66 protein-coding genes (2 of these 66 only partly in view) are annotated in these 51,106 nt (G+C 72.5%); 31 read left to right on the top strand and 35 right to left on the bottom strand.

Features of this window, described 5'->3' with window-relative positions; genetic code table 11:
* Positions 1-503, bottom strand: the 5' portion of a protein-coding gene (locus tag GWK15_RS03240; protein ID WP_168038991.1) for an aspartate/glutamate racemase family protein. 175 nt of this gene lie to the left of the window's left edge; the window shows 503 of its 678 coding nt (coding positions 1-503); its start codon is at positions 501-503; its stop codon lies beyond the left edge, outside the window.
* 134 nt (positions 504-637) lie between these two features.
* On the opposite strand from GWK15_RS03240, the gene GWK15_RS03235 reads away from it, so the two are divergent.
* The 4 genes from GWK15_RS03235 to GWK15_RS03220 are packed head-to-tail and all read left to right on the top strand — an operon-like array spanning position 638 to position 3,343.
* Positions 638-1,084 (top strand): DUF983 domain-containing protein, encoded by a 447-nt coding sequence (locus tag GWK15_RS03235; protein WP_168038989.1) that lies wholly within the window; start codon positions 638-640, stop codon positions 1,082-1,084.
* Positions 1,077-1,547, top strand: coding sequence for a UPF0262 family protein (locus tag GWK15_RS03230; RefSeq protein WP_168038987.1), 471 nt, complete (start codon positions 1,077-1,079; stop codon positions 1,545-1,547). Before GWK15_RS03235 ends, GWK15_RS03230 begins: the two co-directional genes overlap by 8 nt.
* 12 nt (positions 1,548-1,559) lie before the next feature.
* Positions 1,560-2,648, top strand: coding sequence for an S-methyl-5-thioribose-1-phosphate isomerase (gene mtnA, locus GWK15_RS03225; RefSeq protein ID WP_168038985.1), 1,089 nt, complete (start codon positions 1,560-1,562; stop codon positions 2,646-2,648).
* Positions 2,648-3,343, top strand: a complete 696-nt coding sequence (locus GWK15_RS03220) for a cysteine hydrolase family protein (RefSeq protein WP_168038983.1) — start codon at positions 2,648-2,650, stop codon at positions 3,341-3,343. The genes mtnA and GWK15_RS03220 overlap by 1 nt, the downstream gene beginning before the upstream one ends.
* A gap of 5 nt (positions 3,344-3,348) precedes the next feature.
* On the opposite strand, the gene GWK15_RS03215 is transcribed toward GWK15_RS03220, so the two are convergent.
* The gene (locus GWK15_RS03215) at positions 3,349-4,548 is read right to left on the bottom strand and encodes an MFS transporter (RefSeq protein ID WP_168038981.1); all 1,200 of its coding nucleotides are present in this window, start codon (positions 4,546-4,548) and stop codon (positions 3,349-3,351) included.
* Between the two features lies 1 nt (position 4,549).
* Positions 4,550-5,926 carry an FAD-binding oxidoreductase gene (locus GWK15_RS03210; RefSeq protein ID WP_168038979.1) on the bottom strand — a complete coding sequence of 459 codons (1,377 nt, stop codon included), beginning with the start codon at positions 5,924-5,926 and terminating at the stop codon, positions 4,550-4,552.
* A 114-nt stretch (positions 5,927-6,040) separates the two neighbouring features.
* On the opposite strand from GWK15_RS03210, the gene GWK15_RS03205 reads away from it, so the two are divergent.
* Together GWK15_RS03205 and GWK15_RS03200 are read left to right on the top strand one after the other, a co-directional pair.
* Positions 6,041-6,946, top strand: coding sequence for a LysR substrate-binding domain-containing protein (locus tag GWK15_RS03205; RefSeq protein ID WP_168038977.1), 906 nt, complete (start codon positions 6,041-6,043; stop codon positions 6,944-6,946).
* Between the two features lie 51 nt (positions 6,947-6,997).
* Entirely contained in the window at positions 6,998-8,404 is a 1,407-nt protein-coding gene (locus GWK15_RS03200; RefSeq protein ID WP_168038975.1) for an FAD-binding oxidoreductase, read from the top strand.
* On the opposite strand, the gene GWK15_RS03195 is transcribed toward GWK15_RS03200, so the two are convergent.
* The gene (locus GWK15_RS03195; protein ID WP_168038973.1) at positions 8,401-9,222 is read right to left on the bottom strand and encodes a hypothetical protein; all 822 of its coding nucleotides are present in this window, start codon (positions 9,220-9,222) and stop codon (positions 8,401-8,403) included. The two genes, GWK15_RS03200 and GWK15_RS03195, sit on opposite strands and share 4 nt — an antisense overlap.
* A 29-nt stretch (positions 9,223-9,251) precedes the next feature.
* Between GWK15_RS03195 and GWK15_RS03190 the strand changes: the two genes are divergently transcribed.
* Positions 9,252-9,932 carry a Fe2+-dependent dioxygenase gene (locus tag GWK15_RS03190; protein WP_168038971.1) on the top strand — a complete coding sequence of 227 codons (681 nt, stop codon included), beginning with the start codon at positions 9,252-9,254 and terminating at the stop codon, positions 9,930-9,932.
* Positions 9,933-9,939: 7 nt separating this feature from the next.
* Here GWK15_RS03190 and GWK15_RS03185 read toward each other — a convergent pair whose 3' ends face one another.
* Genes GWK15_RS03185 through GWK15_RS03175 form a run of 3 tightly spaced genes read right to left on the bottom strand, consistent with a single transcriptional unit; the run spans position 9,940 to position 12,129 of the window.
* Positions 9,940-10,548, bottom strand: a complete 609-nt coding sequence (locus tag GWK15_RS03185; protein ID WP_168038969.1) for a nuclear transport factor 2 family protein — start codon at positions 10,546-10,548, stop codon at positions 9,940-9,942.
* Entirely contained in the window at positions 10,545-11,150 is a 606-nt protein-coding gene (locus tag GWK15_RS03180) for a nitroreductase family protein (RefSeq protein ID WP_168038967.1), read from the bottom strand. Before GWK15_RS03180 ends, GWK15_RS03185 begins: the two co-directional genes overlap by 4 nt.
* Positions 11,151-11,157: 7 nt before the next feature.
* Positions 11,158-12,129 (bottom strand): tripartite tricarboxylate transporter substrate-binding protein, encoded by a 972-nt coding sequence (locus GWK15_RS03175; RefSeq protein ID WP_168038965.1) that lies wholly within the window; start codon positions 12,127-12,129, stop codon positions 11,158-11,160.
* Between the two features lie 133 nt (positions 12,130-12,262).
* Between GWK15_RS03175 and GWK15_RS03170 the strand changes: the two genes are divergently transcribed.
* The gene (locus GWK15_RS03170; RefSeq protein ID WP_168038963.1) at positions 12,263-12,973 is read left to right on the top strand and encodes an MgtC/SapB family protein; all 711 of its coding nucleotides are present in this window, start codon (positions 12,263-12,265) and stop codon (positions 12,971-12,973) included.
* Here GWK15_RS03170 and GWK15_RS03165 read toward each other — a convergent pair.
* The 12 genes from GWK15_RS03165 to GWK15_RS03110 form a co-directional block, all read right to left on the bottom strand.
* On the bottom strand, positions 12,930-13,307 hold the full coding sequence (locus GWK15_RS03165) for a DUF1937 family protein (protein WP_168038961.1): 378 nt from the start codon (positions 13,305-13,307) through the stop codon (positions 12,930-12,932). The two genes, GWK15_RS03170 and GWK15_RS03165, sit on opposite strands and share 44 nt — an antisense overlap.
* The gene (gene otnC / locus GWK15_RS03160) at positions 13,307-13,939 is read right to left on the bottom strand and encodes a 3-oxo-tetronate 4-phosphate decarboxylase (RefSeq protein WP_168038959.1); all 633 of its coding nucleotides are present in this window, start codon (positions 13,937-13,939) and stop codon (positions 13,307-13,309) included. Before otnC ends, GWK15_RS03165 begins: the two co-directional genes overlap by 1 nt.
* Positions 13,932-15,191, bottom strand: a complete 1,260-nt coding sequence (gene otnK, locus GWK15_RS03155) for a 3-oxo-tetronate kinase (RefSeq protein WP_168038957.1) — start codon at positions 15,189-15,191, stop codon at positions 13,932-13,934. The genes otnC and otnK overlap by 8 nt, the downstream gene beginning before the upstream one ends.
* 13 nt (positions 15,192-15,204) lie before the next feature.
* Complete coding sequence (locus GWK15_RS03150) at positions 15,205-15,690, bottom strand: cupin domain-containing protein (protein ID WP_168038955.1); 486 nt, start codon at positions 15,688-15,690, stop codon at positions 15,205-15,207.
* Between the two features lie 10 nt (positions 15,691-15,700).
* Positions 15,701-16,576, bottom strand: a complete 876-nt coding sequence (locus GWK15_RS03145) for a class I SAM-dependent methyltransferase (protein WP_168038953.1) — start codon at positions 16,574-16,576, stop codon at positions 15,701-15,703.
* Positions 16,576-17,622 (bottom strand): glycosyltransferase family 4 protein, encoded by a 1,047-nt coding sequence (locus GWK15_RS03140; protein ID WP_168038951.1) that lies wholly within the window; start codon positions 17,620-17,622, stop codon positions 16,576-16,578. The genes GWK15_RS03145 and GWK15_RS03140 overlap by 1 nt, the downstream gene beginning before the upstream one ends.
* Positions 17,619-18,023: a 6-pyruvoyl trahydropterin synthase family protein gene (locus GWK15_RS03135; protein ID WP_168038949.1), complete on the bottom strand. Its 405-nt coding sequence runs from the start codon at positions 18,021-18,023 to the stop codon at positions 17,619-17,621. The genes GWK15_RS03140 and GWK15_RS03135 overlap by 4 nt, the downstream gene beginning before the upstream one ends.
* A gap of 61 nt (positions 18,024-18,084) precedes the next feature.
* Positions 18,085-18,228, bottom strand: a complete 144-nt coding sequence (locus GWK15_RS03130) for a hypothetical protein (protein ID WP_168038947.1) — start codon at positions 18,226-18,228, stop codon at positions 18,085-18,087.
* A gap of 118 nt (positions 18,229-18,346) precedes the next feature.
* Positions 18,347-19,327, bottom strand: a complete 981-nt coding sequence (locus GWK15_RS03125) for a zinc-dependent alcohol dehydrogenase (protein ID WP_168038945.1) — start codon at positions 19,325-19,327, stop codon at positions 18,347-18,349.
* Positions 19,324-20,100, bottom strand: a complete 777-nt coding sequence (locus GWK15_RS03120) for a RibD family protein (RefSeq protein ID WP_168038943.1) — start codon at positions 20,098-20,100, stop codon at positions 19,324-19,326. Before GWK15_RS03120 ends, GWK15_RS03125 begins: the two co-directional genes overlap by 4 nt.
* A 69-nt stretch (positions 20,101-20,169) precedes the next feature.
* Entirely contained in the window at positions 20,170-20,685 is a 516-nt protein-coding gene (locus GWK15_RS03115) for a hypothetical protein (RefSeq protein WP_168038941.1), read from the bottom strand.
* Positions 20,682-21,209, bottom strand: coding sequence for a hypothetical protein (locus tag GWK15_RS03110; RefSeq protein WP_168038939.1), 528 nt, complete (start codon positions 21,207-21,209; stop codon positions 20,682-20,684). The genes GWK15_RS03115 and GWK15_RS03110 overlap by 4 nt, the downstream gene beginning before the upstream one ends.
* A 79-nt stretch (positions 21,210-21,288) precedes the next feature.
* On the opposite strand from GWK15_RS03110, the gene GWK15_RS03105 reads away from it, so the two are divergent.
* Positions 21,289-22,590: a hypothetical protein gene (locus GWK15_RS03105; RefSeq protein WP_168038937.1), complete on the top strand. Its 1,302-nt coding sequence runs from the start codon at positions 21,289-21,291 to the stop codon at positions 22,588-22,590.
* 3 nt (positions 22,591-22,593) lie between these two features.
* Here GWK15_RS03105 and GWK15_RS03100 read toward each other — a convergent pair whose 3' ends face one another.
* Genes GWK15_RS03100 through GWK15_RS03090 form a run of 3 tightly spaced genes read right to left on the bottom strand, consistent with a single transcriptional unit; the run spans position 22,594 to position 24,409 of the window.
* Positions 22,594-22,992, bottom strand: coding sequence for a hypothetical protein (locus GWK15_RS03100; protein ID WP_168038935.1), 399 nt, complete (start codon positions 22,990-22,992; stop codon positions 22,594-22,596).
* Entirely contained in the window at positions 22,989-23,321 is a 333-nt protein-coding gene (locus GWK15_RS03095; RefSeq protein ID WP_168038933.1) for a rod-binding protein, read from the bottom strand. The genes GWK15_RS03100 and GWK15_RS03095 overlap by 4 nt, the downstream gene beginning before the upstream one ends.
* Positions 23,321-24,409, bottom strand: a complete 1,089-nt coding sequence (locus tag GWK15_RS03090) for a flagellar basal body P-ring protein FlgI (RefSeq protein WP_168040243.1) — start codon at positions 24,407-24,409, stop codon at positions 23,321-23,323. Before GWK15_RS03090 ends, GWK15_RS03095 begins: the two co-directional genes overlap by 1 nt.
* A 219-nt stretch (positions 24,410-24,628) precedes the next feature.
* Between GWK15_RS03090 and GWK15_RS03085 the strand changes: the two genes are divergently transcribed.
* Positions 24,629-25,024 (top strand): flagellar assembly protein FliX, encoded by a 396-nt coding sequence (locus GWK15_RS03085; RefSeq protein WP_168038931.1) that lies wholly within the window; start codon positions 24,629-24,631, stop codon positions 25,022-25,024.
* A 164-nt stretch (positions 25,025-25,188) separates the two neighbouring features.
* Positions 25,189-25,605 (top strand): RNA polymerase-binding protein DksA, encoded by a 417-nt coding sequence (gene dksA, locus GWK15_RS03080; RefSeq protein ID WP_168038929.1) that lies wholly within the window; start codon positions 25,189-25,191, stop codon positions 25,603-25,605.
* 2 nt (positions 25,606-25,607) lie between these two features.
* Here dksA and GWK15_RS03075 read toward each other — a convergent pair whose 3' ends face one another.
* The 5 genes from GWK15_RS03075 to flgF form a co-directional block, all read right to left on the bottom strand.
* Positions 25,608-26,333: an SOS response-associated peptidase gene (locus GWK15_RS03075; protein WP_168038927.1), complete on the bottom strand. Its 726-nt coding sequence runs from the start codon at positions 26,331-26,333 to the stop codon at positions 25,608-25,610.
* An 85-nt stretch (positions 26,334-26,418) separates the two neighbouring features.
* The gene (flgH, locus tag GWK15_RS03070) at positions 26,419-27,153 is read right to left on the bottom strand and encodes a flagellar basal body L-ring protein FlgH (RefSeq protein ID WP_168038925.1); all 735 of its coding nucleotides are present in this window, start codon (positions 27,151-27,153) and stop codon (positions 26,419-26,421) included.
* A 1-nt stretch (position 27,154) separates the two neighbouring features.
* On the bottom strand, positions 27,155-28,108 hold the full coding sequence (flgA, locus tag GWK15_RS03065) for a flagellar basal body P-ring formation chaperone FlgA (RefSeq protein ID WP_168038923.1): 954 nt from the start codon (positions 28,106-28,108) through the stop codon (positions 27,155-27,157).
* Complete coding sequence (gene flgG, locus GWK15_RS03060; RefSeq protein WP_168038921.1) at positions 28,108-28,893, bottom strand: flagellar basal-body rod protein FlgG; 786 nt, start codon at positions 28,891-28,893, stop codon at positions 28,108-28,110. The genes flgA and flgG overlap by 1 nt, the downstream gene beginning before the upstream one ends.
* A 13-nt stretch (positions 28,894-28,906) precedes the next feature.
* Positions 28,907-29,650: a flagellar basal-body rod protein FlgF gene (flgF, locus tag GWK15_RS03055; protein ID WP_168038919.1), complete on the bottom strand. Its 744-nt coding sequence runs from the start codon at positions 29,648-29,650 to the stop codon at positions 28,907-28,909.
* A 179-nt stretch (positions 29,651-29,829) separates the two neighbouring features.
* Between flgF and GWK15_RS25760 the strand changes: the two genes are divergently transcribed.
* The 9 genes from GWK15_RS25760 (at position 29,830) to speE (ending at position 37,818) form a co-directional block, all read left to right on the top strand.
* A complete protein-coding gene (locus tag GWK15_RS25760) occupies positions 29,830-30,366 on the top strand; it encodes a flagellar basal body-associated FliL family protein (RefSeq protein ID WP_245211388.1) in 537 nt (178 codons plus the stop codon).
* Positions 30,363-31,418, top strand: a complete 1,056-nt coding sequence (gene fliM, locus GWK15_RS25755; RefSeq protein ID WP_338147181.1) for a flagellar motor switch protein FliM — start codon at positions 30,363-30,365, stop codon at positions 31,416-31,418. The genes GWK15_RS25760 and fliM overlap by 4 nt, the downstream gene beginning before the upstream one ends.
* 3 nt (positions 31,419-31,421) lie before the next feature.
* Positions 31,422-31,853, top strand: a complete 432-nt coding sequence (locus GWK15_RS03045; protein ID WP_168038915.1) for a DUF6468 domain-containing protein — start codon at positions 31,422-31,424, stop codon at positions 31,851-31,853.
* Positions 31,850-32,479, top strand: coding sequence for a MotE family protein (locus GWK15_RS03040; protein WP_168038913.1), 630 nt, complete (start codon positions 31,850-31,852; stop codon positions 32,477-32,479). Before GWK15_RS03045 ends, GWK15_RS03040 begins: the two co-directional genes overlap by 4 nt.
* Before the next feature lie 18 nt (positions 32,480-32,497).
* The gene (locus tag GWK15_RS03035; RefSeq protein WP_168038911.1) at positions 32,498-32,878 is read left to right on the top strand and encodes a chemotaxis response regulator CheY; all 381 of its coding nucleotides are present in this window, start codon (positions 32,498-32,500) and stop codon (positions 32,876-32,878) included.
* Positions 32,871-33,461: a protein phosphatase CheZ gene (locus GWK15_RS03030; RefSeq protein WP_168038909.1), complete on the top strand. Its 591-nt coding sequence runs from the start codon at positions 32,871-32,873 to the stop codon at positions 33,459-33,461. Before GWK15_RS03035 ends, GWK15_RS03030 begins: the two co-directional genes overlap by 8 nt.
* Complete coding sequence (locus GWK15_RS03025) at positions 33,461-36,250, top strand: hypothetical protein (protein WP_168038907.1); 2,790 nt, start codon at positions 33,461-33,463, stop codon at positions 36,248-36,250. The genes GWK15_RS03030 and GWK15_RS03025 overlap by 1 nt, the downstream gene beginning before the upstream one ends.
* A 162-nt stretch (positions 36,251-36,412) precedes the next feature.
* Positions 36,413-36,871 carry an adenosylmethionine decarboxylase gene (gene speD, locus GWK15_RS03020; protein ID WP_168038905.1) on the top strand — a complete coding sequence of 153 codons (459 nt, stop codon included), beginning with the start codon at positions 36,413-36,415 and terminating at the stop codon, positions 36,869-36,871.
* Between the two features lie 77 nt (positions 36,872-36,948).
* Positions 36,949-37,818, top strand: coding sequence for a polyamine aminopropyltransferase (speE, locus tag GWK15_RS03015; RefSeq protein WP_168038903.1), 870 nt, complete (start codon positions 36,949-36,951; stop codon positions 37,816-37,818).
* A gap of 139 nt (positions 37,819-37,957) precedes the next feature.
* On the opposite strand, the gene fliP is transcribed toward speE, so the two are convergent.
* Genes fliP through GWK15_RS03000 form a run of 3 tightly spaced genes read right to left on the bottom strand, consistent with a single transcriptional unit; the run spans position 37,958 to position 39,247 of the window.
* The gene (gene fliP / locus GWK15_RS03010) at positions 37,958-38,689 is read right to left on the bottom strand and encodes a flagellar type III secretion system pore protein FliP (RefSeq protein WP_168040241.1); all 732 of its coding nucleotides are present in this window, start codon (positions 38,687-38,689) and stop codon (positions 37,958-37,960) included.
* Positions 38,689-38,949, bottom strand: coding sequence for a flagellar biosynthetic protein FliO (locus tag GWK15_RS03005; protein ID WP_168038901.1), 261 nt, complete (start codon positions 38,947-38,949; stop codon positions 38,689-38,691). Before GWK15_RS03005 ends, fliP begins: the two co-directional genes overlap by 1 nt.
* Before the next feature lie 31 nt (positions 38,950-38,980).
* On the bottom strand, positions 38,981-39,247 hold the full coding sequence (locus GWK15_RS03000) for a hypothetical protein (RefSeq protein ID WP_168038899.1): 267 nt from the start codon (positions 39,245-39,247) through the stop codon (positions 38,981-38,983).
* Positions 39,248-39,333: 86 nt separating this feature from the next.
* Between GWK15_RS03000 and GWK15_RS02995 the strand changes: the two genes are divergently transcribed.
* The 8 genes from GWK15_RS02995 to recA all read left to right on the top strand — a co-directional run bounded on the left by GWK15_RS02995 (position 39,334) and on the right by recA (position 45,319).
* On the top strand, positions 39,334-39,726 hold the full coding sequence (locus GWK15_RS02995) for a flagellar basal body rod protein FlgB (protein WP_168038897.1): 393 nt from the start codon (positions 39,334-39,336) through the stop codon (positions 39,724-39,726).
* Between the two features lie 12 nt (positions 39,727-39,738).
* The gene (gene flgC, locus GWK15_RS02990; RefSeq protein WP_168038895.1) at positions 39,739-40,149 is read left to right on the top strand and encodes a flagellar basal body rod protein FlgC; all 411 of its coding nucleotides are present in this window, start codon (positions 39,739-39,741) and stop codon (positions 40,147-40,149) included.
* Positions 40,146-40,445, top strand: coding sequence for a flagellar hook-basal body complex protein FliE (locus GWK15_RS02985; protein WP_168038893.1), 300 nt, complete (start codon positions 40,146-40,148; stop codon positions 40,443-40,445). Before flgC ends, GWK15_RS02985 begins: the two co-directional genes overlap by 4 nt.
* Before the next feature lie 7 nt (positions 40,446-40,452).
* The gene (locus GWK15_RS02980; RefSeq protein ID WP_168038891.1) at positions 40,453-40,722 is read left to right on the top strand and encodes a flagellar biosynthetic protein FliQ; all 270 of its coding nucleotides are present in this window, start codon (positions 40,453-40,455) and stop codon (positions 40,720-40,722) included.
* Positions 40,719-41,495, top strand: coding sequence for a flagellar biosynthetic protein FliR (locus tag GWK15_RS02975; RefSeq protein WP_168038889.1), 777 nt, complete (start codon positions 40,719-40,721; stop codon positions 41,493-41,495). The genes GWK15_RS02980 and GWK15_RS02975 overlap by 4 nt, the downstream gene beginning before the upstream one ends.
* A 3-nt stretch (positions 41,496-41,498) precedes the next feature.
* Complete coding sequence (locus GWK15_RS02970; protein WP_168038887.1) at positions 41,499-42,563, top strand: EscU/YscU/HrcU family type III secretion system export apparatus switch protein; 1,065 nt, start codon at positions 41,499-41,501, stop codon at positions 42,561-42,563.
* The gene (locus GWK15_RS02965; protein WP_168038885.1) at positions 42,560-44,080 is read left to right on the top strand and encodes an ATP-binding protein; all 1,521 of its coding nucleotides are present in this window, start codon (positions 42,560-42,562) and stop codon (positions 44,078-44,080) included. Before GWK15_RS02970 ends, GWK15_RS02965 begins: the two co-directional genes overlap by 4 nt.
* A 192-nt stretch (positions 44,081-44,272) precedes the next feature.
* Positions 44,273-45,319 (top strand): recombinase RecA, encoded by a 1,047-nt coding sequence (recA, locus tag GWK15_RS02960; protein ID WP_245211387.1) that lies wholly within the window; start codon positions 44,273-44,275, stop codon positions 45,317-45,319.
* A gap of 80 nt (positions 45,320-45,399) precedes the next feature.
* Here the strand turns inward: recA and GWK15_RS02955 are convergent, their stop codons facing one another.
* The 4 genes from GWK15_RS02955 to GWK15_RS02940 all read right to left on the bottom strand — a co-directional run bounded on the left by GWK15_RS02955 (position 45,400) and on the right by GWK15_RS02940 (position 47,916).
* Complete coding sequence (locus GWK15_RS02955) at positions 45,400-46,173, bottom strand: enoyl-CoA hydratase (RefSeq protein ID WP_168038883.1); 774 nt, start codon at positions 46,171-46,173, stop codon at positions 45,400-45,402.
* 67 nt (positions 46,174-46,240) lie between these two features.
* Positions 46,241-46,450 (bottom strand): DUF1127 domain-containing protein, encoded by a 210-nt coding sequence (locus GWK15_RS02950; RefSeq protein WP_168038881.1) that lies wholly within the window; start codon positions 46,448-46,450, stop codon positions 46,241-46,243.
* A 75-nt stretch (positions 46,451-46,525) separates the two neighbouring features.
* The gene (locus GWK15_RS02945; protein ID WP_168038879.1) at positions 46,526-47,737 is read right to left on the bottom strand and encodes a flavin-dependent oxidoreductase; all 1,212 of its coding nucleotides are present in this window, start codon (positions 47,735-47,737) and stop codon (positions 46,526-46,528) included.
* A complete protein-coding gene (locus tag GWK15_RS02940) occupies positions 47,737-47,916 on the bottom strand; it encodes a hypothetical protein (RefSeq protein ID WP_168038877.1) in 180 nt (59 codons plus the stop codon). The genes GWK15_RS02945 and GWK15_RS02940 overlap by 1 nt, the downstream gene beginning before the upstream one ends.
* 135 nt (positions 47,917-48,051) lie before the next feature.
* Here GWK15_RS02940 and GWK15_RS02935 point away from each other — a divergent pair, with 135 nt between their 5' ends.
* Positions 48,052-49,038 (top strand): MBL fold metallo-hydrolase, encoded by a 987-nt coding sequence (locus tag GWK15_RS02935; RefSeq protein WP_168038875.1) that lies wholly within the window; start codon positions 48,052-48,054, stop codon positions 49,036-49,038.
* 7 nt (positions 49,039-49,045) lie between these two features.
* On the opposite strand, the gene GWK15_RS02930 is transcribed toward GWK15_RS02935, so the two are convergent.
* Positions 49,046-49,243: a hypothetical protein gene (locus GWK15_RS02930; protein WP_168038873.1), complete on the bottom strand. Its 198-nt coding sequence runs from the start codon at positions 49,241-49,243 to the stop codon at positions 49,046-49,048.
* Positions 49,244-49,380: 137 nt separating this feature from the next.
* Between GWK15_RS02930 and GWK15_RS02925 the strand changes: the two genes are divergently transcribed.
* Together GWK15_RS02925 and GWK15_RS02920 are read left to right on the top strand one after the other, a co-directional pair.
* Positions 49,381-50,598, top strand: coding sequence for an NADP-dependent isocitrate dehydrogenase (locus GWK15_RS02925; RefSeq protein ID WP_168038871.1), 1,218 nt, complete (start codon positions 49,381-49,383; stop codon positions 50,596-50,598).
* Positions 50,599-50,775: 177 nt separating this feature from the next.
* Positions 50,776-51,106, top strand: the 5' portion of a protein-coding gene (locus GWK15_RS02920; protein WP_168038869.1) for a hypothetical protein. It continues 158 nt past the right edge of the window; only the first 331 of its 489 coding nucleotides appear in the window; its start codon is at positions 50,776-50,778; its stop codon lies off the right edge, out of view.

Below are 51,106 nucleotides of genomic sequence, written 5' to 3'. Positions count from 1 at the left end.
ACGAGTTCCTTCGCCGCCTCGGCGAGCCGCGCGCGCGGTGCGACCGGGTCGGTTAGGACCTCCATGTCGAGGTTGAGCGGTATGGTGCCGGCGAGCCGCGCCTCCACGCCCATGGCCTGCAGCGCGCGGCGTTGGCGGGGCTTGGACTTGTCCGTGAAAGCGATGATGCCGAAGCGCTCGCCGCGCATCATCGCCGCGGCGACGGCGCAGCGCAGCGGGCCGAAGACCGGCCTGTCGGTCGCCGTCCGCACCGCCTCGAGCCCCGGATCGGACACGCAGGCGATGACGTAGGCGTCGGCGGCCTCGCTCTCGACCATCCGGCAGAGCGGTTCGGCCACGCCGTACCAGTCGCGCCAGGTCACGATGGCGTTCGGACTGTCGGGCAGGCGCGTCACGTCCAGCCGCGGCAGGCCCGGCGCCGCGAAGGGCGCGATGGCGGCGGCGATCCCGTCCGTGCAGGACAGGCTCGAGTTCGGGTTGATCACCAGGATGCGTTCGGCCATGACCCATCCTCGCGCCGGCCATCCGGGCCGTGCAAGCCTCGCCTGTGCGGAAAGGCTTGAACCGGCCGGCCCCGACGTGGTTTATGTTGCGCTGCACAATGGGCGCCGGAGAGTGCCCACCGAAAGGAACGCCGATGCCCTGGGAGACTCAGCGGGCCGAACCCGCCGAAGCCCAAGCCCAACCGCCGATCGGCGCGGCGCTCCTGCGCGGTGCCCGTGGGCGTTGCCCCGTCTGTGGCCAGGGACATCTGTTCGACGGCTACCTGAAGCTCGTCCGCGAATGCAGCGTCTGCCACGCGCCGCTGGGGCGCATCCGCGCCGACGACGCGCCGCCCTACTTCACCATCCTGATCGCGGGCCATGTCCTGCTGCCCTTCGTCTTCCTGGTCGAGAAGGCCTGGCACCCGCCGATGTGGGTGCACATGGCGATCTGGCTGCCGCTCTTCACCATCGTCTGCATGCTGATGCTGCGCCCGGTGAAGGGCGCGGTGGTGGCGTGGATGCTGCGCCTTGGCCTGACCGGGGACGAGCAGGGCGCGCCGGTCGCGGTCCCGGTGCGCCGAGGGCGCGGGGATGCCTGAACAGCGCCTGATCCGCGTCGAACTGCCCGAGGAGCCGCCCGCGCCCTCCGCCTTCGCCGAGGCCGACCGCCGCCAGGCGATCGCCGACCTCATCGCCGGCAACCGCTTCGACCCGCCGGGCCTGGCCCCCGGTCCCTATGCGCTCGCCGTCTCGGTGCGCGAGGGCCGGCTGGTCCTCGACATCCGGGACGTGGACAACCGGACGCTGCATGTCCTGGCGCTGGCGCTGGGGCCGTTCCGCCGGCTGATCAAGGACTACCACATGGTGGTCGAGGCGCATGAGCGCGCGGTCGCCGAAAGTGGCCCGGAAAGCCGCGTCCAGGCGATCGACATGGGCCGCCGCGGCCTGCACAACGAAGGCGCCGAGCTGCTCCAGCAGCGACTCAAGGGCCGCATCGACGTCGACTTCGAGACCGCGCGGCGGCTGTTCACCCTGGTCTGCGCGCTGCACCAGCGCATCTGAGAGTTCCCCGCCATGAAGATCGACGGCATCTGGCATCGCAGCGTGCGCGTGGATGCGGGGGATGGCTGGTCCGTCCGCATCCTCGACCAGACGCGGCTGCCCTGGCAGGTCGAATGGCTGCGCCTGACCGACGAGAACGAGGTCGCCCACGCCATCCGCGCCATGCAGACGCGCGGGGCGCCGCTGATCGGCGCGACGGCGGCCTATGGCGTGGCGCTCGCGATGCGGCGCGATCCGGCGGCGCTGGAACCCGTCTGCGCCATGCTGGCCGAGACGCGCCCGACCGCGATCAACCTCCGCTGGGCGATTGACCGAATGCTGGCCGCGCTGCGCAACCTGCCAGTGCAGGACCGCGCCGCCGCCGCCTATGCCGAGGCCGCCGCCATCGCCGACGACGATGCCGCGACCTGCGAGGCGATCGGCCGCAACGGGCTGCCGTTGATCGAGGAGATCGCCGCGCGCAAGCCCGGCAAGCCGGTGAACCTGCTGACGCATTGCAACGCCGGCTGGCTCGCGACGGTGGATTGGGGCACGGCGCTCGCGCCGATCTACATGGCGCATGACGCCGGCATTCCGGTCCATGTCTGGGTCGATGAGACGCGCCCGCGCAACCAGGGCGCGGCGCTAACCGCCTTCGAACTTGGCGCCCATGGCGTGCCGCACACCGTCGTCGCCGACAATGCCGGCGGCCACCTGATGCAGCATGGCGAGGTCGACCTCGTCATCGTCGGCACCGATCGCGTCACCCGCACCGGCGACGTCGCGAACAAGATCGGCACCTACCTCAAGGCGCTGGCGGCGGCCGACAACGGAGTCCCGTTCTGGGTGGCGCTGCCGCATTCGACGCTCGACATGCGCGTCGCCGACGGCGTGGCCGAGATCCCGATCGAGGAACGCAGCCAGGCCGAGGTCACCGACCTCACGGGCCGCACCGCCGATGGCCGGATCGAGACGATCCGCGTCGTCGCCGGCGGCAGCCCTGCCGCCAACCCGGCTTTCGACGTGACGCCGGCGCGGCTCGTGACCGGCCTGATCACCGAACGCGGCCGCATCCCCGCCACGGCCGAGGCCATCGCCGCGATGTATCCGGAGAAGGCCTGATGGCCGGCTGGAAGACGGCCTGGCGATCCTTCTACTACGACGGCGCCCCCGAGGCGCCCGACCCGGTGCTGGTGAAGGGCAAGGTCGCGCTGCTCGTCATCGACGTGCAGAACACCTACCTGGCGCGCCCCGACCCCGACACGCTCTCGCCGGCCGAACGCGCGCGGGAGGCCGCCTGGGACGGCTTCCATGAACGGATGCACGGCACCGTCATCCCGACCATCGCGCGGCTGATCGAACGCTTCCGCGCCACCGGCAACCGGGTGGTCTTCGCCCGCATCGCGAGCCTGACGCCCGACGGCGCCGACCGCTCGCTCAGCCAGAAGAAGCCGGGCTGGAACGACCTCTTCCTGCCGCATGGCTCCGAGGCGTCGCAGGTCGTCCCGCAGCTTGCCCCGCGGCCCGGCGAGGTGGTCGTCACCAAGACCACCGATTCCGCGCTGACCGGCACGAACCTCCGGCTGCTGCTGGGTAACATGGGCATCACCCATGTCGTCTGCACCGGCATCTTCACCGACCAGTGCGTCTCCTCGACCGTGCGCAGCCTCGCCGACGAATCCTTCGACGTGATCGTCGTCGAGGATGGCTGCGCCGCCGGGACGATGGAGCTGCATCTGCGCGAGCTCGAGATCATCAACCGCATCTATTGCGAGGTGATGCGGGCGGAGGACCTGATCGGCTACCTGCCGGACTGAGCAGGCTAGGCCACCGCGGTCTGCGGCGCGGCTCGCCGCTGCAGGGCGCGGAACATCGCGTGAAGCCCCGGCATCACCAGGGTCATGACCCCCGCGAAGAGCAACGGCGCGCCGGCATCGCCGCTCGCATCGCGCAGCCAGCCCGCGATCGGCGGGAGTCCCGCATGGCCGACATAGAGACCGGTATAGAACACGCCCATGCCGAGGCTGCGCGCCTCTGGCCGCAAGACGGTGGCGGGCAGGGACATGATCACCCCGACCGGCAGGCCCAGGACCAGCCCGATCGCGATCAGCAACGGCACTGGCGGCAGCCAGGCCAGCAGGATCATGAAGGTTGCGGCCACCGCCATGCTCCACCCAAGCAGCCGCACCTGGCTGATACTGCGCTGCGCGAGCACCCCGCCGACCTGGATCGAGCCGACCATCAGCCAGATCGTGGACCCGAGCACGAGCCCCGCGGTCGCGCTCCCGATCCCGGCGTCGGCGAGCAGCGTTGGCGCGAAGCCGAAGATGATGCCGAAGACGCCGTTGTAGATGCCCCAGATGGCCCCTGCGACGCAGACCAGTACGCATTCGCCCGCAGTGATTCTGGCGCCCTGCGTCGCGACGGCCGCGCCGAAACCGTCATTCGGGTGCCGGCGGTAGGCGAGCAGCAGCAGGAGAAGCGCGAGCAGCGCCGCCGCCGCGCTGGCCAGCATGGCTGCCGATGCCCCGGCCGCGGCGGAGAGCGGACCCAGCAGCAGAAGCGCCAGCCCCGATCCGATCGGGAAGGAATTCACGAAGATCGCCATGGCGAGGACGATCTCCTCGCGCCCCGCAAACCAATCCGAGACCATCTTCGCCATGGTCACGTTGAGCAGGACGGCACCGGCACCGGAGATCAGCCGTCCGGCCGACAGGACGTCTGCATTCCCGGCCACCGCCATCAGGGTCCCGCCCAGCGTCATCAGCACCATCCCCGACGCGACGAGGCGCCGGTCCCCGAAGCGCCGCCCGAGCATGCCCCCCGGCAAGGCCAGGACGATGCCGGGCAGGAAGTAGAGGCCGATCAGCATGCCGAGGGCTGCAAAGTCGATACCGAAGCCCTCCATCAGCGCCGGTGAGGCGGAGGGCACCGACTGGAACTGGAAGCCGAGGCTTGCCCGCGCCGCGGTCAGCACCGCGAGCGCGGACCAGTGCGGCGGCAGGGCGGGCAGCGGGGCCACGCTAGGCGGCGGGCCGGATGTTCTGGTTCAGGTGGAAGACGTTCTCGGGATCGTAGGCCGCCTTGACCTGCTGCAGGCGCCGCAGGTTCGGCCCGAAGGCCGCATCCATCGCCGTGCCGTCCTCGTCGTCGCCGAGGTAGTTCATGTAGCGGGATGGTCCGGCGAAGGTGGCGAGGGTGTCGTAGGTCTCGCGCGCCCAGGCGATGCAGGCCGGGCTCGCCGCGGGATCCATCCATTCCGAGAGCACCAGCATGTTGTAGCCAGGTGCCCTGTGCGGGAAGGCCGTCGCGGTCGGCGCCACGCGCGTCACGGCGCCGTGGAAGTGCTCCATCAGGATCTGTCCCATCGGCGTCGGGCAGCGTGCGAAGCCGTCGATCATGGCGCGGATCGCCTCGTCGCCGAGCGTGGCGAGGAAGCTCGACTTCCAGTAGTTCAGCGCGCCCGCCGGATAGGCCCCGTCGAGCATCGCGTTGACCGCGCAATAGGGGATCGGCGCCACCGTATCGACCGCCGGCGCGCCGAAGGCCTTCAGCGGCGCGACCGCCGCCGCGCCCTCGGCGGGCGTTCCGCAGTGGCACACGACAAGGGCGCAGAGCTTCTCCCCCGAGCCGTCGGGCGCATGCACCAGGCCGGCGAAGACCATGAGGTCGTCGGGCAGCGAGGCGGTCATGTCGCGGAAGTGCCGCAGCACGTCCCAGGCCGCCGTGAAGGGATGGGCGATCAGCCCGCCGGTGACCATCGGACCGACGGGATGCAGGCGGAACGTGAAGGAGGTGACGACGCCGAAATTCCCCCCGCCGCCGCGCAGCGCCCAGAACAGGTCGGGATGCTCCGCATCGCTCGCGGTGACGACGCGACCATCCGCCAGCACCACCTCGGCCGAAACCAGGTTGTCGAGTGCGAGGCCGTGCCGGCCCATCAGCCAGCCGATGCCGCCGCCGAGCGTCAGGCCCGCGATTCCGGTCGAGGAGACGACGCCGCCTGTGGTCGCCAGGCCATGCACCTGCGTTTCCCGGTTGAACCCGGCCCAGGTCAGTCCGCCCTGCGCACGCGCGATGCGCGCCCGCGGGTCCACATGCAGGCCCTTCATGGGCGAGAGGTCGATCATCAGCCCGCCCTCGACCGTCGCGCGGCCCGCGACGTTGTGGCCGCCGCCCTTGATCGCGATCTCGAGCCCATGGGTGCGCGCGAACCGCACGGCATCCGCGACATCCGCCACGCCCGCGCAGCGCGCGATCAGCCGCGGATGCTTGTCGATCAGCCCGTTATGGACCCGCCGCGCGCCGTCATAGCCAGGATCGCCGGGGCGAAGCAGCGATCCCGCGAAGACACCGGCCAGCCGGTCGACGTCCGGCTGCAGGCCCTGGATGGTGGTCATCGCCTTCATCCTCCCGAACGCGGAACGCGGCCGGATTTCGTGGCCGGGGGGCGACCTCACGCAACTGCGAAATTCTCGTTCCGAGGATGAGTTCCTTTCATCTATGCTGCCGCCATGCGCAGGCTGCCCCCGCTGTCCGCGCTGCGAGCCTTCGAGGCGGCCGCGCGGCTCCTCAGCTTTGGCAAGGCCGCCGCCGAGCTCGGCGTGACGCCGACGGCGGTGAGCCATCAGATCCGTGCGCTCGAGGACCTCTGCGGCCAGCCGCTGTTCCGACGCCGCCCGCGCCCGATCGGCCTTACGGCGGCCGGGCAGGACCTTTACCCGGCGGTGCACGAGGCCTTCGGCGCGCTGGGCGCGGCGGTGGATGCCGTTGCACGGACCGGCACGCCGCGGCCGCTGCGCGTCACGACGACGAACGCCTTCGCCCATCGCTGGCTGGTGCCGCGCCTTGCCCTGTGGCGCGCGGAACAGCCGGCGCTGCCGCTCGAGATCATCGGGACGGACGCTGTGGTCGAGGTTGCGAAGGGGGAAGCCGACCTCGCGATCCGCTACATGGGCGATCCGCCGGCCGGCCTGGTCTCCTCAGTGCTGATGCGCGATCGGTTCTGGCCGATCTGCAGCCCGGCGCTCCTCGCCACAGGCTCGCCGATCCGCAATCCCGTCGACCTCGCGCGCCATACCCTCGTGCATCTCGAGTGGAACGGCTGGGAGGATCATGCGCCGACCTGGGCGCGCTGGTTCGCTGCCGCCGGCGTGTCGCATCGCGCCTGGCAGGATCCCGATGCTCCCGGTGCGCTTCGCTTCCGGGAGGAACTTCACGGGATCGAGGCGATCGTCGCCGGGCAGGGCATCGCCATCTGCAGCGACGTTCTGGCGGCGCGTGAACTCGCCTCCGGGACGTTGGTGAAGGCGTTCGACCTCTGCCTGCCGGGCTATGCCTACCACCTGGCCCATGCGCGCGGCACGCGGCGGACCCGGGACATCGAAGCCTTCTCGGCGTGGCTCCAGCGCGTCGCCTGACGCCGCGGGGCCGGTTTGATTTCATCCGGGCCGGCGGCCAGGATCGCGCGCATGGAAACGCTCGAGACTCTGGCCGCAACGCTCGGCCCCCGGAACTGCCTCACCGCGCCCGATGACCTGGCCCCCTACGCCGTCGACTGGCGCGGCGTGTGGACGGGCATGCCGCGTGCGGTGCTCCGGCCCGGCAGCGTCGAGGAGGTGCAGGCCGCGGTCCGCGCCTGCGTCGCCGAGGGCCTGTCCATCGTCCCCGCCGGGGGCCGCACCGGCCTTTGCGGCGGCGCGGTGGTGCCGGCGAACGGCCCGCCCTCGGTGGTGATGAGCCTCGAGCGCCTCAACCGCATCCGCGACGTCGATGCGCGCGACTTCTCCCTCGTCGCCGAGGCCGGCTGCATCATCCAGAACGTCCAGCAGGCGGCGGCGGCGGTGGACCGGCTCTTTCCGCTGTCCTGGGGTGCGCAGGGCTCGGCCATGGTGGGGGGCGCGCTGTCCACCAATGCCGGCGGCATCCGCACGCTGCGCTGGGGCAATGCGCGCGACCTGGTCCTCGGCCTCGAGGTGGTGCTGCCGGACGGGCGCGTGCTCAACGATTTGCGCCGCGTGCGGAAGGACAATTCCGGCTATGCGCTGCGCCACCTGTTCCTGGGCGGGGAGGGCACGCTCGGCGTCATCACCGCGGCGGCCCTGCGCCTGGTGCCCGCGCTCAAGCGCGTCGAGACCGCCATGGTCGCGGTGCCCTCGCCGGATGCCGCGCTGACGCTCTTCTCCCGCGTCATGGAAAGCGGCGCGGAGGTCATCGCCTTCGAACTCCTCATCGGCCGCTGCATGGACATCGTGCAGAAGAACGGCATCGGCCTGCGCGTGCCGCTGCCGCTCGGCAGCCCCTGGTACGTGATGGTCGAGCTCGCCGCCGCGCATCCCTCGGTGCCGCTGCGCGAGATGCTCGAGGACACCCTCGCGACCGCCGCCGAGGCCGGCGAGGTGACCGACGCCGTGCTGGTCGAGAACGAGCAGCAGCGCGCCAATTTGTGGCGCATCCGGGAGGACTGGCCTGATTGCGCGCGGCGCGAGGCGCCGGTGGTGAATACCGACACCTCGGTGCCGGTTTCCGCCGTGCCGCGCTTCCTCGCCGAGGTCGAGGCGGCGCTGTCCTCGCGCTGGCCCGAGGGCCGGCTGATCGCGATCGGCCATGCCGGGGACGGCAACATCCATGTCAGCCTGATGGCGCCCAACGGCACCTCGCGCGAGGACTGGGTCGCCCGCGCGCGGGAGGCCGAGCCGATCGTCAACGCGATCGCAGTGGACCTCGGCGGCTCCTTCTCGGCTGAACACGGCATCGGCCAGTCCAAGCGCCACGCCATGGCGACGCACAAGGACCCGGTCGCGCTCGACCTGATGCGTGCGGTGAAGGCGGCGATCGACCCGGCCGGGGCGATGAACCCCGGCAAGGTGCTGCCTTAGTCGACGGCGAGGCGCAGCCGCGAGCTGGCGGCCAGCAGTGCCGCCGGATCGACCGCCGGCGTATGGTCCGGCCGCGTCGAGGTCGGGTAGGCCGCGCCGAGCAGGCCCAGCACTTCCTCGAGCCGCGCGGCGGCTTCCGCCTGGCCGCTGTTGCGCAGCGCGGGCACCAGCGCTGCCCCGCGCAGCGCCGCGACGCGCGCCAGGCCATAGCCGTCGAGATAGGGCTCGTCCTTGTCCTTGTCGCGGAGCGCCACCCCGTACTGAAGGGCAGCGCGGTCGGCCATCTCCGCCGCCGCGCGCAGTTGCACGAGCGGCGTCGCTCCGGGGGAGGGAGCGTGCGTCTCCGCCTCCCGCAGCGCGGCGAGGACCGCGGCCGCGGCCTGCGTCACCGCCTCGGCCGGCGCACGGTCCTGCGCCAGGGTCGTCGCGCGGTCCATCCGGTCCTGGAAGGGTGCGACGCCCCGTTGCGTCAGGACTTCCTCCATCACCGCGTAGACCTCGGCGATGGCGTGGGCGAACATCTCCGCCGCTGAGTCGGGCGCGACGCGATAGACGTCCCGCCCGGCGACGATGTGGGCCGCCATGACATCCAGTGCGACGGTGAAGGCCAGCGGATCGGTCAGGGCACGGTCGGCATCGACCCCGCCTTCGCCACCCTCGCCGCCTTCCCCGCCTTCGCCGCCCTGCATCGCCGGGGGCAGGGTGGTGGGCGGTGGGCTCGCCGCGCCCTGCGCGGCCGCAAGGCCCGCCTGGGTGGTCATCAGCGCCGCCGTCCCGAGGCCGAGCCAGAGTTTCAGCCGCCGCCGTCCGCTATCCATGGTGCCTGTCCTGCGGTAAGTTGCGAACGATGATCATTTGCATTGCCAATGTGCTCGATGCGGCCGCGCTCGGCAAGGTCCGGGCGTTGCTCGACGCCGCCCGTTTCGAGGACGGTCGCACGACGGCCGGCTGGCATGCGCGCCTGGTGAAGGAGAACCGCCAGGCCGCGCGGCGCGATCCCGCGACGCGCGAGGCCGCCGAGATCGTCACCGCCGCGCTGATGGCCAACGAGGTCTTCCGCAGCGCCGTCCGCCCGCTGCGCATGCGCCCGCCGCTGCTCGCCCGTTATGGGGTGGGGGAGACCTACGGCACCCATGTCGACGACGCGGTGATGGGCCTGGGCGAACCCGAGGGCCCGCTGCGCACGGATGTCGCGGTCACGGTCTTCCTCGCCGATCCTGCAACCTACGAGGGCGGCGCACTGGTGATCGAGGACCCTGCCGGCGAGCAGGACTTCCGCCTCGGTGCCGGGGATGCGATCGCCTATCCGGCGACGACCCTGCACCGCGTCGAGGCGGTCACGGCCGGCGAGCGCATCGTCGCCGTGACCTGGGTGCAGAGCCTCGTGCGCGACCCGGCGAAGCGCGAGATCCTGTTCGACCTCGAGACGGCGAAGCGCCGCGTCTTTGCCGAGCAGGGCAAGGGGGAGACCTTCGACCTGCTCGCGAAGTCCCACGCCAACCTGCTGCGGCAGTGGGTGGAGACGTGACGGAGCGTCAGCGGTCGAGCGCCTCGCCGGCCAGCCACGTCGCGCCCGAGGCATAGAGCGCCGCGACCTCCGGCCCCGTCAGCCCCGGCATGTCGCGCTTTACCTGGTAGCCGATCCGCGTCTGCAGATAGGCGAGGTGCCGGTAGCCCTCCGGGAACTGCGCGAGCAGCGCCGGATCGAGCCGCGGCGCCGTCGTCGGGTCCACGGGATCAAGCCGGTCCTTCTCGTAGATCGGCTGGCGCAGCACCACGCCCCAGCGGCCGTCGCGCTTTTCGCAGAAATCGTAGAAGCGGCCGGTGCAGACCACGTCCACCAGCACGCCCTCGACCTCGGCGCGCTGGGAGATCGTCATCTTGGTCTGCACGATCGCGCGCGGCCCGGCGAGGTCGACGCTGATCCCGCCGAGGAAGTGCAGGATCCGCACCCCCTTCGCGAAGCCGGCCTTCGAGACCTCGATGAAGTCGGTCGCCGGCCCTTGGAACCAGGTCGCCATCATCCGCGCGCCGTCATGCCAGCAGCCGGCGAAGCGCTCCCAGTCGCCGGCGTCGCGCCACACCGCCCAGTCCTGCACCAGGCGGCGCAGGGCGAGGTCGTCGAGCAGCTCCTCCTGCGTCATGCCGGGCTTCCCGCCGCGCCCCAGGCGCCGAGATGGGTGAACTCGGCGATCGGGCGGCGCGCGCGCGGCGCCGTCTCGCGCGCGGCCAGCGCCTCGGGCAGCGCCGAGGCCGGGCCGGGGTAGCCGAGGGTGATCGCGACCAGCGGATCGAAGCCGGCGGGGATGGCGAAGGCCTCGCGCGCCTTCGCGGCGTCGAAGCCAGCCATCTGGTGCGCCTGCAGGCCGAGGGTTGCGGCCTCGGCGGCCAGGTTCGCCGTCGCCTGGCCGAGGTCATAGGCCGCGTGGCGGTTCGGATTGCCGTTATGCGCGAAGTTCTGCCGCGCCACGCCGATGATCAGCACCGGCGCGCGGCCCGCCCAGCCCTGGTTGTTCGCCGAGAGGCAGGAGAAGATCTTCGCGTAGCCCTCGGCTTCCTTCTCCTTGCGCGCGACGATGTAGTTCCACGGCTGGTCGTTGACGCAGGAGGCGGCCCAGCGCGCGGCCTCGAGCACCTGGGCGAGGGCCGCGTCGGGCACGGCGCGCTCCTCGTAGGAACGCGGGCTCCAGCGCGCGGCGAGCGGTGCCGCGATGGGGTGCGCGGCGGGCGCGGTGCGGTCGGTCATGGTCGGTCTACTGCTCCTGCTGGGGAATGCCGGCGGCGACCACCAGGTCGCGCCAGCGCTGGATGTCGCGGCGGATGACGGAGGATGCGGTGGCGGCGTCGCTGCCGACCGGCGTCAGCCCCATCTCGCGCATTCGCGCCGCGAGGTCGGGATCGGCGAGGGCGCGCGCCGTCTCGGCCTGCACGCGCGCGACCGCGGCGGGCGGGATGCCGGCGGGGAAGGCGAGGGTGAACCAGGTCGCGAGGTCGAACTCGGCGAGCCCGGCCTCCCGCATGGTCGGCACCTCCGGCAGGCCGGGGAAGCGCTGCGCCGTGGACAGCGCGATGGCGCGCGCCTCGCCGGCGCGGATCTGGCCGAGCACGGCGGCGACGGTCTCGACCACCAGCTGCACCTCGCCCTGGCGCAGCGCCAGCACCGCCGCCGGCGTGCCGCGATAGGGCACGTGCGTCAGCTTCACGCCTGCCATGGCCTGGAAGGCCTCGGCGACGAAATGCTGGGTCGAGCCGACGCCGACCGTGCCGAGGTTCAACGCCCCCGGGCGCGCCTTCGCCGCCTCGACCAGCGCGGCGACGGAGGTCAGCGGGCCGGTCGGCGGCGTGAGGAAGACCAGCGGCATGGTCGCGACCTGGCTGACGGGCACGACCTCGGCCAGCGGGTCGTAGGGCAGGCGCCGGAAGGTCGCGGCGGTCACCGCGAAGGCATTATTCAGCATCATCATGGTGCGCCCGTCGGGGCGGGCACGGGCCAGCGCCTCGGCGGCGAGCGTCCCGCCGGCGCCGGGGCGGTTCTCCACCACCACGGGCTGGCCGAGGGCGGCGGCGAGCGACGGGGCGAGCAGCCGTGCGACGATGTCCGTGGTCCCGCCCGGCGCGAAACCCTGGATCAGGCGCACCGGCCCGTCCGGCGCCCAGGGCGCCTGGGCGCGGGCGGGCAGCGCGGCAAGCGAAGCGGCGGCGAGCACCGCGCGGCGGCTCGGCATCGGGCGTTCTCCCGTGGACGTGATCTCCACCGGCAGCACTGGCCCGGCGGCCGCGCGCGGTCAAGCGGGGGCGCTTGCCCGCCACATCGCCGCCGGTGCACACCGCAAGGGACGGCAGGGAAAAGGCCCCGGCATGCCCTTCGACGACACCGCGCTGCACCTGGTCATCGCGCTGCTGCTGGGCGCGGCCATCGGGGCCGAGCGCCAGTACCGCCAGCGTTCCGCCGGGCTGCGCACCAATGCGCTGGTCGCCCTCGGCGCCGCGGCCTTCGCCGCGATCGGCTTCACCATGCCCGGGGAGGCGAGCCCGTCGCGCATGGCCGCGCAGGTCGTCTCGGGCATCGGCTTCCTCGGCGCCGGCGCGATCATGCGGGAGGGGCTGAACGTGAAGGGGCTGAACACCGCGGCGACGCTGTGGTGCTCGGCCGCGGTGGGGGTGGCCTGCGGGGCCGGGCTGGTGGCCCATGCGATGCTCGCCGCCGGGCTGATCGTGGTGGTCAACATCGTGATCCGCCCCCTGACCAGCCTGATCGACCGGACCCCGCGCGCGGGGTCCGAGGTCCCCCACCGCTTCCGCATCACCGCGACCGGCGCGGCGGAAGGCGAGGCCGCCCTGCGACTGCTGCTGCTGAAGCAGATCGCGGCGGGCGGCGCCCGTCTCCAGCGCCTGGAAAGCGAGGACCTGCCGGGCATCGACGGCAGCGCGCCGCGCGTGGTGCTGACCGCCTATCTCTCCGCCCAGGGCGATGCGACGGAGGCGCTCGAGGCGATCGTCGGGCGGCTCAGCCTCGAGCCCACGATCACCCGCGTGGGCTGGGAGGAGCAGGAGCCGCAGGAGGAATAGCCGCCGGCGGCACCTCCGTCAGGCTGCGGAACACCGGCTTGCCGGCCGCGGCGAAGCGCGCGAGTTCGGCATCGGCGCCCGCACTCGCCCCGCCGATCCGCAGTATCGCGTCGCAGCGTTCGGCCAGCGCCAGCGACAGCGGCATCATCACGTCCTCGAAGGCGTCACCCTCGGCCGCGGCAATGACCGGCAGGGCCATGTTCACGCCGATGACGGGCACATGCCCCAGGCGGAACACCGCGAGCGCCGCGCGGTTCAGTTCCGCCAGCCGCGCCGCGCGCGTGGCCGCATCGGCCCCGCCCGAGGTGTAGGGGCCGGCGACCATGATCCACATCAGCCGAAGGTGCTCAGCAGGTCGTCCACCTGTGCCGGCGTCAGTGTGCGGGCGGGCGCGCCGCGCAGCAGCAGCGCGAGGCGGGCGGATTCCTCGAGCTCCTCGGCGGCATGCACGGCATCGGCCAGCGTCTTGCCGGACACCACCGGCCCGTGGTTCGCGAGCAGCACGGCCTTCGCATCCTTCGCCGCCGCGTGGATGTCCGCCTCCATCGCCGCATCGCCGGGCCGGTAGTAGCGGATCACCGGCAGGGTGCGGCCGACGCGCATGACGAAATAGGGCGTCAGCGGCGGGATGGGCGCCGTCTCGCCGGGTTCGGCAAGGCACCCGATCGCGGTCGCGTAAGTGGAATGCAGGTGCACCACGGCGCCGGCATCCGGACGCGCCGTCAGCACCGCGCGGTGCATGAAGACTTCCTTGGACGGCTTGTCGCCACCGACATGCGACCAGTCCGGCGCCAGCTTGCTGATCCGCGCCGGATCCAGCCGCCCGAGGCAGGAATTGGTCGGCGTCATCAGGTAGCCGTCGGGCAGCCGCACCGAGATGTTGCCCGCCGTGCCCACCGAATAGCCCCGCTGGAACAGCGAGGCGCCGAGCATCGCGAGCTGCTCGCGCAGCGCCGCCTCATCCATGGTCGAAGGCCTTCAGGAAGAAGTCGCGCGCGCCGAAATTGCCGGATTTGAGCGCGAGGTGGATCCCCTTCGGCTCGGCGAAGGTCCAGGGCACGCCGGGGTCGATCTCCGGGCCGATGCGCAGCGACGTGACGCCCAGGCGCGTCACCACCGCGCCCGAGGTCTCACCGCCCGCCACCACCAGGCGACCGACTCCGCGCGCAACCAGGCCCTCGGCGATGGAGGCGACGGCGTCCTCGACCAGCGCGCCGGCCGCATCGCGCCCGAGCTTCGCCTGCAGGGCGGCGACCTTCTCCGGCGTCGCGCTGGCGGCGATGACGACGGGACGCCCGTCCTCGAGCTTGCCGTCGACCCAGGCCAGCGCCTGCGCCGTCATGGCCTTCGCATCGGGCGTCGCCAGCGCATCGAGTTCCAGCACCGGCACGTGGTCGCGCGCGAGGCCGATCTGCCCGAGCGTCGCGCGCGAGCAGGACCCGGCGACGACGGCGGCAGCGCCCGTCATCGGCGGCAGGGCGCCGGCGTCGCTGCGATCCGGCAGCAGCCCGGCGCGGCGGAAATTCGCCGGCAGGCCCATTGCCACGCCCGAGCCGCCAGTCACCAGCGCCTGCGGTGCCACGGCCTCGCCGATCGCCATCAGATGCGCGTCGGAGACCGCATCGACGATCGCCCAGCGCGTGCCGCGGTCCATCAACCCGGTCATGGCACGACGGATGGCCGCCGCGCCCTGCTCGACGACGGGGAAGGAGACGAGGCCGACGCTGCCATCCGTCTGCCGCGCCATCACGCGCACCAGGTTCGGGTCGGTCATGGGGGTGAGCGGATGGTTCTCCATCCCGCTCTCGTTCAGCAGCGCCCCGCCAACGAACAGGTGGCCGAGGTAGATCGTCCGCCCATTGGTCGGGAAGGCCGGGCAGGCGATGGCGAAGCCCGAGCCGAGCCGCTTGAGCAGCGCATCGCCCACCGGGCCGATATTGCCCTGGTCCGTGCTGTCGAAGGTCGAGCAGTACTTCCAGAAGAGCTGCTTCGCCCCGGCCTTCGTGAGCGCATCGCAGGCCGCGAGCGACTGCCCGACCGCCTCGGCGACCGGCGCGGTGCGGATCTTGAGCGCGATGATCACCGCGTCCGCCTCGGGCAGCGGGCCCGCCGGCACGCCGATCACCTGGACGGCGGACATCCCGGCCTTGACCAGGGTGTTGGCGAGATCCGTGGCGCCGGTGAAATCGTCGGCGATGCAGCCAAGCAGCAGGGGCATTCGTGGCCCTCCTTCAGAAGACGCGCGTTCCGTCCTTGCGGAAATAGACCGACTTCCCGTCCGGTCCGGGGCGAACCATCAGGTCGTCATCGGGGTAGTCGACGCTCTCGAACAGCGTGCGGTCGCCGATCTCGAGATAGACGCAATCCGCGCCGCCCCGATTGACCAGGTGATGCGCGTCGCCGGTGCCGGCGCGGAAGCCGGCGCACATCCCGGCCTTCATCGGCGTCTCGCCGGCATTCGTCACCAGGATGCATTCGCCTTCGAGGATGTAGACGAACTCGTCCTGCTTCTCGTGCGCGTGGCGCAATGCGGAGGCCGAACCGGCCGGCAGGCGCGTGATGTTCACGCCGAAATTCCTCAGACCGAACAGGTCGCCGAGGACGGTCTTCTGGCGGTTGCCGATCTTCTCGACCAGGTCCTTCGGATAGCCCGAGAGCTTCGCGCGCGGCGGCACCTCGGCGGCGACGACGGCGATCGGGGGCTTGGCGTCGGACATGGCGGTCTCCTTACCGTTCGGGGGGAAGGGCGAGGATGTCCTGGTGGCCGATGCGGATCGAGAGAGCCCTGTTCACCGCCTGTGAGCGGCGCGCCGCGAGCCAATCCTCGATCGCCGCGCCCGATCGCCGTTCCCAGGCGAGCGCGGCGGTGGCATGGCCGACCGCGATGGCTTCGGTGATCGCGCCGGCGCGGCGGTCGATCACCCAGTCGGACGGCGCGCGATGCACCGTGTAGCCCTGCGCGGCGAAGGCCTCGGCGATCGCGTCCGGCGCCGCGGGGCCGAGGGCGATGCCGCCGAAGCCCTTGTCGCGCCGCTGGTCGCGCCGGAAGCCGCGCATCACGACCGCATCGCCGCGGCGCGGCGGCGCGAAGCGCTCGTTCCCCGTCACGTTCAGCGCGGCATAGAAGGGCAGGCGGCGGGCGGCGCAGGCGGCGGCGATGCGCTCGATCCAGCCGCGCGAGACGAGGTCGCACAGCGCCGAGCAGACCACCGCATCCACCTTGTCGAGCGGCAGGTTGCCGGGCGCCTCGGCGAGGTCCGCGATCAGCCCCTCGATTCGCCAGGCGCCTTCGGGCGAGTGCACCAGCAGGGTCTTCTTGCCCGGCCAGGTGGCCGCCCAGCCCACGGCCTCGGCGCGGTCGGCGATGGTCTCGAAGGCGCGCTCGGCGAGCTCGGGGTCGGCATCGACCAGCGTCCAGGCCTGGGCGCGCCCGATGAAATGGCCGAGCCAGCGCAGCAGGCTGCCCGTCCCGGCGCCGAGGTCGAGGATGCGCGGCCGCGCCGGCAGCGCCGCCGCCAGCCGCACCGCCAGGCCGAAATCCCGCGAGGCCGCGTCATAGGGCTCCCGCAGGTCGAGCCAGTCGCCGTCGAAGGCCTCCGTCATCAGGCGACCGCCTTGGCAAGCTCGGCGCGGAAGGCCTCCGCACGATCGGTCCAGCGCGGCAGGCGCTGCCCGCCCTGCCAGGACGCCTCGGCCATCTCGGCGCGGAGGTCCGCGTCGAAGATCGGCCGCCGCATGCCCTTGGACAGCGACATCACGTCATCGACGGGGGAGACGATGGCCGATCCCTCGGCCACCACCTCGGCGATCGCGCCGCCGGCGGTGATGGCGAGCGGCAGGCCGCGGGCCATCGCTTCGGCCGCGGCCATGCCGTAGCCCTCCCAGCGCGTCGCCAGCGCAAACAGGTCGGCCCCGGCGTAGAGCGCTTCGAGCTCCTCGCCCGTGACCTCGCCCGCGAAGGTGACGCGGGAAGCGATGCCGAGTTCCTCGGCCAGCGCGCGCAGCCCATGGGCATGGGCGGGATCGCGCCGTTCGTCCCCCGCGATGGTCAGCGTCCATTCGAGGTCCGTGAGCCGCGCCAGCGCCTTGAGCAGCACGTCATGTCCCTTCCGCGGCACCAGCGTGCCGACCGAGAGGATGGCGCAGCCCGGCCCGCCCGAGCCTTTCGCGCGCAACGCCGGATCGGTGCCGGGCTCGACCACGCCGATCTGCGCGGCATCCGCGCCGAATTCCTCCGGCAGCCGCCGCGCCGTCAGCGGCGAGGTGCAGACGATCCGCGCACAGGCGGCGAACAGCGCGCGTTCCTTCGCCTTCAGCACCGTCCGGGTGGATTCCGCCGTGCCGTGTTCGAGCGCGGTCGGGTGATGGATCAGCGCGGTGACGCGCCGGGCGGCGAGTTCCTGCGCCAGCGGCAGGAAGGCCGGCAGGCCGAGCCCGTCGATGACCACCCGCGCATCGGCCGGCAGGGCGTGCAGCGCGGCCCGCGCGCCTTCGGTCGCGGCCTCGTCGGGGGCGGGGTGGTGGCCGGGCAGTTCGACGACCTCGACCGTCTCGCCGAGGGCGCGGAGCCCTTCGACCATGCGCCGGTCGTAGATGTAGCCGCCCGAGATGGCGTCGAAGGGGCCGGGGACGAGGAGATGGATGCTCAAGCCGCGGGCGCTCCCTCATAGGCCGCCCAGGCGACATGGCTTTCGCGCAGCAGCACCTTCAGCCCGGTCACGGCGCGCCCGCCATCGCCGAGCCGCCCCTCGGCCAGCGCGGCCGACAGCAGCTTGTGGATATGGGCGCAGAGGTATTCGGTGGTCGTGTTCTGCCCGGCGAATTGCGGTTCCGCATCGAGGTTCCGGTAGTCGAAGCCGTCGAGGATCTTCCGCAGTTCCACCTTCGCTGCGGCGATGTCCACCAGCAGGTTCAGGTGGTCGAGTTTCGGCGCGCGGAACTCGGCTTCCACCACGAAGGTGGCGCCGTGCAGGCGTTGCGCCGGCCCGAATTCCTCCCCGCGGAAGGAATGGGCGATCATGACGTGGTCGACGACGGTCAGGCTGAACATGCCGTCCTTGTAGCGGCGGCATGCGCGCCCGTCATCCGCGGGTCGCCGCGCTTAGCCGTGGTTAGGCCAGCAGCCGCGCCACGACCAGGCCGATGACCGCCGCCAGAAGCGAGGCGGCCAGCACCCAGCGCATGACGCCCAGCGTAACGCCCTGCCGGACGGCCGTCGTGATCGGGCCCGCGGACCCGTGATGGGTTGCAGCCATGACGCCCTCCTGCCCGCAACCGCGCCGAAGGGCACGGGGAGGGCGGCGCCGCCGGGCGGGCAGCCGGATGGGCACCGCCGTCAGGTCAGGTGGGACGGGCGTCGCCCGCCCGCAAGCCTCAGCCGTAGGTGACGAGGGGGCAGAGGGGCGGGATCTCGCCCGGCGGCGGGTTCAGCAGCCGCGGCATGGCCTCGGGCAGATCGTCGAAGCGCGTCGCCGGCCCGACCAGGGCATCGAGCCGCGCATCCGCGAGCAGGGACAGGGCGAGCGCCATCCGTTCGCCATGCGTCCGCCGCCCGCGCATCGCCGGTGCGACGGCGCCGACCTGGGTCGAGACGATCTGCAGCCGCTTCGCGTGGAAGGCCTCGCCGAGCGGCAGGGTCGCCTCCCGCGTGCCGAACCAGGATGCCTCGACGATGCGACCCTCGAAGCCGGCGAGGTCGAGGGCGCGGCGCAGTCCGGCGGGGTCCGCGCTGGCATGGACGATCAGGTCGCGCTCGCCGGGTGCGTCCTCCGGCTGGGCGAAGCGGGCGCCGAGTGCCTCGGCGATCGCGCGGCGGCGCGGATCGACGTCGCAGACCACGACTTCCATCCCCGGCATCCGCGCGAGCAGCGCGGCAACCAGCAGCCCGACCACCCCGGCGCCGATGACGAGCGCGCGTTCCCCGGCCAGCGGCCGCGCATCCCAGGTCACGTTGACCGCGGTCTCCATGTTGGCGGCGAGGACGGCGCGCGCGTCCGGCACGCCATTTGGCACCGGGATGCACATGGCCGCGGGAGCGAGGAAGCGGTCCTGGTGCGGATGCAGGACGAAGACGCGCCGCCCGAGCAACGCCTCGGGCCCGTCCTCCACGACGCCGACCGCGGCGTAGCCGTATTTCACCGGGAAGGGGAAATCGCCCGCCTGGAGCGGGCAGCGCATCGCCGCGCGCTGGTTCTCCGGCACGCGTCCCGCGAGGACCAGGCGTTCCGTGCCCCGCGAAATGCCGGTCGCGAGTGTGCGGACCAGCGTCTGGTCTGCGGCGCGCGGCGGCAGGGCCTCGGCGCGGATCTCGCAACTGCCGGGGGCGACGGTCCAGAGGGCGCGGGCTTCGCTCATGCCGCGCATCCCGGCCGCACGCGGTCGAGCGGGATGTCGAGCAGGATGTCCGGCGGGATCTCGTGCACCCGCCAGGTGAAGCGCAGCCCGTCGGCGATGCGCGCCACCTCGGGCAGGGTGAAGGCCGGGATGCCGGAGCCCAGCAGCACCGGCGCGACCGTCACGTGCAGCCGGTCGAGGCATCCCGCCGCGAGGAAGCGGGAGACGGTCAGCCCGCCGCCCTCGACGAAGATCCGCGTCAGGCCGCGGGCGGCCAGCGCGCGGAGCAGCGCGGCCGGCGCGATGCCCCCCGCCGGGTCGCGCGGCAGCCGCAGCACCTCGGCCGTGCCGTGTCGGGCGCTGCCCGCGGCATCCTCCGCGCAGGCGAGCAGCGTCGGCGGCCCTTCGCGGAACACGCGGTACTCCGTGGACAGGCGTCGTTCGGTGTCGATCACGACGCGCACCGGGTCGGGCCCGGGCACTTCCCGCGTCGTCAGGCGCGGATCGTCATGCCGCACCGTGCCCGCGCCGACCACGACGGCGTGGCACAGCGCGCGCAGCCGGTGGGTGTGCAGGATGTCGCCATGCCCGCCGATCCACTGGCTGGATCCGGAGGCGGTGGCGATGCGCCCGTCCAGCGTCTGCGCCAGGCGTCCGACGACGCGGCAGCCATCCGCCGCGGCGGGCGCCGCCAGGATCGGCGCAAAGAGCGGCGCCAAGGTGCCCGCCGGCGCGGCGCCGTCGCGCGCCGCCAGCAGGGCCGTCCAGTCCGGGTCGGGAACAGGGTGATCCATCGCGGGGCGTCATGCCCGATGCGGGGCGGTGGCGGCTAGTGCCAACCCGCGGCAAGACCGGCGCCCGGCCTACCGCGATCCCAGCGCGATCGGCAGGACCTCGACGACCAGTTCCGCGATCAGCCCGGCCGAGACCGGCAGCAGCATGCTCGAGAGCAGCCGCAGCGCCACGAAGCGCCAGCCCAGCACGGGGTATTCCCAGGTGATGATCCGGTGCACCGCGAAGACGCACCATCCGCTGACCAGCGCGACCATCTGCGGCACGCCCGCGCCCGCCTTGGCGAAGGCCAGCACCAGCGGGAAGGTCACGAAGGGCCCGCCCGGCATCAGCCCGCCCGCGACCGAGCCCAGCAGCACCCCGGCGAAGCCCGAATCGGGCCCGATCCAGGCGACCGCCGCATCGGCCGGGATCAGCTCCGCGAGGAAGGCCGCCATGGGCAGCGCGACCGCGAACATCGGCAGGATCTTGATGAGGTTCTTGCCGGTCTCGACCCCGGCCTTGTGGACGGCCGCCGGCCCGCGCCGCAGGCAGAAACCGAGCGCGATGACGGCGAGCACCCACAGGAAGATCTGCCCCGGCGTCACTTCGGCGGTTCCCAGGCGATCGGCAGGCGGCGCGCGATCCACCCCGCCAGCAATGGCATGGGAAGGGTGATGACCACCCGCAGGATGGCGAAGCCCGGCCCGAGCAGCGGCGCCTCATAGACCAGCACGCGCTGGAACCCGTTCAGCGTCCAGGAGGTGATGTAGGCCACCAGCGCTCCGCGATCGGCGCCCGCGCCGGCCAGCACCAGCACCAGCGGAAAGGCGGCCATCGGCCCGCCTGGCGTCAGCATCCCCGCGAGCGTCGCGACCGCCAGGCCGAACCAGCCGCTCTCGGCCCCCATCCAGCGCGCCAGCGCGCCGGGCGACATCAATTGCCGCAACGCTGCTGCGAGCAGCATCCCGGCCAGCAGCGAGGGCGCGATGAACAGGAAGAGTTCCCAGGCGTGGTAGAGCGCCCGCCCCACCGCCGGCCCGCCGTCGCGCTGCCACAGCGCGGCGGCCCCCAGCGAGGCGATGGCGCCGATCACCAGCAGGCTGGCATGGCGGCGGAGGAAGCTTGTCACGGCCGCACCCTGCTGCGCCGCAGCGAAGCGGGCAAGGTGGCCTGTGGACGGGACCAGCGTCGCGCGGCATGCATGGCGGATGCAGCCCCCGCGCCCGCCCGACCTGCCGACGGACCATCCCGGCCGGCCGCTGCTCGCGCGGCTGGAGGCGCTGGCCCGCTGCGAGATCGTCGCGCCGGAGGGCATCCGCCACGGCCCGCTGATCGGCCAGCTGCGGCACATGATCGACCGGAACGTCGCCCCGGGACCGCGCGACGGGCCGCTGATCCTCTCGCCCTTCGCGCATCTGTCGCGGCTGCTCGACCCGGCCGAGGCGCTCGCCATGCTTGCGCCCGCACCGCCGGAGGCCCTGGACCGCATAAGCGCCGGGCAGGGTCTTTTGGTACTCGATGGAGCGAGCGAGGGCCGCGCCTTCCGCGGCGAGGAAGCCGCGATCCTGCATGGCGCGCTCGAGGCCTCCGGCATTCCCGCCGGGCGCACCGCCTGGGTGCAGCAGAACCGCGCACTCGGCACCGAGTATCGCGCCTGGTGCGCGGCGCGCGGGATCGAACCGGTGCGCATCGTGACCGGCGACGGCTATGCGCTCGGCCTGTGGCACCGGCTCTTCGCACCCGAGATCAAGCCGCTGCCCGGCGAGCCTCCGCCGCGCTGGCCCTTCGGCTTCGCGCTGGCCTCGGACGGGCCGCGCCGCAATCGCTGGATCTGCCTGAACTACGTAGTGCGCGCACATCGCGCCGTGCTCGCCGCCTGGCTGCTGGCGCGCGAGGAACCCGGCCACCTGACCTTCTCGGTGAAGCGCATCGAGGAGGACGAGGCGGCCCGGAGCCGCTTCGCGCGCGACGCGACCTGGCTCGCCCGCGTCGAGCCGGGGCTCTATCCGCGGGTCGAGGCGCTGCTTGCCTCCGGCATGGACCGCACCGGCGACACCAAGGCCTTCGCGCACAGCCACTGGCGCGTCCATTCGCTGCCGATGGAGGAGGTCGCCGCCTCGGAGCTCTTCATCGTCACCGAGACGGAGATGGTCTGGCCCAACCTGCACCGCTGGACCGAGAAGACGCTGAAGGCACTCGCCAGCGGCCTGCCCTTCATCGTCTTCGGCAATCACGGCACGGTCGCGGGCCTCGCCGAGCTCGGCTTCGACACGCTGCCCGACCTGGTCGACCACGGCTACGACGCTGAGCCCGCGCCGGACCGCCGCTTCGCCGCGGCGCTGGCGTCGGTGGCGCGCTTCCTCGGCCGTGCGCCGGGTTTCACGCCGGCGGAGATGACGCGGCTGCGCCTCGCCGCGCGGCACAACCGGGAGGTCTTCGCCCGGCAGATCCTGCGCGTCGCAGCCCTGGACCCGATCGACGAGATCCTCGCCGCGGCGCGCGCGCCCTGACGGTCAGGCCCGCGCCGAAAGTGCAAGGGCAGGGGGCCGCGCCGGGGGCATCCGCCCGGCCGGGGCATAGCCCTGGACGTTCGCCTTGGGCAGCGCGGCGCCCGCGATCGTCTCGATGACGCGCGATTGCAGCGCGACCGCCTTCTCGAGCAGCCGGCGGTTCTCCCGCCCCAGTTCCTCGAGCCGCCGGGCGAGAATCGCCGCCGCCTCCCGCACCGGCCCGTCCGGCGCGGCGCCGTGCTTCGCCTGGGCGGCATAGGCGGCGGCGAAGGCATCCGAGGCGGCAATCTTGCCGTTGGCGAGGTTCGCCGCGCGCGACAGGTCGAGCGCGGCGAGCGCCTCGTTCTCCGCGCGCAGCGCCTCGGCCAGTCGCTGCCCGGCCAGGATCAGCGTGTCCATCATGGTGCGGTCTCTCCCGTGTTGGGGGTGGCGGCGGCGCGGAGACGGTTCATCTCCCGCAGCACGGTGTCCGAAAGGCCGAGGCCCGCGCCCGCGCGCACCGCGGCCGCGGCATAGGCCTCGACCAGGAAGGGCTGCCATTGCGCCTCCGCCGCGCCGCCGCCGAAGCGGGAGCGGGAAAGGTCGGCGGTCGAGAAGACCGGCTGCAGCAGGGTCGCGAAGGCCTGGGCCTCGAAGTCGCGGGCGGCGCGACGCATCGCGGCCTCGTCGCCGGTCGCGGCCGGGGCGCGCAGCGGGCGCGGGGCGGGAGGCGGCAGGGCAGGGGCGTCCATCAGCGGACCTCCACCTCGGCCTGCAGGGCGCCCGCGGCCTTGATCGCCTGCAGGATGCTGATGAGGTCGCGGGGGCCGACGCCGAGGCTGTTCAGCCCGCGCACCAGTTCCTCGAGCGTGACGGAGCGCGGCAGGATGCCCATGCGCCGGTCGCTCTGGTCGTCCACCTGCACCTGGGTGCGCGGCACCACCACGGTCTCCCCGCCCGAGAAGGCGTTGGGCTGGCTGACCTGCGGTGTCTCGGTGACGCGGATGGTCAGGTTGCCCTGGGCGATCGCGACGGTCGACACGCGGACATTGGCACCCATGACGATGGTGCCCGAGGCCTCGTCGATCACGACGCGGGCGACCTGGTCGGGCTCGACGCGCAGCTGCTCGACCTGGCTGAGGAAGGCGACCGGGCTGCGGCCGCCGAGGGCCACGGTGACGGTGCGCGAATCGCTCGCCGTCGCGACCTCCCCGCGCATGGCGCGGTTGATCGCCGCGGCGATGCGCCGGGCGGTGGTCAGGTCGGGGTTCCGCAGGGACAGCCGCACCGCGTCGCGGCTGGCGAGGCGGAAGGGGACCTCGCGTTCCACGATGGCGCCATTGGCGATGCGCCCCGCGGTCGGCACGCCGCGGGTGACCGAGGCACCGGCGCCGCGCGCGCTGATCGCCCCCGTCGCGATCGCGCCCTGCGCCACGGCGTAGACCTCCCCATCCGCGCCCAGCAGCGGGGTGACCAGCAGCGTCCCGCCCGTGAGGTTGGTGGCATCCCCCAGCGCGGAGACCGCGATGTCGATCCGGCTGCCCGGCCGGGCGAAGGGCGGCAGGTTCGCCGTGACCATCACGGCGGCGACGTTGCGGGTGTCGAGCTGCCGTTCGTTGTCCCGCGTGTTCACGCCCAGCCGCTCGAGCATGCCAACCAGCGACTGCCGCGTGAAAACCGAGGCGCGGAGCCGGTCCCCCGTGCCGTTCAGCCCCACCACCAGCCCGTAGCCGACCAGCTGGTTGTCGCGGACGCCCTCGACATCCGCGATGTCCTTGATCCGGACCTCCTGCGCCGCGGCGGGCAGGACGAGGGCGAGCAGCAGCGCCAGCGCTCCCATCAGCCTCTTCGCGGTCGCGTAATCCTTGGCGGCCAAGATGCCTCTCCCGCGCGCGCCACCCGGCGCGCCCTTCCCAGGGTCCGATGCCGGCGCGGCCCGGCCGGCCGGCGGGGTTCCTGTCGCAAGGGGCGTGCCAGGGCGGGCGGCGGGGCGGTCCGGCAGGAAGTGCCGCCGGGCGGCGCTACATGCCGGGCGACCGGCAGAGGAGGATGCATGGTGGTGATCCGCGGAGTCGGCGGTGGGGCCCCCGTCCGGCCCGGCCGCGGCGGCCGCGGCGGCGCGGGCGGCTTCGCCCTCGGCGGGGCGGGGGAGGCGCATGGGGCGGGCGCGGCCTCGGCGGCGGCCGCGCCGGCGGCGATCGGGCTGCTCGCCCTGCAGGAAGGGGCGCCGGCGGCCGAACGCGATGCCCGGGCCGCGAGGCGCGGCCAGGCGCTGCTGCGCGAACTCGCGGGGCTGCAGGCCGACCTGCTGGCGGGGCGCCTCGATCCGGCGCGACTCGGCGCCATCGCGGCACTTGCCGAGGGCGAGGCCCCCGCGGACCCGGCCCTTGCTGCCGCACTGGCGTCGATCGCGCTGCGGGCCCGCGTGGAACTCGCACGCCACGGTTACGAGTGACTTTTGTCACGAGACTGAAAACCACGACGTATCAGGGATTTGCCGTCAAAGCCCCCCTTGGCTTTTCCTGGGGCCCGCGTCTATGTTCCGCCCGCTTTCAGGAGGGGGTGTCGCACCGCCCAGGGAGCAGGCGGGCAGACGACGCGCCGGGGGAAGGACTGAATATGCTTGTGACTCTACCGCCCGACTACCGACCCTCGGACGCCGAGGAGTTCATGAACCCCCTGCAGCTTGAGTATTTCCGCCAGAAGCTGCTCCGCTGGCGCCAGGACCTGCTGCGGGAAGCCGGCGAGACCCTCTCCTCCCTCTCCGAAGGCGGCATCGCCGAACCGGACCTCACCGACCGGGCCAGTGTCGAGACGGACCGGGCCCTCGAGCTCCGCACCCGCGACCGGGCCCGCAAGCTGATCAGCAAGATCGACCAGGCGATCGACCGCATCGAAAACGGCACCTACGGATATTGCGAGGAAAGCGGCGAGCCGATCGGCCTGCGCCGCCTCGAGGCCCGCCCCATCGCCACCATGAGCATCGAGGCGCAGGAGCGCCACGAGCGCATGGAACGCGTGCACCGGGACGACTGAGTCTAGGTCCGCCGCAGAAGGTCCGGCGGCGGATCGTCCAGTTCCGGGGGCGCCACGGCCAGCTTGTCGCGGACAATCAGTCCCTCGTCATTCTCCGCAACGCGCCCCACCCGCGCGGCGACCGGCCAGAAGGCCAGCAGCGCATCCTCGGCCGGGCGCAGCAAGCCGGTCAGGGTCGCCTCGTTGTCTCCGGCCAGCCAAGTGTCCCAGGCCTCCGGCGGCAGGATCACCGGCATCCTTTCGTGCAGCAGCGTCTGACGCCCCGCCGCGGCGCAGGTGACGATGCTGTAGGTCCGCAACCACTCCCCATCCGGCTGCTTCCATCCTTCCCACAGCCCCGCGCAGGCCATCGGCTCCCCGGACCGCAGCGCGCAGGCGAAGGGCTGCTTGGCCTTGCCCTCGCCCCGCCATTCATAGAAGCCGTCCATCGGCACGAGGCAGCGGCGCTTGTGGAAGGCGTCGCGGAAGGCCGGCTTCTCGGCGACCGATTCGCCGCGCGCATTCATCATCCGCGCCGCGCCCGAGACGTCCTTCGCCCAGCGCGGCACCAGCCCCCAGCGCAGCACGTCGAGGTGCCGCTGCCCGCTCTCGGGGTGCCGCCGCACCACCAGCCCGTCCTGCGTCGGCGCCTTGTTGAAGGACGGCAGCAGGTTCGGCGTCGCATTCGTGGTGCCGAAGTAGCGCGCGATGTCGCCCGAGGACCGCGCCTGGAAATACCTGCCGCACATGATGTTTGTCCGCCGGAGAGGTAGCCGCCACGCCAACCCTACGCGCAAGGCGGAAAGGGGGGCAGGGCCCCCCTTGGACCCCCCTTCAGAATGGGAGGATGATGTCGAGCAGTTCCTGCCCGGTGCGCGGCCGCTGCACGTCGCTGATCGTCCCCCGCCCGCCATAGGCGATGCGCGCCTCGGCCAGCCGGTCGTGCCGGACGGTGTTGTCGCTCGCGATGTCCTGCGGGCGGATCACCCCGCCCACGGTCAGGTCGCGCAGCTCGCTGTTCACCCGCACCTGCTGCCGGCCCGTCAGCACCAGGTTCCCGTTCGGCAACACCTGGGTCACCGTCGCCGCGACGCGCAGCGTCACGCTCTCGTTGCGGCGGATCGACCCTGTGCCGTTCACCCCGCTGGTCGAATTCGCCTCCACCAGCCGCGAGGGATCGATCCCGGTCGGAAACAGCCGCGCATAGGACGACTGCAGGCCGAGCATCTGCGGGATGCCCATCCCCTCGCTGTTGTCGCGCGACCGCACGGTGCGGTTCTGCAGTTCCGCCTCGTCGGCGATCGCGACCAGCACGGTGACGAGGTCGCCCACCGCCGCCGCGCGCTGGTCCCGCAGGAAGGTCCGGCTGCCCGGCCGCCACAGCGAATTGTTCGCGAGCGGCGGATCCTGCGGGTTCGGCATCGGCATCGACACCGGTCGCCAGCGCGGATCGGCGGTCGGGTTCACCACCCCGGCCATCTCCGGCGCGTCGCCGAGGCGCGACAGCCGCTCGGCCCCCGAACAGGCCGCCGCGATCAGCGGCAGCATCAGCAACAGGGCGCGGCGCATCTCAGCCCCTCCGTGCCGTGGCCATCGGCATCACGCCGGGCGTGACGCGCACCCGGCCCGGCCCGATCGCGATCGCCTCGACCACCGAGCGCGACATCAGGTTCATCACCGGCAGCCTCTCGCCGAGTGCCGCCGCGTCCAGGGCGCGGCCCTGCGCGGTGAGCGCGATGCCCGGCGCCTCCAGCACCATCACCACCGGCTGGTTCTTCGCGACCACCGTCGCGGCGACCAGGTCGACCAGCATGAAGGGCAGGTCGGCGCCGATCGGCCGGCGCACCTGCTTGCCGATCACCTCCTCGGCGCGCTGGGCCGCGCCGGGGCGCACGCGCTCGGCGCGCAGGCGGCGTTCCTCGACATCGCCGGGGCGCACCACCTCGCCGACCGCGATGCGCCGCACGGCGAGCACCACCGGCACCGTCGGCACGGCGCGGCCGGTGATGCGCGTGCGCTGCGTCGCCATGCCCTCGGCCGCGACCGCCAGCGTCGCGGCGAAGCGGCGCGTCGCGCCGTCGAAGGACGGCGTCTCGATCGCGATCTCGGGCAGCGCGGCGACCGGGACGACCGGCGGGGCGAAGCCCGGCAGTTCCAGCTCCGCCTCGGCATCGGCGCCGAGGCGTGCGATCTCGGCCCGCAGCAGCGCCTCGACCTCCTCGCGCGGCACCGGGCGGCCGGGGCGTTCGACGATGCTGCGCTCCTCGCCCGAGAGCGGTCGCCAGGCGAGCCCGTGCCGCCGCGCGATCGCGGCGAGGTTCGAGGCGTCCAGCACCATCCGCCGCCCGGGCGGCGGCGCGGCGCCGATGGCCAGTCCCTCGAGCCGCCCGGCATTCTCGAAGATGTCGCCGAGGCGCAGCGTCGCTTCCTCGGCCATGACCACCGGACGCGGCGCGGGCGGCAGCCCCTGCGCGCGCGCCGGCAGCGCGAGGCCCGCCAGGGCGAGGATCGACCGCCGGCGCATCAGCGCAGCCTCGTCAGCGTCGAGAGCATCTCGTCGGAGGCCGTGATGACGCGGGAATTCATCTCATAGGCGCGCTGGGCGGTGATCAGCGCCGTGATCTCCTGCACCACGTTGACGTTGGAGGTCTCGATGAAGCCCTGCATGGTCTGGCCGTAGCCGACCGCGCCGGGCGCGCCCTGCTGCGCCTCGCCCGAGGCCGGGGTCGCGAGGAACAGGTTGTCGCCGATCGCCTCGAGCCCGCCTTCGTTGGCAAAGATCGCGAGCTGGATCTGGCCAACATTCTGCGGGTTGGTCTGTCCGTCGATCTTGGCCAGCACTTCGCCGGTCGCGTTGATCGTCACGTCGCGCGCATTGGCCGGGATGGTGATGCCCGGCTGCACGACAAAACCTTCCGCGGTGACGATGGTGCCTTCCGCCGACAGGCCGAAGGTGCCGTCGCGGGTATAGGCGGTCTCGCCCGAGGGGAGCTGGATCTGGAAATAGCCGTTGCCGCGGATGGCGAGGTCGAAGCGGTTCTCCGTCTGCTGCAGGTTGCCCTGCTCGCTGATCCGATAGACGGCCGCCGTGCGCACGCCGAGGCCGACCTGAGCGCCCGAGGGCAGCACCGTGCCGGTGTCGGCGGATTGAGATCCGGTGCGGCGGAGGTTCTGGTAGATCAGGTCCTGGAACTCGGCCCGGCGGCGCTTGAAGCCGGTGGTCGAGATGTTGGCGATGTTGTTGGAGATGACCTCGACATTGGTCTGCTGGGCCATCATGCCGGTGGCGGCGACGTGGAGGGATCGCATCTCGGTCTGACCCTTACGAGCGACGGCGCAGGATGCGCTCGACGGCGGTGGACAGGCGCTCGCCCTCGCGCTCGGCGAACTGGGCGGCGAACTGGAATTCGCGGAGCTCGGCGGTCAGGCGTGTCATCTCCTGGATCGGCTGGACGTTGCTGCCCTCAAGCACGCCCTGGCGGATGCCGGGGCGGTCGAGCGCCTCGGGCTGCGCGCCGGCCGGGTCGAAGTGGCGGTCGCCCTCGGCGCGCAGCGCCTGCGGGTTGTCGAAGCGCACCACGCGGATGCGGCCGAGCACGCCGTTCTCGCTGCGGATGGTGCCGTCGCCCGTGACCTCGATGCGGGTGTCGTTGGGTGCGACGGCGATGGGCGCGCCGGCGGTGTTCAGCAGCGCCGCCCCTTCCATGTCCACGATCCGCCCGCCATCGCCGATGGTGAAGCGCCCGGCGCGGGTGAAGCGTTCCCCTTGCGGCGTCTCGACGGCGAAGAAGCCCTCGCCGGTCAGCGCCAGGTCGAGCGGATTGCCGGTCGACTGCATGCTGCCCGACTGCATCTCCCGCCAGGTGGCGCGGTCCTGGACGAAGGCGGTTTCGCGCATGCCCGGCGCCTGGCCGGCGGCGGATTGCCGCGCGACGAAGGCACCGAACACCTCCCGATGCGCCCTGAAGCCGGGCGTGTCGGCATTGGCGACGTTGTTCGCCAGCACCTGCGTCGCCCGCGACTGGAGCGTGAGGCGGGAGAGGATGATGTAGCCCGGGCTGTCCATGCGGCGCGTCTCCGGTGGTGGCCGGGACGGGAAGGGCAATGCGCGTGCCAGCCCCGGCGGCGGGTCCGGGCGGCAGGACCTGCCGAGGGGCGGCAGGAGGTGCTGCGTGCCCGGCAAAGGCGCGGCGCAAGCCTTCCTTAACGGCGCCCGCCGATGCTGGCCCCGGACAGAGGTGCGGGATGTCGGCGGCGGCCCAGGCGGAACATGGCGAGGACGGCAAGGCCAAGGGTGGCGGGAAGAAGAAGATCCTGCTGCTCGCGCTTCCGCTCGTCCTGGCCGGCGCCGGGGCCGGGCTGTGGTTCAGCGGCATCCTACCCTCGCTGCTCGGCATGGGCCACCACCCGGCGGCCGACGGCCATGCCGAGGCGCGCCCCGAAGGCCCGCGCCCGCCGGCCTTCTTCGACATGCCGGAGATCGTCACCAACCTGAACGCGCCGGGCCGGCGGCCGGTCTTCGTGAAGCTGCGCAGCAAGCTCGAGATCACGCGCGCCGAGGATGCCGCCGCCATCCAGCAGGCGATGCCGCGGCTGCTCGACCTGTTCCAGACCTACCTGCGGGAGACGCGGCCGGAGGAGTTGCGCGGATCCGCCGGCACCCACCGGCTGCGGGAGGAACTGGTCGCGCGCGCCAACATCGCCGTCGCCCCGCCCGCCGGCAGCACCCAGCCCGCACCGCGCATCACCGACGTCCTGTTCACGGAGATCCTGATCCAGTGAGCGGCAGCCAGGAGGAGGACGATCTCGCCGCCGCCTGGGGCGCGGCGCTCGAGGACGAAGGCGCCGCACCGGCGCCGGATGCGACGCGCGTTCTGAACCAGGCCGAGATCGACAGCCTGCTCGGCTTCGAGAGCGGCCCCGCGGGCAATGCCGACGAGAGCGGCATCCAGAAGATCATCTCCTCGGGCCTCGTCTCCTACGAGCGCCTGCCGATGCTCGAGATCGTCTTCGACCGGCTGGTGCGGCTGATGTCGACGACGCTGCGCAACTTCACCTCCGACAATGTCGAGGTCTCGATCGACGGCATCGTCTCGCTGCGCTTCGCGGACTACCTGAATTCCATACCGCTGCCGGCGATGCTGGGCGTCGCGCGGGCCGAACAGTGGGACAATTACGGCCTGGTGGTGGTGGATTCCGCGCTGATCTACTCGGTGGTGGACGTGCTGCTGGGCGGGCGGCGGGGCACCGCGGCCATGCGCATCGAGGGCCGGCCCTACACAACCATCGAGCGCACCCTGGTCGAGCGCCTGATCGGCGTGGTGCTGGATGACCTGACCTCCGCCTTCGAACCCCTCTGCCCGGTCGAGTTCAAGTTCGACCGGCTGGAAGTGAACCCGCGCTTCGCCGCCATCTCCCGCCCGTCCAATGCCTGCGTGCTGGTGCGGCTGCGCGTCGACATGGAGGACCGCGGCGGGAAGCTGGAGCTGCTGCTGCCCTACGCCACGCTGGAACCGGTGCGCGAGCTGCTGCTGCAGCAGTTCATGGGCGAGAAGTTCGGCCGCGACAGCATCTGGGAAACCCATCTCGCCGACGAATTGCTGAGCACGGAGATCGCGCTCGACGTCGTGCTGGACGAACAGGTGCTGCCGCTGTCGTCGGTGATCTCGCTGAAGGTGGGCGATCGGATCGCCCTCGGCGTTGCCCCCGGCGCGCCGGTGCGGCTGCGCTGCGGGGAGGTGCCGCTGTTCGAGGCCGAGCTCGGCCGGCAGGAGCAGCGGCTCGCCGTGCGCATCGCCCGCGAATTCGCCCGCGGCCGCCGGGCAGAGGCCTGAGCCATGTCCCCACTCGAATGGATCCTGCAACTGGTGCTGCTGGGCCTGCTCGGCGCGGCGATCCCCTTCGCCTTGCGCCTGGAACGCGCGCTGCGGGAGATCCGCCGCGACCGCGCCGCGATGGACGGGAGCGCCCAGGGCCTCAACGAGGCCGCCCGCATGGCCGAGGCGGCGATGGTCCGGCTGCGCGCCTCGGCCGAACTGTCGGGCCGCCAGGTGGCCGAACGCACCGCCGCGGCCGAACCGCTGCGCGACGACCTGCGCTACCTGGTCGAACGCGCCGAGGCGCTGGCAGACCGGCTCGAAGGCCTGGTCCGCAGCGGCCGTCCGCTCGCCGCCGAGGCGCCGCGCCCGGCCGAGGCCCCGCTGCAGAGCCAGGCCGAGCGCGATCTGATCCGCGCCCTGGCCGCCGGCGTGCCGAAGGCCGCGCGATGATGCCGCGCCCGCGCCTGCTGCCGCTCGCGATCCTCGCCATGGCGGCGCTGTTCCTGGTCAAGGCGGAAGCCCTGCTCGGCGCGCTGCTCGGCCGCGCGGCGCCGGTCGCGCCGGCCCGCGCGGCCGATCCGCCGCCACCGCCGGTGCGTGCCGAGCGCCCGCCGCCGCCCCCGCCGGCGCAGCAGCCCGCCGTCCCGCCGCCCACCCCCGCCGACCAGGCCGAGCGCGCGCTGCTGGAACAACTCCGCGCCCGGCGCACCGAGATCGATGCGCGCGAGCAGGCCGTCGCCGCGCAGGAGGTCGTGTTGCAGGCCGCCGAGCGGCGCATCGCCCGGCGGGTCGAGGAACTGACCGCGCTGCAGCAGCGGCTGGAGGCGCTGGAACGGGTCCGGGTCGACCGCGAGGAAGCCGGCTGGCGCGGCCTGGTCCGCACCTATGAGGCGATGCGCCCGCGCGACGCGGCGACGATCTTCAACGAGCTCGAGATGCCGGTGCTGGTCGAGATCCTCGACCGCATGGGCGAGCGCAAGGCCGCGCCGGTGATCGGGGCCATGCGTCCCGACAAGGCGCGGGAGGTGACGGCCGAATTGGCGCGCCAGCGCGCCCGCCGCACCGCGATGGATTGACGGAAGGGACAGCCGCCCATGGATCGCAACATCAACGTCCTGATCGTGGACGACTACCGGACGATGCTCCGCATCATCCGCAACCTGTTGAAGCAGTTGGACTTCAACAATGTCGACGAGGCGACGGACGGGCAGGAGGCCCTGTCCAAGCTGCGCGCCGGCAATTTCGGCCTGGTCATCAGCGACTGGAACATGACGCCGATGACGGGCCTCGACCTGCTGAAGGAGGTGCGGGCGGATGCGCGGCTGAAGCACATCCCCTTCATCATGATCACGGCCGAGAGCAAGACCGAGAACGTCATCGCGGCCAAGCAGGCCGGTGTTTCCAACTACATCGTGAAGCCCTTCAACGCCGAGACGCTGCGCGAGAAGATCGAGAAGGTGATGGTCCATGCCTGACGGCACTCCCACCGGGCCGGAGGAGGACCGGATCGAGGCCGCGGTCCGCGCCGTGCTCATGAGCATGGCCGGCGACCTGACGGCCAAGGAGGCGGCCCTGCTCGCCGAGTTCGAGGCGCTGGGCCGTACCATCGCCCGCGCCAAGGCGGAGATCGCGCAGCTCGCGGTCGAGGACATCACCGGGGCGCACATTCCCTCGGCGACGGACGAGCTCGACGCCATCGTCGACCACACGGCGCAGGCGACCAACGAGATCCTCGACTGCTGCGAGACGCTGGAACGCCTTGAAGCCGAGGTGCCCGCGGCCGCCGCCGCGACGCTGCAAGGCGCGGTGACGCGCATCTACGAGGCCTGTTCCTTCCAGGACATCACCGGCCAGCGCATCGGCAAGGTGGTCGCGGCGCTGAAGGCGATCGAAAGCCGCGTCGCCGCGGCCGTCGCCAGTGCGAGCGGCCGTGCGGCGTCGGCCGAACCGGATGCGCGCCCGCGCACCGAGGGCGAGGAACTCGCCAACGGCCCGCCATTGCCGGCGAGCGCGTCCTCCCAGGCGGAGATCGACCGGCTGCTGGCGAGCTTCGACTGATGCGCGGCGCGGCGGCCGGGATGGCGCTGCTGCTCGCCCTGGCCGCGCCGGCCGGGGCGCAGGAGGCGCCGCGCGTGCCGCTGCGTGTCGGCACCCATGCCGATCACGGGCGCCTGGTCTTCGACTGGCCGCGCCGCGTCGGCTACTCCGTGGCCGAGGAACCGGACGGCCTCCGCCTGCGTTTCGAGGCGCCGGCGGAGATCGACCTCGGCGCAGCGCGCCGGCCCACGCGCAATCTCGTCGCCGTGGCGGAGGAGAACGGCGCGATCCTGATCCGCGCCGTGCCGGGCGCCCGCATCCGGCATTTCCGTCTCGGCAATCGTGTCGTGGTGGACCTGATGGATGCGGCGGCTGCCACGCCGCCGGCACCGCCGCGCCCGCCGCCCGCGCCCCCCGCACCGCCCCGGCCGCGCGGCGCGACGGCCGAGGCGCCGCCGCCACCCGAACCGGCGCCACCGGCGCCACCTGCCGCCGAGGCCCGCCCCGAGCCGCGTCCCGCGCCGGTCGCGTCGGCCGTTCCCGGACCGCTGTCCATCCGTCCCGCGCGAGACCGCGTGGCGATCATGGTCCCGGCCGGAGAGGGCAGCGGCCTCGCCCTGCTGCGCCGCGGGGAGAGCCTGATCGCCGTACTCGACCGCGCCCTGGGCTTCGACCTGGGGATGCTACGCGGCCATCCGGTCTTCGGCGGGATGGAGGCGACGGTCACGCCGGACGCGACCATCCTGCGGCTGCCGGCCGCCGCACCGGCGCGCTTCCAGGCCCGTCGGGAGGGGACGGGCTGGGCCATCGAGGCGACACGCGACCCGCCCGCCGAGGCGCCCGGCCTGCGCGCCGTGCCTGACCCCGGCCCGCCGCCGCGCCTTGCCCTGCAGGGGGCGGCCGATCCTGGCGGCATCGTCGCCATTGCCGATCCCGAGACCGGCGAGCCGATCATCGTCGCCACATTGCGGGCACCGGGGCCCGGCGTGGCGACCGGCCGGCGCCTGCCGGAAATCGACCTGCTGCCGACCATGATGGGCGCGGCGGTGCTCGCGCGGTCCGACCGCGTGGCGCTGCGCGCCCTGCCGGACCGCATCGTGGTCGAGGCAGCGGGCGGCGCGCTGGCGCTCGGTGCCGCGGCGGGGCAGGAGCCGCCGCCGCGATCGGCGGCGCTGACGCGCCTGCTCGACCTTCCCGTCGCGCCGGTGCCCGGGCTGCTGGAGCGGCTGCGGGTGCAGCTGCTCGCGGTGAACGAGGCGCCGCCGCTCTCGCGCGGCGCCCTGCGGCGCGACGCGGCCGAGACGCTGCTCGCCCTCGGCATGCCCCAGGAAGCCCAGGCCATGGCGGGCCTCGCGCTGCGGGAGGACCCGCGGGCGCGGGACGATGCGCGGCTGATCCTGGCGCAGGGCGCGGCGGCGCTGCTCGCCGGCCGGCCGGCGGAGGCGCGCGGCATCGCCGATCCACGCCTGCCGCCCGGCGACGAGGTCGATCTCTGGCGCGCCCTGTTGTCGGCGGCCCAAGGGGAACCGGCCGCCGCCGCCCTGGTCGCGGGGGCACCGCTCCTGCTCGCCTATCCGGAGGCGTTGCGCGACCGCCTGCTGCCGGTTGCGCTCGAGGCCATGGCGACGGGCGGCGAAGCCGCGAGCGCGGCGCGCCTCGTCACCGAAGCGGTGGGCGTGCCCGGGCTCGACCTCGCCCGTGCGCTGGTCGCGGAGGCCGAGGGCCGCGACGCCGAGGCGCTCGCCGCCTTCGACGCCATCGGCCGTGGGGCGGACCGGCGCCAACGCGGCATCGCGCTGCGCCGCGCAGCAGAACTGCGCCTGGCGCGCGGGGAGATCGACGCGGCGGGCGCGGCACGGGCGCTGGAACAATCGCTGTTCGCCTGGCGCGGCGGCGCGCAGGAAGTCGCGCTGCGCCGTCGCATCGCCGCCCTGCGCATCGCGGCCGGGCAGGGCCAAGCGGCCTTCGCGATGGTCGAGGAAGCGACGCGCTACTTCCCCGAGGACGCCGACGCGCTGCGCCCTGACCTGCGCGCGGCCTTCGCGGCTGCCCTGCAGACCGCGCCGCCGGCCGCCGCCACCATGATGTTCGACGCCCATCCCGACCTGCTGCCCGAGGGCGCAGCCGGGGAGGCGGCGGTGCTGCTGCTGGCCGACCGTCTCGCCGCGCTCGACCTCTCGGCCCGCGCGGCGGCGCTGCTCGACCAGGCGGCGGCGCGCGCGACACCCGAGGCGCGCGCCGCGATCGGCGCCCGGCTCGCGGCGCTGCGCCTGCAGGATGGCGAATCGGGCGCGGCGCTCGCAGCGCTGGATCGCACCGAAGCAGCGGGGCTGGCGGAACCGCTCGCGCGCCAGCGCGTGCTGCTCCGCGCGCGCGCCATGGCGCGGCGCGGGGAACGGATCGCGGCCGACCAGATGCTCGCGGAACTCGGCCCCGCCGGGGCGGAACCGCGCGCGGAACTGCGTGCCGAGGCGCAGGACTGGGCCGGCGCGGCGGCGGCGCAGATGGAACACCTCGCGGCCGCCATCCCCGCGCCGCCGGCGCCGCTCGGCCAGGCGGAGCGCATCGCGCTGGTGCGCGCGGCCGCCTATGCAGCGCTCGCGGGCGACGAGGCGTTGCTCGCCGGGCTGCGCGAATCGCAGGGCGCGCGCATGGACGGCGGCCCGCTCGCCGAGGCCTTCGCGCTGATGACATCCGATCCGCTGCGCGGCATCGCCGACCTGTCGCGCCTGCAGCGGGAGATCGGAATGCTGCGCGTGCTGCCGGCCCGGCTGGAGGCCTTGCGGGGAGGCGTGCAGGTCGCGCGCTGAGATGCGCGTCCCCCGGGTGGGGGATCTGCAATTTTTCCGGTCCCCGGGGGAGAATTTCACTTGCGCCCCCCGACCCCTTGCCCCATATCGCGCGGCCGTTGACCCAAATGATCGGACTTTCCCGATCGCCCTGGTCATCTGCTGGCTGGAAGGAGCCCTGACATGGAAGCTCTCGTCCAACCGGGGATGGTCTCGGATTTGCCGAGCGACACCCGGAACATTGACGAAGACCGCTCGGCGCAACCCGAGAAGGATTACTTCATCGCGCGCAACGGCGTTCGTTACGCCGGCACGCATCTGATCATCGACCTCTGGGGCGCGACGAATCTCGACGACCCGGATCACATCGATGCGGTGCTGCGCGAGGCCGCGCTGGCGACCGGTGCGACGATCCTGCACGGGCATTTCCACCACTTCTCGCCGAACGGCGGCGTATCGGGCGTGCTGGTGCTGGCCGAGAGCCACGTCTCCATCCATTCCTGGCCCGAGCGGGACTACGCGGCGCTCGACATCTTCGTCTGCGGCGAGTGCGATCCCTACAAGGCGCTGCCGGCGCTCAAGCGCGGCTTCCTGCCGGAGCGGGTGCAGCTCGCCGAGCACAAGCGCGGCCTGATCGGCTGAGGCGCCTTCCAGCGCCGACCTGAACGGGGGCCGGACGGCAGCGTCCGGCCCCTTCGCGTCATCACGGGATCATCGCCATGGCCTACGACCTCTGGGTGAACGAGACGCTCTACGACGCCTGGGGCCAGCGCTTCCGCGTGAAGCGGGAACTCGCGCGCGTGCAGTCCGACTTCCAGGACATCATGATCTTCGAGAGCGAGACGCATGGCCGCGTCATGATGCTCGACGGCGTGGTGCAGATCACCGAGGCGGACGAGTTCTCCTACCAGGAGATGATCGCCCATGTGCCGCTGCTGGCCCATGGCGCGGCGAAGAACGTGCTGATCATCGGCGCCGGGGATGGCGGCGTGCTGCGCCGCGTGCTGCAGCACAAGGGCGTCGAGCGCGCCGTGATGGTCGAGATCGACGGCGAGGTCATCCGCCTGGCGAAGGAATTCCTGCCCGGCATCGCCGGCGATGCCTGGAACGATCCGCGTGCCCAGGTGCTGGTCGCCGACGGCATCGACTATGTCCGCAAGGCGCCGGATGCCTCCTTCGACGTGGTCATCGTCGACAGCACCGACCCGATCGGGGTGGGCGAGGTGCTCTTCACCGACGAGTTCTACGCGAATTGCGCCCGCCTGCTGACGTCGCGCGGCCTTGTGGTGAACCAGTGCGGCGTGCCGCAGATGCAGGCCGATGAACTGCGCGAGACCTCGATCCGCCGCGGCAAGGCATTCGCGGATATTTGGGCCTATGTCGCGGCGGTGCCGACCTATGTCGGCGGCTTCATGACGCTGGGCTGGGCGGGCAAGGACGCGACCTGCCGCGCCGTGCCCGTCGCGACGATCCGCAAGCGGGCCGAGGCCGCGGGCATCCTCGGCACCACGCGCTACTGGACGCCTGAGATCCATGTCGGCGCCTTCCACCTGCCGCCATACATCGCGGAACACCTGCCGCAGACGTAGCCTCGTTCCGGCCGCCACGTGCGCGGCCACGCTCGCGGCGCCGGTCGCTGGCAGCCCCCTCGCGGGGCGCGCCGGGCCGGATGCCTGGGATTGATCCCGCTGGCGTGGCATGCCCGTGGCGGCCGGCTTCCCCTCCGTCTCAGGGGGGCTGGACGAAGCCCTGCACCAGGGACGCGGCGACCAGCCGCCAGCCGTCGACCAGGACGAAGAAGATCAGCTTGAACGGCAGCGCCACGACCGATGGCGGCAGCATCATCATGCCCAGCGACATCAGGACGCTGGCAACGACCATGTCGATGACGAGGAAGGGCAGGAAGAGCAGGAAGCCGATCTCGAAGGCGCGCTTCAGCTCGCTGACCATGAAGGCCGGCACCAGGGCGCGCCAGGGCGCTGCTTCCGGCGAGGCGGGGGCAGGAAGGTTCGCGAGGTCGAGGAACTGAAGCAGGTCGTCCTCGCGCACCTGCGCGGCCATGAAGCGGCGGAAGGGCTCGGCCGCGGCCTCGAGGCCGGCGATCTCCCCGATCCGCCCCTCGGCCATGGGCTGCAGGCCCTGCACCCAGGCGGCGTCGAACACCGGCTGCATCACGAAGAGCGTGAGAAAAAGCGCGAGCCCCACCAGCACCGGGTTGGGCGGGATGCCCTGGGCGCCGATCGCGCTGCGCAGCAGCGCCAGGACGATGACGATGCGCGCGAAGGCGGTCGCCATCACCAGCAGCGACGGCGCCAGCGACAGCATCCCGATGAGCGCTGTGAGCTGCACCAGCCGCGCCGTCGCCCCCGCCTGGCCGGACTGGCCGAGGTCGATCGAGACCGATTGCGCGATCGCCACGCCCGGGACCAGCAGCAGCGCCGCGAACAGGGCCGCGCGCATCACGCGCCGGTCTCCGGCAGCCAGCCGACGACCTGGTCCTGCGGCCCGCCGGTCAGCAGCAGCAGCGCCCGTCCGTCGCAGCGCACGATGAGAAGACGCCGGCGCGCGTCGAGCGCCAGCGCCTCCTCCACCCGCAGCCGGCCGGTGCCGGAGGGCGCGAAGCCCACGCGGCGCGCCAGGCGCCCGGCCAGCAGCACCAGGCCGACGACGACGGCCAGGGCACCCGCGGCCGTCATCCATGTGCCCGTGTCGATGATCATGCCGCGGCCTCCTGCCGGCGGGTCCAGGGTTTCACGGCGGCGCCAGCCCCGCCCGCAGCCGGTCGAGCGCCATCACCAGCGCCTCGAGCCGGACGCGCACCTCCGGCACGGCGGCGCGCGGGGCGGCGAGGGCCGCGGCGCAGAGCCGGCCCATCTCGGCATCGAGGCCACCGAGGTCGATGCGGCGCCGTTCGCCCGCCAGCGCCCCGGCGACGGCGAGCGTCGCCTCCATCGCCTCGATCGCGGCGAGGAGGCCGGCGGTCTGCCGTGCCTCGGCGGTCGGGTCGGCCTGCGTCATCGGCGCAGTGAAGGCCGGGTCCGGTTACCGCACGGTTGTCGGCCGCGTTAACCGATCCTTGGGCGCCGGCGTGCGAGCCCTTGGCCATGGACCCGACCCGCACCGGACCCGTCGCCCTCGCGGAAGCGCGCCTGCGCTGGCTTGACGCGCGGCAACGCGTCCTGGCGCAGAACGTCGCGAATGCCGATACGCCGGGCTACCGGCCCTCCGACGTCCGGCCCTTCGCCGAGAGCCTCGTTGCCGCGCAGCCGGCCGGCGCGCTGCGGCGGACCGATCCGCGCCACCTGACATCCGGCGAAGGCGATGCCCGCGTGCAGCGTGAACGCCGCCTGCCCGAGACGACGATGGACGGCAACGGTGTCGCGCTGGACCGGGAGGCGCTGCGCATCGCCGATACCGAGACGGCGCACGCCCTCGCGATCGGGCTGCACCGCCGCTACCTCGGGCTGTTCCGCACCGCGCTCGGGCGCAATTCGTAAGGGGGCAGGACGATGGACCTCGATCGCGCGCTCCGCATCTCCGCCGCCGGCATGCAGGCGCAGGCGACCCGCCTGCGCGTGGTGGCCGAGAACCTCGCAAATCGCGACAGCACTGGGGAGACGCCGGGTGCGGATCCCTACCGGCGCAAGACCGTCACCTTCCGCAATCAGATGGACCGGGAACTTGGCGTCTCGACGCTGCGCGTCGCGCGCGTCGGCACCGCGGCCGGGGATTTCCCGGTACGGCACGATCCGTCCCACCCCGCGGCCGATGCGCGCGGCTATGTCCGCGTGCCCAACGTCGACAGCCTGGTCGAGACGATGGACATGCGGGAGGCGCAGCGGACCTACGCCGCGAATCTCTCGGTGCTCGAGGTGACCCGCGGCATGCTGACCCGCACGATCGAGGCGCTGCGCGCATGACCTTGGCGCTTGCCCCGGCCGGCGTCGCCGCGGCCTATCGCGCGGCGGATGCGTTGCCGCAGGCGCAGTCCGCCCCGGCTGGCGGTTTCGGGGCCGCGCTCGCCCGCGCCGTCGACCAGGCGGTGGAGGTCGGCCGCAACGCCGATGCCGCGACCAGTCGCGCGCTGACCGGGGAGGGCAGCGTGACCGATGTCGTGCTCGCGGTCGGGCGCGCGGAACTGACGCTGCAGACCGCCGTCGCGGTGCGCGACCGCGTCGTCGCCGCCTACCAGGACGTGATGCGGATGCCGATCTGAGGGCGCGGTGAACGAGGTCGCGCTCGCCGCGCGGGAGGCGCTGCTGGTCAGCCTGCAGGTGGGCGGGCCGATCCTCGTGCTGATGCTGGTGGTCGGCCTGGTCATCGCCGTGCTGCAGGCGCTGACGCAGGTCAACGAGGCGACGCTCGCCTTCCTGCCGAAGCTGCTCGTGCTCGCGGCCGCGATGCTGATGCTGGGGCCCTTCATGGCCGGCGTGCTGCGCGGCTATGCCGCCAGCCTGTTCGACGCGGTGGTGCAGGTCGGACTCAAGGGGTGAGCGAGGCGGACCTCCTCGCCGCCCTGCCGGTGCTGGCCTTCCAGGCGGTGCTGGTCTTCGCGCGGCTCGGCGCGGCCGCGATGGTGCTGCCCGGCTTGGGGGAGGAGGAGGTGCCGGCGCCGGTGCGGCTCGGCCTCGGCCTCGGGCTGGTCGTGCTGATGCTGCCGGGCCTCTCACCGGGGCTGCCGCAGGCACCGGATGCGGCGACGGAAACGGTGCGGCTCATTGGGATCGAGGTCGCGATTGGGCTCTGGCTGGGCGGCCTGGCGCGGCTGGTCGCCATGGCGATGGCGGTGGCGGGGCAGGCGATCGCGCTGCTGCTGGGCCTCGCTCAGGCGCTGGTGCCGGATCCGGCGCTGGGCGGGGCGGGCACGGCGACGGGGCGGATGCTGTCGCTCGCCGCGACCGTCGTGGTGCTGGCGACGGGGCTCTACGCCATTCCGCTGCGGGCGATCGTCGAGTCCTATGCGGTGTTCCCCGTCGGCGATCCCTTCCCGGCGGGGCCGGCGGCCGAGGCCTTCGCGGAAGCCGCGACCGCCAGCCTCGCGCTGGCGCTGCGACTCGCCGCGCCCTTCGTGCTGGCGGCGATCCTGGTGAATGTCGCGCTCGGCCTGCTGTCGCGCATCGCGCCGCAGGTGCAGGTCTATTTCGTCGCGGTGCCCGGGCAGGTGTTGCTGGGGCTCGCCCTGCTCGCGGCGGTGATGCCGGCGCTGATCGGTGCCTTCGCCGAGGCGGCGCGCGCAGCCTTCCTCGACCTGCCCGGCCTGCGCTGATCCATGGCCGAGGACGGCGGCGCCACCGAGGCCGAGGACCGCACGGAAGCCGCAACGCCAAGACGGCTCGAGAAGGCGCGGGAGGACGGCGATGTCGCGCTGTCCCGCGAGGTCGCCGGCTTCGGCGCGCTGGCGGGCGGCGTGCTCGGGCTGATGATCGGGCTGCCCTCGCTCGGGATGGAGATGCTGCGTGGCCTGCGCGCGCTGATGGCCCGCGCGCACGAGGTCGAGGCGCTGCCCGGTGCGGCCGAGATGGGGCGCCTCGGCCTGCTCGCCTTGCTGCCGGTGGCGGGGCTGGCGGCGGCGGGGGCGGTGGCGGCGACGCTGGCGCAGACGCGCCTTGCCGTCAGCGCCAAGGCCATCGCGCCCCAGGCCAGTCGCATCAGCCCGCGATCGGGGCTGAAGCGGCTCATCGGGACGGATGCGGCGATCGAACTCGTCCGAACGCTGATCAAGCTCGGCCTGGTGGGCGCAGCGCTGTGGTGGGCGGCGGGCGATCCCGGGCGGGCGGTTGCGCTGATGAGCCAACCGGCCGGCGCGCTGCTCTCCGCCGGCGGGCGGGCGGCGTTGGACCTCGCCCTCGCCGCGTTCGGAGCCTTCGCGGCGATCGCGGTGCTCGACTGGGTCTGGGTGCGCTGGCGGCACCTGCATCGCCTGCGCATGTCGCGCCAGGACCTGCGCGAGGAAATGCGCGAGAGCGAGGGCGATCCGCAGGTGAAGGGCCGCCTGCGGCAATTGCGCCAGCAGCGTGCGCGCGGGCGCATGATGGCCGCCGTGCCCAAGGCGGCGGTCGTCATCACCAACCCGACGCATTTCGCCGTGGCGCTTGCCTATGACAAGGGATCCAGCGCCGCCCCGCGCGTCGTCGCCAAGGGCGCGGATGCCGTCGCGGCGCGCATCCGTGCGCTCGCGGAGGAATCGGGCGTGCCCATCGTGTCCAACCCGCCGCTCGCCCGGGCCCTGTTCCGCGTGGACCTGGATGCGGAGATCGCGCCCGAGCATTATCAACTCGTGGCTGAGATCATCGCCTATGTCTGGCGTCTCGGATCGCGGGAAGGATCAGGGTGAGCGAAGCGGATCGCATCCCGGCGGATTTCGGCCGGCTCTTCGAGGCGGAGGAGGAGGCGGGGCTCGCCGTGCTGGACACGGAGGGGCGCATCCGCCTCGCCAATCCGGCGCTCTGGGCGCTGTGCGGCGGGGGAGCGGCGCCGGAGACGGGCGGCGCGGCGGTCGCGCTCTTCACCGAGGAAACGCGCGCGGCGGTGGCCGGAGCCGTTGCCGCGGCGATTGCCGGCCCGCCGGCACCGCCCGCGGTGCCCGCGCGCCTCGCCGATCCGACGCTGCCGCCCGATGCGGCGGTGGAGGTCCAGTGCCGTCCGCTGCGAGGCGAGCCCGGCGCGCTGATGCGTGTCGTCGACGTGACCGCGCGGCGGCGGATGCAGCGACAGCTCGAGGAAGGGGCGCGGCTGCAGACCGTGGGTCAGCTCGCCGGTGGGGTGGCGCACGACTTCAACAACCTTCTCGCCGCCATCACCGGCGCGGCGGAGGCGGCGCTGGCGCGCAGCGGGGGCGAGACGGCGGAGGACCTGCGGGGCATCCTCGACGCCGCGGCGCGCGGCGCACGGCTGGTGAAGCAGCTGCTCGCCTTCGCCAGCCGCCAGACGCTGGCGCCGCAGGTGATCGCGCTGGGCGATGCGGTGGCGGCGATGGAACCGCTGCTGATGCAGCTGCGCGGGGCGCGGCAGGTGCTGGAACTCGACCTGCCGCGGCCGGGGCCGCTGGTGCGCTTCGATCTCGCGCAGCTCGACCAGGTGCTGGTGAACCTGGTGGTGAATGCGCGTGAGGCCATGGCCGAGGGCGGCACCATCCGCATCGCCGTCGCGACGCACGCGCTGCCCTCCGAGGAGGTCGCGCAGGGATCCGTGATCGCGCCTGGCGAATGGGTGGTGCTCTCGGTCTCCGACGAAGGGCGCGGCATCGCGCCCGAGATCCTGCCGCACGTCTTCGAACCCTTCTTCACGACGCGGCGCGGGCAGGGCGGCACGGGGCTCGGGCTGTCGACCGTGCTCGGCATCATGCGTCAGTCGGCCGGGCATGTGTCGGTGGCGCCTGGTGCGGGGCAGGGGACGGTGTTCCGGCTGTGGTTCCCCGCGGCGCAGGGCGTGGTGGCGGCAACGCGCGAGGTCGCCACCGCACCGAAGCCGGCCGCCGAGGCGCGGCACCGTGTGCTGCTGGTGGACGACGAGCCGGCGATCCGCCTGCTCGCCCGTCGCGCGCTGGAAGGCGCGGGGCACGAGGTGCAGGTCGCCGAGGATGCGGAGGCCGCGCTGGATGCGATTGCCGGGGGCTTCGTGCCGGACGTGGTGGTCTCGGACGTGACCATGCCGGGGGATATGGACGGCATCGGGCTTGCCCGCGCGCTGCGGGACGAACGTCCCGGCCTGCCGGTGATCCTGGTGTCCGGCTATTCCGAGGGCACGGTCGGCGAGGGGCTTTCGGGCCTCGGCATCCGCTTCCTGGAAAAGCCCTTCCGCATGGCGGATCTGGTCGCGGCGGTGGGCGAGGCCGTCCCGGCCGCGGAGTGATGTTCTCAATATGTTCTTGATGGCGCCCTGGCTTTGGCGCATCCTTCGCTTGCACCGAATCGCCCCGTCATGCGCGGGTGGGGCGGTCCGGGCATGACGGGCGACTCCCCGAGGCCCTTTATCTGTTGGCGATAGACGTCTGGGGGAATTCTCGTTATGGTTGATAAATCTTCGCTGGAGCGGGGGAAGGGCATGGACAAGGGAAAGGCGCTGGACGCCGCGCTGAGCCAGATCGAGCGGGCCTTCGGCAAGGGCTCGATCATGCGCCTCGGCGCCAAGCAGTCCCAGCAGGGCGACATCGAGGTCGTCTCGACCGGCTCGCTCGGCCTCGACCTGGCGCTCGGCATCGGCGGCCTGCCCAAGGGCCGCATCGTCGAGATCTACGGGCCTGAATCCTCGGGCAAGACGACGCTGGCGCTGCACGTGATCGCGGAAGCGCAGAAGAAGGGCGGCACCTGCGCCTTCGTGGATGCCGAGCATGCGCTCGACCCGGGCTATGCCAGGAAGCTCGGCGTCGATGTCGACAACCTGCTGATCAGCCAGCCGGACGCCGGCGAGCAGGCGCTCGAGATCGCGGACACGCTGGTGCGGTCGGGGGCGATCGACGTGCTGGTGGTGGATTCCGTGGCCGCGCTCGTGCCGCGGGCGGAACTCGAAGGCGAGATGGGCGACAGCCATGTCGGCCTACATGCCCGCCTGATGTCCCAGGCGCTGCGCAAGCTGACGGGCTCGGTCGCCAAGTCGAACACGCTGATGATCTTCCTCAACCAGATCCGGTTGAAGATCGGCGTGATGTTCGGCAACCCGGAGACCACGACGGGCGGCAATGCGCTGAAGTTCTACGCCTCGGTCCGCATGGAGATCCGTCGCATCGGCGCGATCAAGGAACGCGACGAGGTGACGGGCAACCACACCCGCGTGAAGGTGGTGAAGAACAAGATGGCCCCGCCGTTCCGCGAGGTCGAGTTCGACATCATGTATGGCGAGGGTATCAGCAAGGTCGGCGAACTCATTGACCTCGGCGTGAAGGCCAATGTGGTCGAGAAGTCGGGCGCCTGGTTCTCCTGCGACAGCCAGCGCATCGGCCAGGGCCGCGAGAACGCCAAGCAGTTCCTGCGTGACCACGCCGAGATGGCGAATTCCATCGAGCAGCGCATCCGTGGCCAGGCCGGCCTGCTCGCGGAGCAGATGCTGGTCGGTGAAGCCGGCGAGGACGACGAGCCGCTGGCCGCCGAGTAGTCCCGGTTTCCAAAGGCCTTTCGGCCTTTGGTGGGGAGAGGCGCGGAGAGGGGCAAAGCCCCTCTCCGTTTTTTTGTGCGCTACGTCTTCGCCTTGCGTTCCATGAACCCGCCAAGCATCCGCCGCGGTTCCTCGGTCTTCCACGACGCCGCGAAGGCTTCGATCCCGGCGGCGATGCCTTCGGTGATCGAGAGATCCTCCCACCGACGGATGAGCGCCTTCTGCGACCGGATGGCGTGAGGGCCGGCTTCGAGCAGCATGTCGATCCACTCTTCGACGGCGGCGTCGAGCAATCCCGGCGGGGCCACGCGTTCAACGAGGCCCCATTCCAGCGCCCTGGCGGCGGTGATCGTCTCGGCGAGCAGCAGCAGGCGCCGCGTGCGGCCCCAGCCGATCAATCCCGGCAGGAGCGCGGCTTCGACGACCGAGGGAATGCCGACGCGCACCTCCGGCATGCCGAACTTCGCGACGTCGGCGGCGATGCGCAGGTCGCAGGCGGCGGCGATCTCGAGCCCCGCTCCGAGGCACCAGCCATTCACCCGCGCGATCACCGGCACGGGGCAGTCGCGCACCGCGCGGCAGCAGCCATGGACCAGGCGGATGAAGGCCTCGCCCTGCGCTTCGCTGTCCACCGCGGCCATGACGGAGATGTCGGCGCCGCCGATGAAGGCGCGCGGGCCGGCGCCGGTCAGCACCACGGCGCGCAGCCCCTCGTCCTGGCCGAGCGCGGCGAAGGTCGCCGCGAAATCGCGCATCAGGTCGGGGTTCAGCGTGTTGAGCTTGGCGTCGTGATCCACCGCCACATGCGCGACGCGCCCATCATGCGAGCGCCGCACATCCATGCGTCCTACCATTCCGCTTCCTCCTTCAGGCGGCGCATGCTGCGCGCAGCGCGGCGCCGCGGAAAGGGGGCGGGTCGCATCATCGCTGCCAGAAGGGTCGGCGTGATTCCCGCCAGGCTTCCTCGACCGAGACACCGATGTCGCGCAGCAGGCGCGGGTCGAGGGCGGCAAGACGCTCGCGCTGCCGACGCCGTTCCAGCGCCGCGGCGATGACCGCCAGCAGTTGCGGCAGCACGCCATCCAGCGGTTGCGGCGGCATCGCGATCCAGCTTCCGCTCCGAGTGGTCATCCTGCGCTCCTTCAGCCGGCGTCAGGATGGCGTGGTCGCCTCCGCCCATGGTGCGGAGGCGGCCGAAGCATGGCGTCACCGAGGCGCGGCGAATCCCGCCATGCGCGCATAGCCGCCGGCGATGGCGGCGAGCTCCTCCCGCGCGATCACGTCCTCGAGCCGAGCGAAGCCGTCCGGCGCACGTTCGGACACGACATCGACCACGCGCTCGGGGCCGCCCTTGCGGTTGCTGCGCACGATCTCGGCGGTCTTGGGCAGCCGGTCGGCCTCATACGCCGCCAGGGCGGCGACCGGATCGGGCCCGGCCAGCAGCCCCGCGAGGCAGCGCGCATCCAGCACCGCCTGGGACGCGCCATTCGATCCTACCGGATACATCGGATGCGCCGCGTCGCCGAGCAGCGTCACGCGGCCCTGCGTCCACCACGGCAGGGGGTCGCGGTCGCACATCGGGTATTCCCAGAACTCGGGCGTCGCGCGCACCAGCGCCTCGACGTCGAGGAAGGGAATGCGGAAGCGCGCGACATGCGGCAGCACTTCCTCGATCCGGCCGGGCCGGGACCAGTCCTCGCGCCGCGGTGGCGGCTTCGTCGCATCGCCGATCTGCGCGCAGACGACCCAGTTGGTCAGCCGCGTGCCGGGCGTGGACCCGGCGGCGATAGGGTAGAGGACCAGCTTCTCCGTCATGTCGCCGGCGACGATCATGGTGTCGCCGCCTTCGAATTCCGGCCAGTCGATCGCGCCGCGCCACATCTGGATGCCGTTCCAGCGGATGCCGCCATCCTCGGGGTGGAGCGTCGCGCGCAGCACGGAATGGATGCCGTCGGCGCCGACCAGCACCTCGCCGCGCGCGCTGCGCCCATCGGCGAAGCGCGCCGTCACGCCGGACCCGTCCTGCTCGAAGCCGGCCAGGCGCGCGCCGGTGACGAGCGCCTCGGGCCCGAGGCGTTCCAGCGCCGCCTGCCACAGCACGGCGTGCAGGTGGCCGCGATGGATGGAGAATTGCGGCACCTCGTGCCCGGCCCAGGTGCCGCGCGGCTCGACCCAGATCTCCTGGCCGAAGCGGTTGAGGTAGCGCAGCTCCCGCGTCCGCACCGCCACCGCATCCAGTGCCGGCAGCAGGCCGAGCGCCGCGAGCTCGCGGATCGCATGGGGCAGGGTGTTGATGCCGACCCCGAGCGGCTTCACCTCCGACGCGGCCTCGAAGACCCGGCAGGGAATGCCGCGCTCATGCAGGGACAGCGCCAGCGTCAGCCCGCCGACGCCGCCACCGACGATGAGGACGGTCATCACTCCTCCCCGGCGGCCGGCGGGACCTCGTCCAGCTCCTCGGCCGGCCAGGCGGTGCGGGCCTCGGCGCGGCGCTTCGCGGCGCAGGCCAGCGCCGCGAGGCTCGCGCCCGCAACCAGCGTCGCCGCGCCCGTTACTGCCAGGCCGGCCAGGCCGACCGCTACAACGCGAAGGATCATCACGCCTCCCCACCCGTCACGCGGGAATGATTCGTCAAAGTTGCGCGCGGCGCTGGAAAATCGCCCCGCCGGAACGATAGCCTGCGGCGCCGGTGCCAAGCGTGCTCTAGCGCCGTCCTTTGGGAGGAACCAGACATGACGTTCAATCGCCGCACCCTGCTGGGCGCGGGACTCGCCGCCGCGGCCCTTCCGCTGATGCAGGCGAAGGCCGCCGCGCCCTTCGTCGGCCGCGGCGCCCCCGCCTGGTATCGCTTCCGCTTCGGCGAATACGAGGCGACCGTCATCTCCGACGGCGCGCTGCCGCTGGGCAAGGCCGAGGATTCCTTCGTCGGCGCCCGTCCCGGCGAGATCAACGCCATGATGCAGGCGAACTTCCTCGACCCGGCGAATGCGCTGCTCGAGCAGAACGCCCTGGTGCTGAACACTGGGCGGAACCTGATCCTGTTCGACACCGGCATGGGCGACAGCATGGGCGCGGACAGCCAGATGTTCGGCCCCACGACCGGCCGGCTGCTGCGCAACATGCGCCAGGCCGGCATCGACCCGGCGCAGATCGACCTCGTCGTGCTCTCCCACGCTCATTGCGACCATTGCTGGGCGCTGGTCGACGCGCAGGGCAACCGCAACTTCCCCAATGCCCAGGTCGCGGTGTCCGAGGCCGACCTGAAGTACTGGACGGACGAAGGCAACATCCGCGGCCCGGCCTTCATGGGGCCCTTCATCCGCGGCGCGACCAAGAACCTCAACGCCTATCGCGACCGCATGGTGATGGTCCAGGACGGCCGCGAGGTGGTGCCCGGCGTCATCGCGATGTCCGCCCCGGGACACACGGTCGGCCACACCATCTACGCGATCAATTCGGGCCCGAACGTCATGGTCTATACGGGTGACTTGGCGCACCACCAGGTCCTGCTGCTGCGGCGGCCGCTGCTCGAATTCTCCTTCGACACGGATCCGAAGCAGTCGGCGCAGACCCGCGCCCGCGCGCTCGAGCGCTTCGCGAATGAGCGCGTGCAGCTGCTCTCCTACCACTTCCCCTGGCCGGGCCTCGGCCGCGTGGCGAAGGAAGGGGAGGGCTATGCCTGGATGCCCTCGGCGATGGACGTGACCAGCCTCGGCTGACCGCCCTTCAGCCTTGCGGCCCCCGCCGGTCCGGCAGGGGCCGCAGGGCGCGGATGCGCTCGGCGATGTCCGGGCGCCCGGCTTCGAGGGCGAGGAACGCCGCCTCGTCCCGCGCGATCTCGTAGCCCAGCCGGTAGCCTTCGCCCGTCGCGGCATCCATGCTGCGGGCGAAACGGGCGGCGATGGCCTTGCCGGCGTCCTTCATTCGGCGTCTCCGGAGCGGTTTGCGGGGCTTTCGGCCCGCCGCGGGCTTGCCGCACCAGCCCCGGCGGTGCAATTTCCGCCCGCGCTGGCCGCCCCCGGGACAGGCCTGCTCATCGGACGCCCCGTAGAGGACAGCTCATGGCCAAGATCAAGGTGAAGACCCCCGTCGTCGAGATGGACGGGGACGAGATGACCCGCATCATCTGGGGGTTCATCAAGGACAGGCTGATCCTCCCGTATCTCGACATCGACCTGAAGTACTACGACCTCGGCATCCAGAAGCGCGACGAGACGGATGACCAGATCACCGTCGACGCGGCGAATGCGACGAAGCAGTACGGCGTCGCGGTGAAGTGCGCGACCATCACGCCCGACGAGGCCCGCGTCGCCGAGTTCGGCCTGAAGAAGATGTGGCGGTCCCCGAACGGGACGATCCGCAACATCCTCGACGGCACGATCTTCCGCGAGCCGATCATCTGCAAGAACGTGCCCCGCCTGGTGCCGCACTGGTCGAAGCCGATCGTCGTCGGCCGCCACGCCTATGGCGACATCTACCGCGCCGCGGAGACCAAGATCCCGGGTGCCGGCAAGGCGACGCTGACCTGGACGCCGGCCGATGGCGGCGCCCCGGTCGAGCTCGAAGTGACCAACTTCCCGGCCGGCGGCGGCGTGCTGATGGGCATGCACAACACCCGCAAGTCGATCGAGGGCTTCGCCCGCGCCAGCCTCAACTACGGCCTCGCGCGCGGCTACTCGGTCTACTTCAGCCACAAGAACACGATTCTCAAGGCCTATGACGGCGAGTTCAAGGACATCTTCCGCCGCATCTTCGACGAGGAATTCGCGGACAAGTTCAAGGCGGCCGGCCTGACCTACGAGGACCGCCTGATCGACGACATGGTGGCCTGCGCCCTGAAGTGGGAAGGCGGCTATGTCTGGGCCTGCAAGAACTACGACGGCGACGTGCAGTCCGACATCGTGGCGCAGGGCTTCGGCTCGCTCGGCCTGATGACCTCGGTGCTGCTCGCCCCGGATGGCAAGACCGTCGAGTCCGAGGCCGCCCACGGCACGGTGACGCGCCACTACCGCGAGCACCAGAAGGGCCGCGAGACCTCGACGAACCCGATCGCGTCGATCTTCGCCTGGACGCGTGGCCTCGCCTATCGCGGCAAGTTCGACGGCACGCCCGACGTGGTGGACTTCGCCAACGCGCTTGAGCAGGTCTGCGTCGAGACGGTCGAGAGCGGCCACATGACGAAGGACCTCGCGATCCTGATCAGCAAGGACCAGCCCTGGCTCAACACCCAGGCGTTCCTCGCGAAACTGGACGAGAACCTGAAGAAGAAGATGGGCTGACGGCCCGGAGGTTCGCGCGGCGGATGGGCGGACTGCCCGCCCGCCGCGCGGGCCGACTACGTTTGGCGCGGCCCCGCCATCGCCGCGCGGTTCGACAGCAGGTCCCCTGCGACTGCTTCCTGTCGAAAGGGCCGGCCGGCATCGCGTAGGATCGCGGCGGCCATGGAAGACAGCCTCATGCCACGACCGCTTCGTGCGATGCGCCTGCCGCTGTGCTGTGCCGCCATGGCTGCCGTCCTGGTCACGTTGCAGCCGGCGAGGTCGTGGGCCGATTGCCTCGACTGGCAGTCCCCCGCGGTCGTGACCGAGCAGGGTACGTTCCGCGGCCTGCCCTCCGGCGCCCTGCGCTGGCGGGTCGGCCGCAGCGCCGCCGGCGGGTCGCACCTCCAGACCGCCGTGGAGGTCCGCTGGGCCGGGCCCGACGGCCGCGAGCGCCAGCAGGCCCTGTTCGGCGAGGTCCAGGACGGGCGCGCCCTGCTCAGCGCGCGCAACGGCCGGCTCGACCTGC

Source organism: Neoroseomonas oryzicola, assembly GCF_012163135.1.
GTDB classification, from domain to species: Bacteria; Pseudomonadota; Alphaproteobacteria; order Acetobacterales; family Acetobacteraceae; genus Neoroseomonas; species Neoroseomonas oryzicola.
Note: the sequence above shows the minus strand (reverse complement) of the source record. Positions and strands in the feature narration are given on the sequence as shown.

Coding starts and splice junctions, on each gene's coding strand:
- GWK15_RS03200 (WP_168038975.1), top strand. CDS start 6,998: ATGGAAACGCTCGAGACTCTGGCCGCAACGCTCGGCCCCCGGAACTGC.
- GWK15_RS03175 (WP_168038965.1), bottom strand. CDS start 12,129: ATGCCGAGCCGCCGCGCGGTGCTCGCCGCCGCTTCGCTTGCCGCGCTG.
- GWK15_RS03220 (WP_168038983.1), top strand. CDS start 2,648: ATGGCCGGCTGGAAGACGGCCTGGCGATCCTTCTACTACGACGGCGCC.
- GWK15_RS03230 (WP_168038987.1), top strand. CDS start 1,077: ATGCCTGAACAGCGCCTGATCCGCGTCGAACTGCCCGAGGAGCCGCCC.
- otnC (WP_168038959.1), bottom strand. CDS start 13,939: ATGGATGAGGCGGCGCTGCGCGAGCAGCTCGCGATGCTCGGCGCCTCG.
- GWK15_RS03090 (WP_168040243.1), bottom strand. CDS start 24,409: ATGGGAGCGCTGGCGCTGCTGCTCGCCCTCGTCCTGCCCGCCGCGGCG.
- dksA (WP_168038929.1), top strand. CDS start 25,189: ATGCTTGTGACTCTACCGCCCGACTACCGACCCTCGGACGCCGAGGAG.
- flgG (WP_168038921.1), bottom strand. CDS start 28,893: ATGCGATCCCTCCACGTCGCCGCCACCGGCATGATGGCCCAGCAGACC.
- otnK (WP_168038957.1), bottom strand. CDS start 15,191: ATGCCCCTGCTGCTTGGCTGCATCGCCGACGATTTCACCGGCGCCACG.
- GWK15_RS03145 (WP_168038953.1), bottom strand. CDS start 16,576: ATGACGGAGGCCTTCGACGGCGACTGGCTCGACCTGCGGGAGCCCTAT.
- GWK15_RS02945 (WP_168038879.1), bottom strand. CDS start 47,737: ATGACCGTCCTCATCGTCGGTGGCGGCGTCGGCGGGCTGACGCTGGCG.
- GWK15_RS02955 (WP_168038883.1), bottom strand. CDS start 46,173: ATGGTAGGACGCATGGATGTGCGGCGCTCGCATGATGGGCGCGTCGCG.
- GWK15_RS03075 (WP_168038927.1), bottom strand. CDS start 26,333: ATGTGCGGCAGGTATTTCCAGGCGCGGTCCTCGGGCGACATCGCGCGC.
- GWK15_RS02985 (WP_168038893.1), top strand. CDS start 40,146: ATGACCTTGGCGCTTGCCCCGGCCGGCGTCGCCGCGGCCTATCGCGCG.
- GWK15_RS03035 (WP_168038911.1), top strand. CDS start 32,498: ATGGATCGCAACATCAACGTCCTGATCGTGGACGACTACCGGACGATG.
- GWK15_RS02930 (WP_168038873.1), bottom strand. CDS start 49,243: ATGAAGGACGCCGGCAAGGCCATCGCCGCCCGTTTCGCCCGCAGCATG.
- GWK15_RS03195 (WP_168038973.1), bottom strand. CDS start 9,222: ATGGATAGCGGACGGCGGCGGCTGAAACTCTGGCTCGGCCTCGGGACG.
- flgF (WP_168038919.1), bottom strand. CDS start 29,650: ATGGACAGCCCGGGCTACATCATCCTCTCCCGCCTCACGCTCCAGTCG.
- GWK15_RS03135 (WP_168038949.1), bottom strand. CDS start 18,023: ATGTTCAGCCTGACCGTCGTCGACCACGTCATGATCGCCCATTCCTTC.
- GWK15_RS03190 (WP_168038971.1), top strand. CDS start 9,252: ATGATCATTTGCATTGCCAATGTGCTCGATGCGGCCGCGCTCGGCAAG.
- GWK15_RS02925 (WP_168038871.1), top strand. CDS start 49,381: ATGGCCAAGATCAAGGTGAAGACCCCCGTCGTCGAGATGGACGGGGAC.
- speD (WP_168038905.1), top strand. CDS start 36,413: ATGGAAGCTCTCGTCCAACCGGGGATGGTCTCGGATTTGCCGAGCGAC.
- GWK15_RS03125 (WP_168038945.1), bottom strand. CDS start 19,327: ATGAGCGAAGCCCGCGCCCTCTGGACCGTCGCCCCCGGCAGTTGCGAG.
- GWK15_RS02940 (WP_168038877.1), bottom strand. CDS start 47,916: ATGATCCTTCGCGTTGTAGCGGTCGGCCTGGCCGGCCTGGCAGTAACG.
- flgA (WP_168038923.1), bottom strand. CDS start 28,108: ATGCGCCGGCGGTCGATCCTCGCCCTGGCGGGCCTCGCGCTGCCGGCG.
- GWK15_RS02950 (WP_168038881.1), bottom strand. CDS start 46,450: ATGACCACTCGGAGCGGAAGCTGGATCGCGATGCCGCCGCAACCGCTG.
- GWK15_RS03180 (WP_168038967.1), bottom strand. CDS start 11,150: ATGACCGACCGCACCGCGCCCGCCGCGCACCCCATCGCGGCACCGCTC.
- GWK15_RS03235 (WP_168038989.1), top strand. CDS start 638: ATGCCCTGGGAGACTCAGCGGGCCGAACCCGCCGAAGCCCAAGCCCAA.
- GWK15_RS03100 (WP_168038935.1), bottom strand. CDS start 22,992: ATGATGGACACGCTGATCCTGGCCGGGCAGCGACTGGCCGAGGCGCTG.
- GWK15_RS03170 (WP_168038963.1), top strand. CDS start 12,263: ATGCCCTTCGACGACACCGCGCTGCACCTGGTCATCGCGCTGCTGCTG.
- speE (WP_168038903.1), top strand. CDS start 36,949: ATGGCCTACGACCTCTGGGTGAACGAGACGCTCTACGACGCCTGGGGC.
- GWK15_RS03040 (WP_168038913.1), top strand. CDS start 31,850: ATGATGCCGCGCCCGCGCCTGCTGCCGCTCGCGATCCTCGCCATGGCG.
- GWK15_RS02995 (WP_168038897.1), top strand. CDS start 39,334: ATGGACCCGACCCGCACCGGACCCGTCGCCCTCGCGGAAGCGCGCCTG.
- recA (WP_245211387.1), top strand. CDS start 44,273: ATGGACAAGGGAAAGGCGCTGGACGCCGCGCTGAGCCAGATCGAGCGG.
- GWK15_RS03045 (WP_168038915.1), top strand. CDS start 31,422: ATGTCCCCACTCGAATGGATCCTGCAACTGGTGCTGCTGGGCCTGCTC.
- GWK15_RS03105 (WP_168038937.1), top strand. CDS start 21,289: ATGCAGCCCCCGCGCCCGCCCGACCTGCCGACGGACCATCCCGGCCGG.
- mtnA (WP_168038985.1), top strand. CDS start 1,560: ATGAAGATCGACGGCATCTGGCATCGCAGCGTGCGCGTGGATGCGGGG.
- GWK15_RS03165 (WP_168038961.1), bottom strand. CDS start 13,307: ATGTGGATCATGGTCGCCGGCCCCTACACCTCGGGCGGGGCCGATGCG.
- GWK15_RS03185 (WP_168038969.1), bottom strand. CDS start 10,548: ATGACGCAGGAGGAGCTGCTCGACGACCTCGCCCTGCGCCGCCTGGTG.
- flgH (WP_168038925.1), bottom strand. CDS start 27,153: ATGCGCCGCGCCCTGTTGCTGATGCTGCCGCTGATCGCGGCGGCCTGT.
- GWK15_RS03025 (WP_168038907.1), top strand. CDS start 33,461: ATGCGCGGCGCGGCGGCCGGGATGGCGCTGCTGCTCGCCCTGGCCGCG.
- GWK15_RS03205 (WP_168038977.1), top strand. CDS start 6,041: ATGCGCAGGCTGCCCCCGCTGTCCGCGCTGCGAGCCTTCGAGGCGGCC.
- GWK15_RS03095 (WP_168038933.1), bottom strand. CDS start 23,321: ATGGACGCCCCTGCCCTGCCGCCTCCCGCCCCGCGCCCGCTGCGCGCC.
- GWK15_RS03130 (WP_168038947.1), bottom strand. CDS start 18,228: ATGGCTGCAACCCATCACGGGTCCGCGGGCCCGATCACGACGGCCGTC.
- GWK15_RS03210 (WP_168038979.1), bottom strand. CDS start 5,926: ATGACCACCATCCAGGGCCTGCAGCCGGACGTCGACCGGCTGGCCGGT.
- GWK15_RS03150 (WP_168038955.1), bottom strand. CDS start 15,690: ATGTCCGACGCCAAGCCCCCGATCGCCGTCGTCGCCGCCGAGGTGCCG.
- GWK15_RS02935 (WP_168038875.1), top strand. CDS start 48,052: ATGACGTTCAATCGCCGCACCCTGCTGGGCGCGGGACTCGCCGCCGCG.
- fliP (WP_168040241.1), bottom strand. CDS start 38,689: ATGCGCGCGGCCCTGTTCGCGGCGCTGCTGCTGGTCCCGGGCGTGGCG.
- GWK15_RS03120 (WP_168038943.1), bottom strand. CDS start 20,100: ATGGATCACCCTGTTCCCGACCCGGACTGGACGGCCCTGCTGGCGGCG.
- flgC (WP_168038895.1), top strand. CDS start 39,739: ATGGACCTCGATCGCGCGCTCCGCATCTCCGCCGCCGGCATGCAGGCG.
- GWK15_RS03005 (WP_168038901.1), bottom strand. CDS start 38,949: ATGATCATCGACACGGGCACATGGATGACGGCCGCGGGTGCCCTGGCC.
- GWK15_RS25760 (WP_245211388.1), top strand. CDS start 29,830: ATGTCGGCGGCGGCCCAGGCGGAACATGGCGAGGACGGCAAGGCCAAG.
- GWK15_RS03030 (WP_168038909.1), top strand. CDS start 32,871: ATGCCTGACGGCACTCCCACCGGGCCGGAGGAGGACCGGATCGAGGCC.
- GWK15_RS03000 (WP_168038899.1), bottom strand. CDS start 39,247: ATGACGCAGGCCGACCCGACCGCCGAGGCACGGCAGACCGCCGGCCTC.
- GWK15_RS02970 (WP_168038887.1), top strand. CDS start 41,499: ATGGCCGAGGACGGCGGCGCCACCGAGGCCGAGGACCGCACGGAAGCC.